Genomic DNA, 45,785 nt, shown 5'->3' with positions numbered 1-45,785 from the left:
CCTGCGGCGCTCGCGGCCGGTGATGATTTCGACGCGCTCAACGGGATTGGACATAGGCGTATGCCTAGGCTTCAGCCTAGGCCCTCAGGTTACGCCACCTGTCCGGTCGAAATGGGGGGCGCTCCACCTTGCACTTCGAGGCTGGGGCAGCCATTGCCGTCTCATTCCGGAGGACGATTCGTCTCCGAAGCTTGGGATTTTGGCGATCAACTCCCCCATTTATGCGTTGAACGCGACCACCTGATCGACAAGAACCGAAGGGGGGCTGCCGAGAAGGCGCTCTTGCAGACGGCGCACTCCGCCGTGCTCGATCGTTCGGACAGGCTCACACGTCGCTTAACCCTCCGCGTGAGATATCCGGTTCGGAGAGGTCGTTTACGGCTTGGGGCAAGGGCATACATGCGCTGGCCATCGCGAAGGGTCAGAGCGCTTCCGAGGTCGGCCTAGGTCCGCGCAGCGACTGCCTCGGCGATCTGCTCGCGGCTGCCTGCCTCCCTGGAGAAGCAGCTCCGCTCCGGTCCCTCGGAGAAGGCGGCCATGTCCCGGCGGGAAGAGGTTCCGCGATCACTCGTCTTCGGGACCTTCAAGAAATCGGAGCAGCTTCCGCGCCGAGGCCGTGAATGCCTTTTCTTCCCGCTCGGAGAGGCTGCCGAGCGTCTCTCGTGCGCCGCGGAAGTGGAGCGGGACGGCGCGCTCGGCGAGCGCCACGCCAGCCTCTGTCAGCCGTACGAGCTGCGCGCGCCGGTCCGACGGATCCGCCTCCCGCCGCGCGAGCCCCGCAGCGACCAACCGGTCGATCCGCTTCGTCATGGCCCCGGAGGAGAGAAGACACCAGCGGGAGAGTTCTCCGGGCCGCATCGCATGGCCAGGTGCGCGCCAGAGCGTCGCCATTAGATCGAACATGTCCCAGCTGAGGCCGAGCGGCGCGAGCAGGGCATCCACCCGACGACGGAAGGCGGCCTCGATACGGGAGACGCGGCCGAGGACGTGAAGGTGCCGCGGGTCGAGTTCGGGCCGGGCGGTTCGCCAAGCCTCCACAAGGGCGTCCACCGCGTCGCTTTCTCTTTCCATCGAACTTCTTGACATCAAGATAAACCCGTGACCCCAATTCAATCGGACGAGGAGGCATGACGTGCCCGCGAACCCACCCTACCGCCAATCGCCCTCTAACCCGCGCCTGGGCGAAATCCAGACCCTGCCAGAACGGCAGGCGGACATGCCCTACGCCCCCGCTATGCGCGTTCGCAGTGGGGAGATGCTCTACATCTCCGGCGCGACGCCGTCGCCCTTGTACCACCACCATCCCCACCGTTCGGAGGAGCACGAGCATCCCATCCGAATTGAGGATCAGGTGACGCGCGTCTTTGAAACACTCGGCGCGATCCTTGAGGACCAGGGACTAACCTGGACGGACGTCGTGAAGGTCACGCGCTATCTCACCGACATGCGCGACCAGGATGGGTTGAATGCCGTGCAGGGCCGCTACTTCGGCGACTGGCGGCCGGTGAGCACCACGCTCTGTGTCAACCAGCTCTCGACACCCGGGGCCCGGGTCGAGGTGGACATCATCGCGGCTTATCGGCCCTGACGATGGGCGTGCCGGGGTCTGTGCCGGAGGCGGCTATTGCCATCCTGCTCGCGGCGGCCATGGCAATCGGCGCGGGCCTGAACCTCGTCGGGCCTGGCTTTGTCCGGGAGGAGTTCCGGCGCTGGGGATACCCTGCCGCGCTGCGGATCGCGGCCGGGCTGACGGAGGGCGCCGCCGCTGTCCTGCTCGTGAGTTCCTCGACACGGTCGGCGGGAGCTCTGCTCGCACTCGCCGTCCTGGCAAGCGTGATCATCACCCTGGCGCGCGATCGCGCTTGGCTACGTTGCGAGTACCCGACGGTGCTCGCGATCATGGCGGTGCTCATCCTGACCCGCTGACCCTCAAACCCTGCGGAAGGGAGCCTCTTTGGATGATCAAACGGTCCATGCTGACGGCGATCGTGGGAATTGCCGCGGCCCTGCTTCCTGGCCCTGCTCCGGCCCAATCCTGGCCGACCCAGCCGATCGTCATGATCATCCCCTTTGCGCCCGGGCCCATCGACGGCGTGGCGCGCACGATCGGTGAAGCCATGGCGCGCGATCTCGGTCAGCCCGTGCTGATCGAGAACATCCCAGGCGCGGGCGGGACAGTTGGTGTTGCTCGTGCAGCCCAGGCGCGGCCGGACGGCTACCGTATCCTCATGCATAACATCGGCATGGCGACCGCACCCACCCTGTACCGGCGCCTCACCTTTGATCCCGTGCGGGATTTCGAGCCGATCGGACTGATGAACCGCAATCCCATGGTCTGGATCGGCCGACCGGACTTTCCGGGAGGTTCGCTGGCGGAGATGACCGAGCACCTGCGTCGCCAGGGCAGCGCGGTGAACCTGGCCCATGCCGGCCTGGGATCGTCCAGCCAGCTTTGCGCCATGCTGATGCAGTCGGCCCTGAGAACGCAGGCCAATACCGTGCCCTTCCGCAGCTCCGGCGAGGTGTTCCCGCAGCTCATCGCTGGTCGCATCGACCTCTACTGCGACCAAACGACGAGTGCGCTGGGCCAAGTGCAGGGGCGCTCGGTGAAGGCCTTTGCAATCGCCTCTCCGGGGCGTCTGCCGACGATGCCGGCGGTGCCGACCACGGCGGAGAGCGGCATGCCGGAGTTCCAGCTGAGCATCTGGCAGGCATTGTTCGCGCCGGCGGGAACGCCGCGGCCGGTGATCGACCGCCTGAACCGCGCCCTGCGCGTCGCCCTCAGCGATGACCGCGTCGTTGCCCGGCTGACGGAGCTGGGGACCTCGCCGGAACCGGCGGAAACGGGGTCGCCGGAGGCGCTGCGAGCCCTTCTCGTCAGCGAGGTGGAACGGTGGCGGCCGATCCTGCAAGCGGCGGGCGAGTTCGCGGACTGACACGACGTGTGTGGAACGCGCGGGCGAATGCGGGCCTAATAGCATTTGGTTCGCTGGGCTGGCATCTACGCCCCAAGCCGCGCCACCACCCGCGCCACAGTTGTGTGCGTCCACACCGCCGCACCCCGTGGCGTCGGCACTCCGCGCTCGGTCAATGCCCGCGCCATCGCGGCCTTGGTGCTGATCCCCTCCCCTTCTGAGTGCGTCCACCTCCAGCGCTAGCCGATACGCGGTGCGGGTGGCCCTCTCTCGGCGTACCTGGGCCGCGGCTGAGGCACAGGGCGGCAATGTTGGCCTCCATCCCCTGTTCCCGCCCAGCACCGCCCCCCGTCCTCGCTGCCGCCAGCGCCGCCCGGGTCCGCTCCGAAATGAGCTCCCGCTCCTTCTGCGCCATGGCCGCATAGACCCGCATCATCAGGTCGTCCGCGCCAGGCATGTCGGCCGGCCGCATCGAGATCCCCTCCTCCAGTAATTGCGAGAGGGTGTGAGCACGCCGGGTAATCCGATCGAGGCGGGCTGCGACAAGGACGGCTCCGAGCTGGCGGCAGCGGGTCAAGGCTGCCTGGAACCCGGGGCGGCGGTCATCCTTACCGGAGGCAATGTCCTGGTGCTCGGCGACGAGGAGCCAGCCCTTGCGCTCGATGAAGGCCCGGACGCGGGCCTGTTGCGCTTCGAGCCCCAGCCCGGAGTGGCCCTGCTCGGCGGTTGAGACCCGGCACAGCCCCACCGCGTAGCGGGGCTGGGTGGAGGCTTGGGAGAGGCGGGAGCCGGCCATCAGCCCGGCGAAGAAACCTCGGACAGTGTGCTGGGCCCAACCGGCGGCTTCAACTACCTGGGCGATGGTCGCCCCCTCTTCTCTGCGCAAAAGGGAGAGCACGGCCTGGTGCTTGGTGCCCTCACGCGGACGACGCGGAAGGGAAGGGTCGCGAGGTAGGCGGGCTGCTCTACCGTGGCTCAGGGCCGCCCGGAGCGCCTCAATGGGGAACCGGCAAGGCCGAGCGCTCCACGCCCGCGTCCCAGGCCACCAGCAGGGCCGTCGCGGCTTCCCGGAGGGTGGTGCGGGTCAACGGCGGGGTAGCGGACGCGACAGGCGGCGCCTGGGTTTCCTGGGCGTTGGTGCTGGCCTGCTGCCCCTCTACGTCAACCTGCGTGCCCTCTCCGCCCGCCTCCGCCACGCTCGGCTCACCGATCGTCGCCAGCCCGGCCGCAGTGATCCGCAGCATCTTCGGCATGCCGCCGTTGGGCGCCGGCATCTCCTCCAATAGCCCGGCCCTGAGCATACTCTGGAACACGGAGTTCCGGGCGGTAGCGGGCAGGTTTGAGGGCGCCTCGGCCAGCTGCGCCGAGTGCTGGGCAGCGGTGGCGAGGATCTGCGCCTGGGTGGGTGAGAGCGCTTTGCGCTGGGTCATCGTCAGGTCCCTGGGTCGGACCCAACCAGCGGGATCCTACGACCCAAAGCCCTGACGAGAGGCGGTCAGGGTGGTGCGGGAGAAGGTTGCCCCCCCTCGCGCCACCGACGCTTCGCTCTGCTCCGGGCTAAGGCCAAGCAGAATGGCAGGACAGAGCTGCTGATGGCGGGATCGAACCGTTTGGGGTTGTCCGAACCTCACCCGACAAGGTGGATATCCGCGACTGTGAGGGCCGGCGTCCCCGAAAGGGTGCCCAGCACGGCCCCTGCTTGCCCGCCCGCGCCGTCCACGTCCCACCAGAGCCGCCCCGTGTCGGTTTCGTACACGAACTGTCCGATACCTGCCGCCGAGCTCGCCCGCCCCGTACTGTTCGACGTGAACTGATCTGCCGAGAGCGCGCCCCCGGACAGCCCACCCCCGAAACCCGAGGCCGAGACCTCGATCGCATCCTCGCCGGAAACAAACCCGTAGATCAGGTCGCCCCGCTCTGCGGCAGAGGCGTAGCGGATTATGTCCGCCCCCGCCTCACCGTAGAGCCGATCTGCCCCAAGCCCCCCGACCAGCGTGTCGCTGCCCGCTCCGCCATAGAGGAAGTCCGCGCCTCCTCCGGCCGAGAGCAGATTCGCGCCCGCGTTCCCAGTCAGCCGGTTGGCCTCTTCATTGCCTGTGCCTGACAGATCGGCGCCGCCAGCTAGGACCAGCTGCTCCACCCCGGCCGAGAGGGCGAAGGAGATCGAGGCGCTAACCGTGTCCGTGCCCGAGCCGCTGGCTTCGTCAACCACGTCCAGCACGTTGTCGACAGAGTAGGTGTCATTTCCAGTGCCGCCGGTCAGGTGATCTGCACCAGCACCGCCGTTCAGAGTGTCGTTCCCAGCGCCGCCCTGGATGGTGTCGTTGCCCTCGCCACCGTCCAAGGCATCGTTGCCGTCCCCTCCATCGAGCAGGTCGCCGTCGACCTCGCCGAAGAGCTGGTCGTCACCGACGCCACCCTCCAGCTTGTCCACCCCGGCCCCGCCATAGAGAGAATCGTGGCCATCATTGCCGATCAGCAGGTTGGCTTGCGCATCGCCACCCAGCCTGTCGTTGCCGAGGCTGCCCAGCAGGCCCTCGATCGAGTCATAAATGTCCCTTACCGCCTCCCCGGTGTTGGAGGCCGGGGAGGCCAGCTCCGCCCGGACCGGCGCGGTGGCGCCGGCATAGGAGGCGATGTCGAGGCCGTCCCCGCCCAGCAGGCTATCCACGACGCCCCAACCGCCGCTGAGCGTGTCGTCGCCGCCGCCGCCCGAGAGCGTGTCGCTGCCATCCAGACCCGAGAGGAAGTTGCCCAGCGCGTCGCCCGTCAGCATGTCGGAGTTCACGCCGCCCTCCAGCCCCTCAATACCCCGCAGCAGGTCGCTGCCCCCGCCCCCGGTCGCCTGGACCGTGTTCTGCAGCAAGAGGGAGACGTTCACGCCCCCCAGGAACATGTTGGCGTAGGAGGCCAGATCGCGGCCGGTGCCGCCATCCATGATGTCATTCCCTGCACCGCCGGCCAGCGTGTCGTCGCCCGCGCCGCCCAGCAGCGTGTCGTTGCCGAGCAAGCCAGTGAGGGCGTTCGCCGCGTCGTTGCCGGTGAGCCGGTCGCCATGGTTGGTGCCAATCGCGTTCTCAAACTGGGCCGCCATGGCAGAGGCGAGGCCGGCGGCGATGGCCGCCGCGGCGCTGGAACTATCGTCGTGCAGCGTCGTCACCGTGCCGAAGGTGATGCTGCGCTGGCCGGCGGTGCCGCCCACGGAGCTGGCCGTCGCGCCGGAAAGGTCGATCACCGCCCCGCCCCGCGCTCCGCTCGCGCTGATCGTGTCGGTGCCGCCGGTATCCTCGATCAGGACGGAGCCGCTGCCGGCGACGAGGTAAAGATCGTCGTTGTCCCCGCCCGCCAGCGTGTCCGCCCCGTCCTCGGCGTACAGCCGGTCGTCACGAGGCCGCCGACGAGCAGGTCGTCGCCGGCTCGGCCGTAGAGCCAGTCCTTGCCGTCGCCGCCACGCAGCACGTTGGCCCCGCTGTTGCCCATCAGGATGTCGTTGAAGGTGCTACCGGTCACGTTCTCGATCAGACTGAGCCGCTCGTTGGGGTCCTCCAGGTCCACGATGACGCGGAAATAGGCGTCCTCGTAACTCGCCGTATCTGTCCCGGCGCCGCCGTCGAGCGTATCGAACCCAGCCCCGCTGAAGAGGGTATCGTTCCCGTCGCCGCCGATCAGGCTGTCGTTCCCGTCCTGCCCGAACAGGGTGTCGCCGTCGGTGCCGCCGCGCAACGTGTCATCCCCGTCGCCCGCGAAGACGGTGAAGCTCCCGTTCTCGATGGACACGCTGTCACCTTTCGAGCCGAGGCGCAGCACCTCGATGGAGACGAGGCTGTCGATCGTGGCGTTGGTTGTCACCCGCCCGCCTCCGGTAGACAGGCCCACGCTGCTGATGCCAGTGAAGCCGGTGTAGTCCACCGTGTCGCGGCCCTCGCCGCCATCTATCGCGTTGTTGCCGCCGCCGCCCCGGATGATGTCGTCTCCCGCCATGCCGGCCAGCGCGTTGCTGGCGGCATTGCCGATGAGCACGTCATTTCCCCAGCCGCCGCGCAAGGAGCGGAAGCCCGTGGCAGTGTCGATGCCGGCGCCGCCCGTGTCCTGCGCCGTGGTGATAGCGAGGGAGACGGTTACGGCCGCCAGGCTCGTCTCGTAGGAGAGCATGTCGCCGCCGCCATTGCCCGTCATCGTGTCGTTGCCGAGGCCACCCTCGATGATGTTGTTACGGTCGCTGCCGGTCAGGCTGTCGTTCCCGGAGCCGCCGCGAAGGCTCTCCATGGAGATCAGCGTGTCGATGCCGGCCCCGCCCGTATCCTGCGGCCCAACGATCGCGAGGGAGACTGTGACCCCGGCCGTGCTGGAGGCGTAGGTGGCAGTGTCGTTGCCGATGCCGCCATCGAGCGTGTCGTTGCCGCCGGCGCCATCCAGCACGTTGGCCCCGGTGTTGCCGGTCAGGTGGTCATCGCCCTGGCCCCCTGTCAGGTTCTCGATGCTGATCAGCGTGTCCATGCCGGCGCCGACGGTGTTCTGCGCCCCGGCGAATGCGAGAGAGAGGGTGACCGCGATAAAGGCGGAGAGGTAGGAGGCGGTGTCGGTCCCGAAGCCGCCGTCCAACGTGTCGTCGCCCTCACCGCCGTCCAACGTGTCGTTTCCACGGTAGCCGTTGATGGTGTCGGCGCCGCCCAGGCCGCTCAGCGTGTCGTTCCCGACATCGGAGAATGGGTTGGAGGATGGGCCACCATAGATTGCATCTGCGGCGCTCGTCCCGTCGCGACTGTCGGCGCCAGCTGTTCCGTAGATCGTGGCCATGTGCTCTCCACACTCCCTAAAGCTGGGCCGGCGTGTCCGGCCGGTTTCTTGTGCGAGGACGAAGGCAGTCAGGCAGACTTTACAGACCTCGACCTGGGCGGGGCCTTGTGACTATCAACTACGATTTCTCCTAAGACGCGAGAGAAATTCCGGATTGCCCGAGTGTTGCTGAATTCACGAGGCGTTGCTGTGCAACTCGCCGAGATGAAGGCTCTGGCGATACTGAGATTGACGATGTTCCATGCCGCGAGCGCCATAAATTAGGAATCACCTCGATCGCCTTGATGGCTCCTCGATCGGCAGTAGACCAATGCGCTGGTGTGCGGCTCGTCTTCCGTCACCAGCCCGGCCGTGGTCACTAGCGGAACCATCGTTGCGTCGTCAGACGCAGGCACCTCCTCCGCAGCCCGGCCTTAAGCATGCTCCGGAACACGGCATTGCGTTCGGCGGTCGGCAGGTTTGGCGATGCTTCGGCCAGCCGCGCCGGGTGCTGGGTGGCCAATGCCAGGATCTGCGCCTGTGTGGGGGAAAGCGGCTTTACCATTGTCGGCTTCCTGGATCGGACTCGACCAGTCGGGCTCCACGACCCACAGCCCTGACGCGAGGGGGTTAGGGTGCCGGGAGAGGATGTTGGTCCCCCTCGCGCCATCAACGCTTCGCTCTGTTCGGGGAGGAAGCCAAGCAGCTTCATCGCCAGGCTGGCCAAAGAACCCGTCGATTGCTCTGACCTGCTGGACAGGCTGGGCGAGGTGGACGGGACCGGGGGGGGCTGGGAGCGCCTGCTCAGCCGTGCTGACGAGGTGCGCTGGCCAGAGCCAAAGTCACGCCGCCCGGCGAAGCTGCCGCCGAGACGCGACTTCAGGTGGATCAACCGGCCCTCGTCCTGCGTTACGCCAGGACGGCTCCCCTCCCGGAGCTGCGGCGAGGGAAGGCGCATGACAGGCGGAGTGCGGGTCGGAACGGCCGGGTGGAGTATTCCCAAGCAACACGCCGAAGAGTTCGATGCGGACGGCAGCCACCTGGAGCGCTACGCGCGCCGCCTGCCCGCCGTGGAGATCAACTCCTCCTTCTATCGCCCGCACCGGCCGGCTACCTATGAGCGCTGGGCCGCCAGCGTCCCGGGCGGCTTCCGCTTCTCAGCGAAGGTCCCGCGCACGATCACCCACGATCGCCGGCTGCAGGACGCGAGCGAGCAGCTGCAGCGCTTCCTCGGCGAGGTGCGGGCTTTGGGTGACCGGCTCGGCCCGTTGCTCGTGCAGCTGCCGCCGAGCCTGTGCTATGACGAGGAGGTCGTGGAGCGTTTTCTCTCGGAGTTCCGCGAGGCGTTTGACGGCGGGCTGGCCTGCGAGCCGCGCCACGAGAGCTGGTTTACGGACCAGGCCGACAAGCATCTCGCGCATCATCAGGTGGCCAGGGTCGCGGCGGATCCTGCCGTGGTGCCGCGGGCGGCCGCGCCAGGAGGATGGCCGGGGCTGATCTACCACCGCCTGCATGGCTCGCCCGAGGTCTACAGCTCCCCCTACTCGAGCGAGCAGGTGGGCGCCATCGCCCAGCAAATCCGGGCTGCCCGCGGCGAGGGGCGTGAGTGCTGGTGCATCTTCGACAACACCGCCCTCGGCTGGGCGACGCGGAACGCGCTTGACCTGCTGCGGGCGGTGTGACCGCGGCTTATAGCAGGCTCCCCTGCCGGCCCTTCGCTGGCCGCACATCACCGCCGGGCAGGTCCTCCTCGGCCGGCGTGTCCGACTTCCCGTGCCCCACCACCCGCAGCAGCCCGTCCGGCAGCGGCCGCTGCAGTTCCTTCGCCACGCCCCAGGGTGCCGTCATCCAGGCATCCATCTCCTCCGGCTCCGTCAGGATCACCGGCATCGCCTTGGGATGGATCGGCGCCACCTCGGCGTTCGGCTCGGTGGTGAGGAAGGCGTAAAGGTCGGCCGTCACCTCGCCCTCCTTCACCTTCCGCGTGCTGGTCCACTGCGGCACCCAGATCCCGGCGAAGAAGGCGAGCGGCCGGTCCTCACCGTCGCCTAGGGCGAACCACGCCGGCACGGACTTCCCCTCCACCTTGTCCGGCTCGCTGAAGGCAGTGAACGGGACAAGGCAGCGGTGCTCTGGCGAGAGCCAGCGGCGCCAGTGCGGCGAAGCGGTGTTCCGGACGTTGGTCACGCCCGGGTCACTCTTTTTGCCCTGGAGGGCGAAGGCCGGGGACGGCATGCCCCAGCGCGCCAGGGCCATCTCGCGCCCCCCCTCCGCGGCCGTGCGCACGATGGGGGCGGCGTAGTCGGGGTAGATGCCCGGCAGTGGCTGCAGATTTCCCAGTAGGTCGCGCGCGGCGCCCAATGCTTGGCGGATGGCGTGCGGGTTTGTCCGGACGGTGTAGAGGTTGCACATAGGCCGGAGCGTAGCGGCGAGGCTGCCCGAAGGGCCAGTACGGCGCCGGGGCTACTGTCTCCCGGTCGCGCCTTCTCAGGCGAAGGCGCGTAGCGGCCCAGGCCGCATTGTCGGCGCCGAAGTGAGCCCGCACCTGCGTGGAAGATAGATCGCCCGGCAGGCCGTCCGGAAGAGATCCCCGCCGGCCGCTCCGTTCCCCGACACATCTCCAGCCCAGGCGACATGCGCCCGCCGGAAAGTCGTGGCGCCGCAGCCGGGGATGCGCCACTTCCCTCAACGCGTCCCGCAACCAGGGCGGGTTGGCGTTGCCGATACAGCGTCAGGCGGGCCGGCCGCGCGATCATTCTAGGCTGCGGCCGTGAGGGGCCGCCAATCCCCCAGGGTGTCCGGCAGCCAGGGCCGGATGGCCCAGCCCAAGCGTCTTGAGGGCATGGCCGCCCGGCAATCTGCGCTTGGCGAGGCTGTCACAGATCCTTACGAATTCACATCGATGTGCGCCAGCATCCCTACCAATCATTTGATCTAGTTAGCAAAAATCCCACGGCACGGCACTTGCTACCCCATAGCAACGGTCAGAAGCTTGGAGCGGGGGCCCAAAATGCGTTCATTCAAGGTGGCACTGCTCGCCGGCACCACGCTGGCCCTGCTCGGCGCCGGTAGCGCCCACGCGGCGTCCTACGCGATCTCCGTCATCACCGGCCTGACCAACGGCAACGGCTTCGACACGACCAACACGGCGCCGGCCTTCAGCGGATCGACCGCCTCGGCCACTTTCACCTACACGGGCAACCTGAACTTCATCAACACGGCGCCCCAGAATAATCCGTCCAACCCGCCGGGCGACCTGAACAGCGCCTTCGGCTTCACCGCGGCCAACGTCACGAACTACTCGGGCACCGGCACGGTGACCTACCAGGGCACCCAGGTCGCTGACTTCAGGAACGAGAACCGCTTCCTCAAGTCCAGCGGCAGCGTGTCGGACTTCGGCTACGGGTCCTACTACACCATCGCGCTGGGCAACCTCGCCGCCGGCACGACCCTGGTGATCAATCATGACGACGGCCTCAGCCTGTACCGGGACGGTGTCCGTGTCGCCGGTGGCGCGAGCGGCCCCACCACCGTCGTGGCGGATACCTTCAGCAATCTGACGGCCGGCAACTACACGCTGTACTACAGCCGCCAGAATGGCAGCGCGTCCGTCCTGCAGGTGGCGGTGCCCGAGCCCACCTCGCTGGCGCTCTTCGGTGCCGGCCTGCTCGGCCTTGCCTACATCCGCCGCGGCCGGAGCAACCGGGCAGCCTGAGTTCAGGCGACTCTAACCTCATGTGAAGCCGGTTAGGGGACCATATCCCTTGGCCGGTCCTCCGTTCACCGTGCTTTGATTTCCGCCTCAGCCTCGATCCCCCTCCGCCTCGCCGGCGGCGAAGTGCGGATCGCACCCACTGTGTCGGTGCTGATGGATAGGGCCTGACAGGGATCGTGGCGCCGTCATCAAGCCTCAGGCCCACGGGCTACAGGTTGCTCAGTCCGACGACGAAGCGGACGAGGGTCCACTGTCCGAAGTAGATGACGACCCGCTGTCGTGGCTGCTGACGGATGGTGAACTGCATGGCGAGCTATCTGGCGACGACGGCGGAGATGACGGGCATCGTGACGGACCTTCCTGCAACAGCGAGGCCGGCGGTGAGAGTGGGCCGGCGGAGTTGAGCGGGCTGAATGGGTCCGTGAGCAGGTCGGGCGCAGTTGGCCGATCGGGTATGTCCTTGACGCCAGTTGCGTGGGAGCATCCATAAATCCGCTGCTTCCGCCGCTCCTTCTGGGCCCACCATGCCGCCTTTGCCGAGCGCGACCACCACCATGGCGGGGCTCCGCGCTGAAGCTCGACGGCTGTGAAGGCGTAAGCCATGCAGTCTCTCCTCGGCTGGACCTGCCCTGGGGGAGATCCCCTCCTCAGCGTCCGTCGGATCCCCGCTCCGCTGCTTCAAGGCGCTCCCGAGCCGGCCCATACCGCCGCTCTACCATGTCCGGGATGGCGCGTTCGGGCATAGAGTTGTGGGCGTTGTCAGCCAGCTTCACCCGGATGGCCCAAAGGTCGCCGGACGCTGCCAGCGCCGCGATCCAGTCCTGGTAGATCGCGCCCGCCGGCTTGGTGAGAAGCTGCACCAGCTGGATGGCTTCCTCCGACACGCCCTCCGCGCGCAGGCTCTCGGCAGAAGCGCCAGTGTCCTCCATGGCGTCATGCAGCCACGCCGCCTCCAGCGCGTGCGGAGGCGCTTCGGGCCAACGCTCGCGAAGGATGCCAACGACGGCCGTCAGATGGTCGATGTAGGGGGCGCCCTGCTTATCGACTTGGCCGGCGTGAAGGCGGCTCGCGAGGGTGGCGGCAAGAAGGGTCATGGTGGGGAGTTCTCCTTCTCCTTAACCTATGATGGCCGATCAACTTGTCAGCCCGCCACGGCCCACCTGGACCCATTGCTCCGAGTAACAGACACTGCAATCGGGCCAGTGGCTCAAGCTTGGGCCAGCCTGGGAGCGGGCGATGATCGGCGGAGAGCATGTCGCGAGTGTCGCAGCCAGCGAGGCTGGCCTTGGCATTTCGCTGGCCTTCATCGCAGGCGCGGTAAACACGGGTGGCTTCATGCTGGTCGGCCAGTACACCTCCCACATGTCCGGCATCCTCTCCGCGATGGCCGATGCGGTTGTCCTTCAGGCCCTCGGGCCCGCCCTGGCCGGAACCTTGGCCGTGTTCGCATTCCTCTCCGGCGCCGCGCTCTCCGCGATCTTGATCAACTGGGGCCGCCGCCACCCTGGGCAGCCGCCTCACGCCTTGCCGCTGGCGCTGGAAGCCGTACTGCTGCTCGTGCTCGGCATCCTCGGCGGGGCGGTACAGGCAGAACCAGTGGCAACGCTGGCCGTGCCGCTGCTTTGCTTCCTTATGGGGCTGCAGAACGCCACCATCACAAAGGCCTCCGGCTCGCGGATCCGCACCACACACATGACGGGAGTAGTGACGGATCTCGGCATTGAACTCGGGAAGCTTGCTTATCGGAACCGCAGTCCGACGGGGCCGGGCGGCCACATGGTACGAGCTGACCGCGCAAAGCTGCGCCTGCTGTGCTCTATCCTGCTGGCATTTATCCTGGGCGGCGTGGGGGGCGCGCTTGCCTTCGCGAAACTCGGTCTCGCCTCCACCGTACCGCTGGCCGTGGCGTTGCTGCTGCTGGCCGGGGCGATTGTCCGGGCGGAACGGCATATTCCGAGGGCAGCCTAACTTCGGCGGCGGGCGCGATCCGGCAAGGCCTGGCTTCGAAGGGCCGACAGCCGCGAAACGGAACGTTGCAATGCGGGCCAAGGAGGCCTGAGCCGTCGCGACGCACCCTTCCTCTCCCGAGAGGGAACTTCAGCCGTCGAGCCGTCACGTCGGTGACACGTTCCACGTCAGGTGAGTGTGGCGGCTCAGTACGGTGCCAAGTGAACAGGTTCCTTGATGTCGCAACGGTGTGACGGGTCGGACAACAACCATGACGAACGCCCTTTCACCTTTCCGCTCTCCAATTTCCGGTAGTGGCGACAGGGACAACCTTCCTCGCTGGGCCTTCCGCGCTTCGATTTAGGGGGAGCGTCACTGCCTCCTTCCATCCCGATTGCGCACCCTCAGAAGGGAATGGTCAGGCTGATCGAGCCGAAGGCCTGTCCGCCTCGCTGCCCGTCGAACTCGGAACTCTGCCAGACATGGGTGTAGGCAAGCCGCGTCCCTCGCCAGAGGATCGCGGCTCCCACCTGCGCCTCCCCCACGAACCATTTCCGGTCCACGCTGGCGCTCTCGCGGTAGGTGCTGCCGTCGAGGAACAGGTTCCGCGCCACAGCCCGCCCGCCGGCGCCGCCAAAAATATACCACCCGAAGTCGTGCTGCGGGCGCTGAAGGGGCGAGCTGGAGATCGCCGGCCGGATCCGCGCCGGGCCCCAATCTGCTCCCAGCGCGGTACCGATGCGCAACAGCCCGCCGGCCCCGGCATAGGTATAGGCGGTGCCGAGGGCGAGGGTCGCCACCGGTAGTACCTCTGTGTCCAGCCCCGCGATACGCCCAGTCGCCACCCGCCACTGCCGCTCCGCGACCAGCCCGAAGGTCACTTCGTCCCTCAGCTGATTGTCCCAGCCTTCCGCGTGGTACTTGTTGATCACGTCATGCCAGCGGTTCTGCGTGAATTCCCCACCCGAGGCCGAGCCCACCACCCCAAGCTGGAAAGCGAGCGAGGTCCGCGTCAGCGCCGTCTCCCTCTCCAGGTTCAACGACCCGAACAGGTGCCCGGCATAGGGGCGGTCGGTCGGGTCGGGCACATGCCGCCGGATCTCCTCCGGCGTGAAGATGGACTGCTCCAGGGAGATCCCCCAGCGGAACTCGCCTGGCCCTAGAAGCCAGGAGAAGCCCCGATCCAGCCATGCGACCGGCCCAGCGGGCGTGGTAGCCGGAGAAGTCCAGTGCAGCATCAGGCCATTGGTGTAGTAGCGGTCCGTGCCGCCGAACATGTCGTTCTCGTCCCCCAGCGTCAGCGTACCCCCCGCATAGGGCGAAACACGCGATGCCTCTTGCGCCGAAGCGGGCTGCAGGAGGAGCAGTGCAAGCAGGAGGGTAGGAGTGAGGCGCAAGGCAGTACGGAACATGCGATCGTCCGGGCAGTGAGGGGCACTCGGTAAACCTCGAAAGTGGACAGAGAAAGGCTTCTTTGCCGCCATCCCGACGAGGTGATCTCACTGCGAAGCCCGACAGCCGCTCTGGGACCGCCGGTGCCTACCCAGCGGCACGGGTGAGAGAGGGAGAAGACCCTTTACGATAGGAAGGGACAGAAGGACGATGGTGGCCGCTCTCAGGGCGTTCAGGCGGCGCGGGATCGTGCGGCTTCATCGTGGCCTGGGCCGCTAGGCGCCTCGCCACCAGCGTCGCAGCGGGATGGTATGATCCACATCCTTACCGACCGGGCCAGTGCCTTCTGGCTGCCTGAAGCGCTGGTCGCTGCCTATTCAGACCTCGCGGGGCTGGAGATGCTGCTGCGCGAGCGGGCCATCCTGCCTCGAGCGGCGAGCGCTGCCTTCCCTCTTGCGGATAACCGGCCTTGGTCCGCGCGCGTCGAAAGGGGCCGGGATGACGATGTTGCTTTGGGTCGTCTCAGCGGGCCGGATCGGTGATGTAGGCTCGCCGCCCGGTCAGGCGGGTTCCAGACCCAAGGCGTATCGTGCCGTCCCGCTGGGGCACGGCCAAAGGTGCGACCTCCACCTGGGTCACGCTGCCCATGCCAAGCATGCCTGCCACCTTGGGCGTGACGCTCACGATCCGCCCTTCCGATGCGGGCAACCGGTCGCGCACCCGCACCATGGCCACCCGCCCATTCCGCAGGTTCCGGATGCGGGCCGTCGTCCCAAGGGGCAGGTCCGCGCTCGCCGCAGTGTCGGAGTTCAGCTCCACCCGGCCGCCATCGGCCATGCGCCGCCCGGCGTGGCCTTGGGCGATCACAGCAGCCTGACCGCGGCGCGCCTGCCCGGATACATCCACCGGGTCTGGCACGTTCGCGAAGGCTGAACCGCTCGCCAGGAGCGACAAGGCGAGTAGGGCAGCGATGCGCGACATGATGCCTTCCGGAGATGGAGGCTGTGTAACGTCCGGCTGCCATCGCGAGTTGACCGGCCAAGGAGCGCAGGGGCGAAGGGCCGGCCGTTGCGCACGGAGGGGCGCCGTTGCGCCGCCGCATAGGGCATTCGCCCAGCCTCTAGGACCCACCGGAAGGCTGCCTTCAATCAGGTAAAGACCAAACGAGAACCGTCCGCTGTTGGGCTTTCAGCAAAGACAGGAAGTTCTCTCAGAGAAAGTCACAATAAATTTTAGCCGACCTATCATTTGTTGCCGAACATTCATCGCAAATTCGTAGTACAAGGAACAAGCGAGGCATCATTTCCGAGCAAAAATTCCATAGAGAGTAAAACATTGCATGAACGTTGCCTCTCGCAAATCCGTCGAAGCGCCCCCGACGGATGTCGTTGACCTGTCCACCGGTCCTGGAACGAGGATTTTGGCTCGGCTTGCTGAGCAGGAAGATCGCGCAGCCAAGTTGACTGACAGCCTGAGCCTTCAGCAGCAGCGCGCCCTGGCTGCGAGTACTCAGCGTTCCCCGACATCGTCGGACGTAGCGGTCGGCCGCGAGATCCGGGAACTCCGCCGGGTCAGGAGGATGACACAGAAAGCGCTGGCGAGAATGGTGGGGGTTACAGGGGCCCAGCTGCATCGCTATGAGGTGGGAACCACCCGTATCGCGGCCAGTCGCCTCATCGCGATCGCGAATGCTCTGGACATCCGGCCAGACGTGCTGATCGCGGCCGGCTCCATCCAGGATGTTCCGACACCGCCCGCAATGGCGCTGCCGCCCAGCGCCGGCGACGACATTGCCGAGTTGCTTCAGGTCTTCTGCACGATCACCGATCCGAAGCGTCGTAGCGCGCTGATCGCGGTAGCCAGGATGATGGCCGGCTAGCCCGGCCGCGCCACCACCAGGGCGGAACTGCGCCGCGGCATTCCTGCGTCGTCCTGGCAGGACCCTGCTCAACGGATGGACCTCTCGCCCGAACAACGCCGCTACAGCCTCTAGCGCCAACCTGAAGGAGGGCATTCCTTGCCAAACAAAGTAAGGCTAGCCCACCCCTTCGCCTACACCTGCCCCAAGTGCGGCGGGGCGATGCGCAACGGCGAGGGCGAGAACGGCCTGTGATTCCATTGCTCCATCGGGCACGAGTTCTCGGCGGCCGACATGGACGTGCGAACGACGGACATGGTGGATGCCGCCCTGGGAGCGGCGCTCCGCGTCCTGGACGAGCGGGTAGCCCTCTGCGGCGATTTTGCCGATGCGGCGGCCCGGGCGGATGAGCCTGACCGCTGAGATTACTGGCTGGAACTGATGGAAGAAATCGAACTGAAGGCCAAGGTGGTGGCTGGCCTCCTCGACCGGGGCTGGCCAGATCCGTCGGAATGATGGGCGGGCGCTCGGCCGCTTCCGGTTGCGCCCCGAGCCTCGCGATGCTGGCCGCGGTGGAGAGTGGAATGATCGTCGTGGTGGAGGTGCTGGGCCAGGATCTGGGCGAGGACAGCGCCAGCGAGGCCTGGCTCGTGCCTACCGTGTCGGTGGTGGTGGACAGGGGCTTGTGGGGCGTCTAGCTAGGCGAAGACGTCCCCGCCATTGGTAAATGCAGCAAGCAGATTCTCGGCATAAATCTTCACGGCCTCGTTCATGGTAGGGGAACCAAAGCCCCACAGGTATGAAGCGACCGAGAGGGTGGAGTAGACCACCGCACCCTCACCGAGACGGTAGCCGTAAGTCACGGCCTCGGTGGGCAACTCGGTGGTCAGGATGATTTCGGCGTCTGCCCGAATTGATGCGACAGGCGTGTAAGGAAACTGGCGGCTGTTTTCAACATCGAGGCTCGTGTCGGTAACAACGCCGAAGGGCCCCTGGGCGATAGGACCGTCGTCGTCCACAACCTCGATCTGGCCTCCAGTTTTGTAGCGAACATCCATTCCCTCGCCGCCAGGAAGGTTATGAGGGGCGGACAGGCCCGTCGAGCCGTGAACAAAAAGCACGCCGCCGTCGCGTACCCAGGCCTCCAGGGTCGGTTGGGCCAAAGTGAACTCACTGTTGTTGCTGGCGGACATGTTGGTCACGAAAACCGCATCGACCCGCGCCAACTCGACGGCCGAAAGGGTGTGGAGCGTCACCGGGGTCAGCCCCGTATCCCTGACGAAGGTGTTGAGCGTGGGTTCCCCTCTCCCGCTGAATATCTCGTAGGTGCCCACTCGTTCGATGTTGAACCCGCCCTGCCCCGGGTGCTCCACAGTGAGAGTAATATCCGAACTCACGGAGAGGCCACCCAAATCGGTGGCGGTGAGATGGAGCGCCACGGTGGGCTCAGTTGCCGCATCGAGAGCCTGTCCCTGCCGCAGGTAGAGCGTGTCACCGCGGATCTCAAAGCGCGCATCATCGACCGTAATCACGGCCTTGTCGCCCTGGTCTGGGTCGGCCACTACGACGGTACCGATTCGCTGGCCGCCTGGTCCCGCCGTCCCATCTACGGCACTTTGAGGGGCCAAGGTGATCCCGGTCGGTGCGTCGTTGACCCCGGTGACGCGGATCGTAGCGAGAGCCGTCCCAAAGTCACCGTCGGTGTCCCGCACGATGTAGAACACCGGGACATCAAAGGTGGCATCTTGCCTGAGAAAAGCGAAGTCCGCACCCGTCGCGAAAGTCAGCGTGTCATCCGGCGCAAAGGTTGCAGTGCCGCGTGGAAGTCGGGAGATGACGGACAAGGCCGAAACCAGATCGGGAACCTGATCGTTGGCCAGGACATCCAGGGACACCGTGTCGCCAGCCGTTACCGTGGCGAAGTCCGGCTGGGCCGTGACCGGATCGTCGTTGGTGGGCACGCCGACGCCATCCACCACGACTTTGATGGACTCAAATCCCCGAACCAGCGCGCCGAGATGGCGAGAGAACACTATTGCACCATTCGCCAAATCGGTTGTCAGCCGGGGGATATCGACTTGGGCAACGAAATCCAGCCACTCAGCCCGGGTCATCACAAGGCGAAGCTCATCCTGGCCATCGCCGCCATCGAGCACATCTTTGCCGGTCCTGCCATCGGCGAAGTCGAGGATGAGAACGTCGTCTCCCGTGCCTCCGCTGAGCCGATCGTCCCCCGCGCCGCCGTTCAGCACGTCGTCACCGCTTCCGCCGAGAAGGCGGTCTTCCCCGGCACCCCCGAAGAGCCGATCGGCACCATCGCCCCCGTCCAGGCGGTCGTTACCCTCGTTGCCATCGAGGCGGTCGTTGCCTCCCGCACCACGGAGCGTGTCGTCGCCCGCTCCTCCTGCGACAAGGTCATCCTGGGACGAGCCAAGGAAGCGATCGTTGCCCTGGTCAAGCCGCGAGAAGGCGTAGCTATCCGCTGGAAGGTCGGATGCGTTGATGAGGTCGTCGGCCAGCGTTCCATCCAAGCGGCGACGGGGCATGGCCGGACATCCTCGCGGTCTGTTTCGAGGAAGCGTGCTCCCGCGGGGCGCGATGGGTCAATGTTTCTAGGCCGCATCGAAAGCAGGCCGCGTGCATTTCTCCGGCCCCAGCTGGCAGCCACTGCCCCTTCAGGTGGTGGTGCGCCGCCAGCGGCGACGCCCTGCGCGCACTTTCACTTTGCTTTGGCGGGTAACAGGCAGGGCGACCCGTCTACGAATGGAAGGGGCCGCCAGATGTCTCTGGCGACCCCTCTCGGGCCATCGAGGCCCAGACCCCAGGACAAGAACCTGGGCTCTCTCTGACGCGGCTCTTTACGAGTGCTGGCCGGCGCCGCCCGTCGCGCCGCTCAGGGCCAGGAAGTTCTGCTGCGCGCTGGAGGTGGCGCTGGCGAGCGGGGTGCGGCCCTCCGCGGCGACCCAGCGGCCGGAGGCAGTGGCGCCCTCGGGCACACGGTCCTGGTCGGCAAAGGCCGGAGCGGAGGTCAGCGCACCACCGATCAGGGCGGCGGCGAGGGCAAGGCTGCGAAGGTTGATCATGGCTGCATGTCCTGGGTGAATGGGGCGGCGGGGTGCCGCCCTTCGGTGACAGGGAGATGCGCCTTCCCAGGCCATCACTCCAACGCAGGAGGTGGATTCCACCTATCCATGAGGCGAATGCAGCAAAAACCCGCAGCCCGCCGCGAAGTGGCTGCCATGATCGGCATCCCCTAGAGAGTGTTCGCGCCCAGCACCTACCGCTGCGCCGTTCGGCCCCAGGCTTCGTACGCCATCGGTTGCCAGTTTTGCGCAGGGCTGCGTCTTCCGGCACGTTGCTCCGTTACCCCCTTCAACAACATCACAAGGCACACCTATGGCGAACCTCCCTCCCCTTCCGCCTGCCGGTCGCGCACCCCAGGGCGGCAAGAACGCCACCGGGGGCAAGGCTAACCCCAAGGACGCCTGGGCCGGCACCGTCCGCAGCGGCGGCAAGCAGGGTGGCGTGAGCAGCGCGACCCAGAGTTCGCGCAAGACGGGGGATCGCTGAGCCTCAGGGTCTCCGGCCAGTAGGGCTGCGCTGGCAACGTGCCCTTCCCTCACCGCAGGGCCAGATCTTCGATGCTGGGATCGAGCGCGTGGAACGCCGTTGCAGCCTCCCGCAGATCTCGGCGGCTGCGGGGCCAGTACAGCACCGTCATCCCAAACCTCTTCCCGCGGCAGGGTCAGGCCGATAACTGCCAGTCCGCTTCCGGGTCTCTAGAAGCAGGGCCGGACCAGCTCGCAGCATAGCCGGGTTCCGATGATGTAACGTAATCATTACGAATCTGGGGTGACGCGAGCGTTACCTTCCGCTAAGTACCTTTCCATGCGTCCCCACCCGAGAGGCCTTGTTCGCCTTCTCGCCTGCCTGCTGCTCCTGCAGTGGGCCGGAGCCGAGTTGCCGCACGCCCGCGCCATGGCGCAGCTCGCCTCGGCGCAGCTGATCGAGCTCTGTAGCCATGACGGAACACGCCGGATCTTGGTCGGCGAGGATGGCCAGCCGATCAAGGCGAGCCAGACCGTAGACTGCTGCACCCTGTGCTTCGCTCCGGCCGCCCTCCCGGTGGCCGAGCCTGTCGCCGTGCCGCTGCCTGTCGCCTATGCCCTGGTGACCGAGCATTTCGGGCGGGAGGGACTGCCCTCCAGCCCGCCACGCGCACCGCCCCAACAACCCAGAGCACCACCCTCCACCTGACACCGGCTTGTCGCCGGGCACGGCCCACCGCGCCGCGCCCGGCCCCGTCATGCGTGCCGAGCACGCGCGCACCACCGCTGCTCAGGAATGCGCTCCATGCGCCCGATCTTCCTTCCCTCGCGCCCGGCGCGCGACACGAGTCTTGCCCCGTCTTTCCTCGCCTCAGGGCATCCACCACGCACCACCCTGGCCATCGGCCTCGGCTGCATCCTGCTCTCGTCCACCGGCCTGACAGGTCCAGTCCTCGCCCAAGAGGCGACGGTGCAGGTACCTGAAGTCAGCGTGGAGGGTCGCGGCGCTGCCGTTCGCCTTCACCAGACCAGCCAAGCGGGGAGCCTCCTCGGCCTGACCCCGGCCGAAACGCCGGCCACCGTGGACGTCATCACCCAGGAGGAGATGCAGGAGCGCGGCCTGCGCGACCTGGTGGAGGTCTACAACGCCGCCCCCGGAGTGCGCGCGGGCAACATTCCCGGCGCCCCTGCGGTGGCCAACATCCGCGGCCTGCCCCGGACGGCGGTCGGGTACCTGCTGGACGGGGCGCGTGCGATCGACCCCGGGCTCATATCCCGCACCTACGACAGCTTCGCCTTCGAACGGGTCGAGTTCATCAAGGGGCCGGCCTCTGTCGTGAACGGCACCGGGTCGCTCGCCGGCTCCATCAATCTCGTCACCCGCCAGCCCGTCATCGGGAGCGACTTCTACGAGGGCCTGCTCGGCTATGGCAGCTTCAACAGCCTGCGCACGGGGGCGTCCTTCAACCACTCCTACGGGAACTGGGGGGCGCTGCGCTCCGCCTTCAGCTACTCAAGCTCGGACGGCTACGTCGACGACACGGATAGCCGACGGATCTCCTTCACCACGGCCTTCACGGCCCGCCCGACCGACCGGCTGACGCTCGATACCTCGGTCGCCTATTTCCACGACAACTACGGCACGCCCTACCAGGGGACGACGCTGGTGCCCCGCGCCTTCGCGCGCGACCCGAGCGACATCGTCTCCACCGCCAATGGCTTCGTCATCGATCGCGCCACGCGAAGCCGGAACTACAACGTCGAGAACGGCGTTCAGCGCTCCGACGCCTTCTGGCTGCGGCAGAACGCCCGCTACCGCCTGTCCTCCGAGTGGACCCTCTCGAACGAGTTTTCCTATTACACCTCCGATCGGCGCTGGGCGAACTCGGAGGACTACACGTTCAACGCGCGGACCAGCCTTCTGGACCGCACATCGACCCTCATCACCCACGACCAGCAGTTCGTCTCGGATCGGATCGCGGCCTCCTATGACGGCCGCATCGGCGGCCTGCGGAACCGCTTCACCGGGGGCTACGAGTTCTACCAAACCGACCTCACCTCCCACCGCCGCTTCGGGACGATGGCCTCCGTCGATCCTTTCAACCCGGTCCGCGGCATCTTCCCGGCCGACACGGCCGCGAACTTCCCGACACGGCAGGACTTCGACAGCACCGCCCGTTCGCACTCGGTCTTCGCCGAGAACGCCCTCAACATCACCCCTTCCTGGCTGGTGCTGGGTGGAATCCGGCATGAGGGGATCGACCTGGACCGGCGGGTGGACGACCTGAATGCCGGCACCACGACCCGCTTTAACCGCCACTTCGACAGCCTCTCCTGGCGCCTGGGCACGGTTTACGAGGCGTTGCCGAACCTCTCCCTCTACGCCCAGTACACCCGCGCCACCGTCCCCATCACCACGCTCCTCCTCAGCAACACGGCGAACGCCCGCTTCGACCTTTCCTCGGGCCACGCCTACGAGGTTGGCACCAAAGCCTCCCTCCTGGACAACCGGGCCTCCGTGACCGCCTCGCTCTACCAGATCGAGCAGGACGACATCCTGACGCGGGATCCGTCCCAGCCCGCCCTGGTAAGGCAGGGCGGAAGCCTGCGCAGCCGTGGCGTCGAGGTGGACATCCTGGCCGACGTCACACCGCAGTGGAGGGTCGGGATGAACGCCGCCCTGCAGCGGGTCGAGTACACGGAACTGAGGGATAGCGCAGGGCGCGACCTGTCGGGCCGTCGCCCGCCGAACTCCGCCAACTTCCTCCTCAACGCCTATACCAGCTACCGCCTCAGCGACATCCCGCTGAGCTTCGGGGCCTCGGTGCGGCATGTCGGCACGAGCTACACGGACGACGCCAACACCATCAAGGTCGAGCCTTACACGCTGCTCGACGCCTTCGTGGCCTATGAGGTCGGCGGTGGAACACTGACGCTCCGGGGGCGTAATCTGACCAATGCCTTCTACGCGGAGTGGTCCGGCTTCGGATCGCAGCAGGTCTACCTGGGCGCACCGCTTAGCGTCGATCTCACCTACAGCATCCGGTTCTGAGAGGGGCAGGGTCATGGCAGCACCCACTCGGTCGCTCTACGGTATGGTCTGGCGCTGGCACTTCTATGCAGGGCTCTTCGTCATCCCGTTCCTCGTCATCCTGTCCCTGACCGGGACGGTTTATCTCTTCGAGAGGGAGATCAACGACGCCCTGCAGCCAGGGCTGCGCTTCGCCTCCTCGGCTTCCGCCCCCTCCATTCCCGCGAGCGCGATGGTGTCGGCCGCAGAGCAGACCTATCCGGGCGGTCGCGTGACCCGCATCGACATGCCGGAGGAGCCGGGGCGCACGGCGCAGCTCTTCCTCACCACGGGCCAAGGCGAGGCCCTGCGGGTCTTCGTAGATCCGCTGACGGGCCAGGTGCTGGGCTCGCATGTCTACGAGCGGACGCTGGTGGGCTTCGCAGACCGGATGCACGGATCATTGCTGCTGGGGGATTTCGGCGACGCGATCGTCGAACTGGCCGCTTCCTGGACCCTCATCCTCGTCCTCAGCGGCTTCTATCTCTGGTGGCCCCGGGGTGGGCGGATGGACGGGAAGTGGTTCCCGCGCCTGCGGGCACGGCGCAGGCCTCTCTGGCGGGACATCCACCAGGTGGTCGGCCTCTACACGGGGGCGCTGATCGTCTTCCTCGTCATCACCGGCCTGCCCTGGGCGACGATCTGGGGCGGGCAAATCCTTTCGCCGGTCAGCAACGCCGTCGGCCTTGGCTATCCTGAGGGCTCACGGCGCCCGATGCAGAGCACGACCGGTCCGGTGGCGGCGGCCATGCCCGACGCGCCCTGGACGCTCCATCAGGCGCCCATGCCGGCCTCCCTGGCCGGGGCGGCGTGCGGGACCGACCACGCCTCGCACCACCATGCGGGCGGGCCAGCCTGCCCGACCTCCGGATCGGTTCACCTGGACGCCGCCGTGCAGATCCTGGCCCAGGCCGGGATGCCCGACGGCTACCGCCTGAACCTGCCCCGCGGGGAGAGAGGGGTCTACATGGCCGTTAGCTACCCGCACCGGCCGGAAGGGCAGCGGACGATCCATATCGACCAGTACTCGGGCGAGATCCTGGGCGATGTCGGCTTTCGGGAGTACGGCGCCGTGGCGAAAGCCGTCGAGCTCGGCGTCGCCATCCACATGGGCCGGTACTTCGGGCTGGCGAACCAACTCCTGATGCTGCTCCCCTGCATCGGCATCCTCGTGCTCGTGACCACCGGCACCGTGATGTGGTGGAAGCGGCGCCCCAAGGGTGAGCTTGCCGCTCCTCCGAGGGTGGCACGCCCCGTCCCGCCGGGATTGCTGGCCATTATCGGCGGGATGGGTATCGCGTTCCCACTCGCCGGGGCATCGATGCTCGTGGTCGGCCTGGTGGACGCCATTCTCGGGATGGGAAGCAGATGGATGCGGCCTGCCGTTGAACCCTGAGGGACGAGGCGATCCTTGTGCCATCCCGGGCAGTGCATGATTGCCCGAGCTCGCCCATGTCCCCGTGTGGGACGCTGCCGAGAGCGAGCAGGTAGCTGAGAAGGGCGCAAGGCCGCTGTAGGCCTCCGCCCCAACCTGCAGCAGCCCGGCCGCGGTGATCCGCACAGCCGCCGCCGCACCGCCGTCTGGGTCAGGCAACTGCTCCTGCATCCCAGCCTTCAGCATGCTCTACCCGATGAGGTGAATGTCGGAGGCGGCAAGGGCCGGGTGGCCGTTGATGGTGGCGAGCACATCCCGCCCTGACCGCCCGCGCCGTCCAGGTCCCACCACAGCCGGCCGGTGCCGGCTTTATAGACGATCTACCCGACCCCGCCGCGAAGTAGCCCGGTAGTGTTGGGGGTGAACTGTGGAATCTTGAGCGCGCTACCCGATCCTCCCCCCCAAGCCCGAGGCCGAGATTTCAAGCGCGTCCCGGTTGAACCTCTTCCCAGGGCCCTAATGTGTCCTCCGTCATCGACCTGCAACAATATCTGCGCTACCGCCACAGGGGTCACAGGCTGGTCTGGAACTGACGCATGGTCCTCAAGCTCTTCCGCATGCTGATGCCGCGCGACGACACCTTCGTGGCCGCCTTCGCGAAGCAGGCCGCCCGCACGGTGGATGCCGCCCACGTCTTCCGCGCCATGCTGGAGGACCCCGCGAACGGCGCCCACTACACCGAGCTCCGCCGGATCGAGCGCGAGGCGGACGAGATCAACCGCGCCACCATCCGCTCCATCCACCGCAGCTTCATCACGCCCTTCGACCGCGCGGACATCCTCACCCTGACGGACGCGCTGGACGACGTGATCGACCGCATGAAGGACGCGGGGCGCCGCCTCACCCTCTACAAGGTGGCGGTCACGCCGCAGATGCTGACGATGGCGGACTGCATCATCCGCGCCTGCGAGAGGCTGCGCGACGGCATGCCCCTTCTCGGCGATATCTCCGGCAATGCACGTGCCCTCGGCGCCATGTGCGAGGCGGTGGACGCGATCGAGAGCGAGGCCGACCGCGCGCTGCAATCCGGCATGGACGCCCTGTTCGACGGAGGCGATACCAACTCCCCCGGCCACAAGCTCATGGTGCAGATGGTCTATGACGGCATCGAGGCGGTGGCGGACCGCTGCGAGGACGTGACCGATCTCATCCAGGCCGTCATGGTCGAACAGGTCTGAAGGTCCCGGCTCGTGACCGACATCAGCATCGGGCTGCCGCTCCTCGTTGGCCTCGTCGCCGTTGCCCTCTTCTTCGACTTCCTGAACGGGCTGCACGACGCCGCCAACTCCATCGCCACCGTTGTCTCCACCCGCGTGCTGGCGCCGCGCGTTGCTGTGGTCTGGGCCGCCTTCTTCAACTTCATTGCCTTCCTCTTCTTCGGCCTGCACGTGGCGGACACCATCGGCAAGGGCATCATCGCGGCGGAGGCAGTGGACCCGGCCGTGATCGGCGGCGCGCTGGTCGGCGCCATCGCCTGGAACATAGCCACTTGGGTCTGGGGCATCCCCTCCTCCTCAAGCCACGCCCTCGTTGGCGGGCTCGTCGGGGCAGCGATCGCCAAGGCGGGGTTCTCGGCCGTCCTCTGGGGCGGCGTCGGCACCGTCGCGGCCTTCATCGTCGTCTCCCCGCTTCTCGGCTTCCTCCTCGCCCTGCTCCTCGTCCTGATCACCAGCTGGGCCGCGCGCCGCTCCACCCCCTACGCGGTGGACCGGCGCTTCCGCATCCTCCAGCTTCTCTCCTCCTCCCTCTTCAGCCTCGGCCACGGCGGCAACGACGCGCAAAAGACCATGGGCATCATCGCCATCCTCCTCTTCTCCCAGGGGATGCTCGGCGAGAGCTTCCACGTCCCCTTCTGGGTCGTCATCGCCTGCCATGCCGCCATGGGCCTTGGAACGCTGATGGGCGGCTGGCGGATCGTCCGCACCATGGGCTCGCGCATCACGGAGCTGCGCCCCGTCCAGGGCTTCTGCGCGGAGACGGGCGGCGCCCTATCCCTCTTCGGAGCCACCTGGCTCGGCATCCCCGTCTCCACCACGCACACCGTCACGGGCGCCATCGTGGGCGTCGGGGCCGCCCGCCGCGCCTCCGCCGTCCGCTGGGGCGTCGCGCGACGCATCGTCTGGGCCTGGATCGTCACCCTGCCCGCCTCCGCCGCCGTGGGCGCGCTGGGCTACTGGATGGGCGCGGCGCTGCTGGGCTGAGAGGAAGCCCGGCAGCAGCTTCGGCCTGATGCCAACTTCAGGGGCATTCGCCCTGGCTCAGACCGAGGGCCGCTCCGCCCCGTACTGCGCCGCCAGGCGTTCGAGCAGCAGGCGCAGATCGTCCTCGTGTACCTTCCCGGCCGCTTCTGACAGCGAGAACCACCGCCGGACGCGCTGTTCCCGCTCCGGCCAATCGCCGAGCTGCTGGCCAACCCACAGCGCGAATACCTCCACTCGGCACGGCATCACCTGCTCCTGCGGCATCGCCTTCACGTAGCTGTAGACTCCCAGGGGATCAGGCTGGACCTCACCGACCAGCCCGGCCTCCTCGAAGGCTTCCTTCGCCGCCACCTCCGCTCCTGTGAGGCCCTCCTCAGCCCAACCTTTCGGCAGCACCCAGCGCCCGGTTCCCCGGCTGGTCAGCAGGAGAACGCGCACTTCGCCTTCCTGCCGTCTCAGCGGCACGGCGGCAAACTGTTGCCCGCTTTCACGAAGAACCCGCCCCGGCACAGATCGCTCCCTCCATCATTGGCGTCAGCTCAGGGACCTGCTTCGATCCCGATGCTCGTCCTCTGCTTATCCTCGGTACATAGCCGTCGTTCCCCGCTCCTTCGAGCGGTCCGGCTCGTGCTGGCGCCAGGGATCAGTCGAGACTGACGCCCACCTTGCGGATCAGTTCGCCAAGGCGCTGGCGGTCCCGCGCCACAAGGTCGCCGAAGGCCTTCCGGCCGGCAAAGCTCGGCAATCCGCCCTGCGCGAGATAGGTCTGCGGCAGGTCGGTACCGGTCATGGCGCCGCCGACGGCCGTTTCGAGCTTGTCGAGGACGGAGGGTGGGGTGGCAACGGGCGCGAAGAGGCCGACCCAGCCGACGGATTCGAAGCCGTGAAGCCCCGCCTCGTCCATCGTCGGGACGTCCGGCAGGGAGGGGTGGCGCTGCAGGCTGCTGATGGCCAGCACCTTCACCTGCCCCGCCTCATGCGCCCCGCGGAACAGGTTGTAGGTGTCGATCATCAGCTGGATGCGGCCCCCGACCAGGTCCTGCAGCGCCGGGGCCGAGCCGCGATAGGGAACGTGGACGATGTCCAGTCCCTCCCGCTGCTTGATCGCTTCCAGGCAGAGATGCGGGGATCCACCATTGCCGCCGGTTCCCATGTTCAGCTCACCCGGCCTGGCACGCGCCCTCGCCAGCAGCTCCTGCAGGCTGTTCACGCCGAGCGCGGGCGAGACCACCAGGACCAGGGGCGTGGAGATGAGCTGCGCGACGGGCGTGAGGTCGCGCTGCGTGTCAAAGGGCAGGCTGCGGTAGAGCGCGTGGTTGGCAGCCATCGGGCCGGTATTGCCGACGAGCAGGGTGTAGCCGTCGGCGGGCGCCTTGCAGGCCGCCTCCACCGCGAGATTCCCGTTGGCCCCGGGCCGGTTCTCCACCACGACGGGCTGGCCGAGGCGAGGCTGGAGGTGGGGCAGGAGGGGGCGTGCCGTCAGGTCCACCCCGCCCCCGGGCGGAAAGCCGACGAGCAGGCGGATGGGGCGGCTGGGATATTCCGCCTGCGCGAGGGCGGGGGTGGCCGCCAGGACGGCACCGGCGGTGAGAAGGCTGCGGCGATTCATCGGGTTGTTTCCTTTCTGAGGTCTGCCGTCAGGTGGCGGGCGCACCGGATGGCAACGGGCCAGTCCGAGTGTTCCCTACGCCGCCGTTCCAAGGCTGCCGGGCAGGAGTGCGGCGCCATGCCTGCCAAAGCTCAGCGCCACGGCGTCCCCCGAGGCAGGCGTGAACCCGGCAGAGGGGGAAACGACAAAGACCTCCCCGGACGGCGTGGCGACCGTGTACTCCATGACGCCACCCAGGTAGGCCGCCTTGGAGACCGTGCCCTCCAGCATGGCCGCGGGGTCCGCCGGCGTCAGCAGGGTGATCGCCTCCGGCCGCAGCGCCAGCTCCGCCGGCCCGTCCGGCAGGCCGCGATGGGGAAGGACCAGCCGTGCCTTGCCGATCGAGACCTCGGCATCCCGGTCGTCCAGGCGGCGCAGGCTTGCGGGAATGCGGTTCGCCTCCCCCACGAAGCCGGCCACGAAGGCGCTGGCGGGGCTGGCGTAAAGCTCCCGCGGGGTGCCCTCCTGCGCGATCACCGCCTGGTTCATGACGATGATCTTGTCGGAGATGGCCAGCGCCTCCGCCTGATCGTGCGTGACATAGACCACGGTGACGCCGAGGCGCTGCTGCAGGTCCCGGATCTCCTCCCGCATCTTGCGGCGCAGCCGCGCGTCGAGGTTGGAGAGGGGTTCGTCGAAGAGAAGGACGGAGGGTTCCAGCACCAGCGCACGCGCCACCGCCACGCGCTGCTGCTGCCCGCCCGAGAGCTCGGAGGGCAGCCGGGCCTCGAAGCCGGCCAGCCCCACGCTGTCCAGCGCGGCGCGGCCTGCCTCCATCGCCTCCCGCTTCGGGCGGCGCGAGACCGTCAGGCCGTAGCAGACATTCTCCAGCACCGTCATGTGCGGGAAGAGCGCGTAGGACTGAAACACCATGGAGACGTCGCGCTCGGCGGGCGGAAGGGCGGAGACGTCCCGGCCGCCAATCAGCACGCGCCCCTCGCTCGGGTATTCCAGCCCCGCGATCATCCGCAGCGTCGTCGTCTTGCCGCAGCCCGAGGGCCCGAGCAGGGTGCAGAGCGTTCCCGCCGGCACGGTGAAGGAGACGCCCCGCACGGCGACGCTTTCAGCACCAAAGCGCTTCCATACGCGCTCGAAGCGCACCTCCGCCGCGCGGCTCATGCCACGGCTCCCCCTGGTTGGACGCCCGGCGGCTGGATGCTTGGCGCCACCGCTGCCCGGCGGCCGATCCGCCGCCGCCCGACGATAAGCTGCGCCAGCCCGAGCATGACGATCATCAGCGCGATCAGCACCACGGCCACGGCGATGGCCAGCCCATAATCGCCGTTGATCACGCGGTTGACGATGAACACCGTGGCCAACTCCGTATCGGCCGTGACAAGGAAGATCACGGCCGAGATCGTGGTCATGGCCCGCACGAAGGCATAGACCAGCCCCGCCATGATCGCCGGGCGCAGCAGCGGCAGCACCACGCGCCGGAAAGCATCCGCCCCGCCGCCGCCGAGCGTATGGGAGGCCTCGTCCAGCGAGGGGTCGATCTGCGCCATGGCCGCCATGCCGGAACGAAGCCCGACCGGCAGGTTCCGGAACACGAAGCAGGCCACGATGATCGCGCCCGTCCCCGCCAGCTCCAGCGGCGGCAGGTTGAAGGCGCGGAGATAGGCCACGCCGATCACGGTGCCCGGCACGGCGAAGGTGAGCATGGTCGCGAATTCCAGCGCGCCCCGGCCCGCGAAGCGCGTGCGGGAGAAGAGCCAGGCGGAAACGATGCCCAGCGCCGCCGTGATCGGGGCCGAGATGGCAGCCAGGGTGACCGTGGTGATCACGCTGTTCCAGGCGAGGCCGGTGAGCTGACCGCCGCTGATCTCGAAGGCCTTGATCATGTGGCGCAGCGTTGGCGTGTGGTCGCGCCCCCAGATCTCCACGAAGCCGCCGGAGATGGCGAGCACGTAGAGCGCGACCGTCAGCCCCGCCCAGGGGAGCGCGACCGCGAGGCAGAGGCGGCGCACCCCGGCGGGCAGCGGCGGCGCCAGCCCGGCATCGCCCTTGCCGCCGATGGAGACATAGGACTTTCGCGCCGTCAGGCGGCGCTGGAGGAAGAAGGCGCCGAGCGCCATGGCGAGCAGGACGAGGGAGAGCGTGGCCGCCCGCCCGGCATCTGCCTGCGCGCCCACCACGGCGAAGAAGATCTCGGTCGCCAGCACGCCGAACTGGCCGCCCAGCACGATCGGATTGCCGAAATCCGCCATGCTCTCCACGAAGCCGAGCAGGAAGGCATTGGCGAGGCCCGGGCGCAGCAGCGGCAGGGTGACGGTGCGGAAGGTGTCGCGCGGCGTGGCCCGCAGGGTGGAGGAGGCCTCCTCCAGCGTCGGCGACAGCCCTTCCACCACGCCGATCAGCACGAGGAAGGCGATGGGCGTGAAGGCGAAGAGCTGCGCGAGCAGAACGCCCGGCAGCCCGTAAATCCAGCGCCCCAGTTCCACCCCGAACCAGGAGGAGGCGGCGAGGGAGACGATGCCGGAGCGCCCGAAGATCAGGATCAGCCCGAGGCCGAGAATGAAGGGCGGCGTCACGATCGGCAGCACGGTGAGCCAGCGCAGCGGACGGCCGAGCCGCAGCCGCCCGCGCACCACCAGAAGCGCGAAGGCGAGGCCGAGGGCGGTGGTGCCCGCCCCGACCAGCGCGCCCAGAAGCAGGGTGTTCCACACCACCCCGCAGCGCGGCGCCCCGGCGAGGCAGCCAAGGCTCCAGAGGCGGTCATCCGCCAACCGGCTGAACAGCGCGCCCGCCGCCAGCGCGCCGCCCGCATCGCGGAAGGCATCGCCCAGCAGCAGGACCAGCGGCATCGCCGTGAAGACCGCGATCGCCAGCGCGATGCAGACGGCCACGGTGGCGGTGAAGGCATCCCCGCGAAAGGCACCGCGCCCGGCCAGCCCGGCGGCGAACAGCACTGCCAGCGCCGCCGGCACCATCGCCCCGCCCCAGCCCACGCCGAACTGCCGGTCCTCCATCGGGCCGAAGAGCGCTTCCAGCCACGGGGCGGACCAGCCCTGGACGCCGATGGCGTAGCCCTGCGCGACCAGCAGCCCCAGGCCGAGCCCGCCGGCGAGCAGGAAGAACCAGGCCCGTGCCGGGCGCGGAAGCGGCAGCAGCGCCGCCAGAAGCCCGATGGCGGGCGCCAGCAGCGCCGGAAGGAGCCACCAGCGCCCCTGCGCCAGCACCTGCCCGGCCCCCGGCCCGAAATCGGGGTCGGAGAGCCAGGCCAGGCCCGCCAGCGGCGCGGCCGCGATGCCGTCATGCGTCAGGTACCAGGGCAGCAGCAGCGCCGCCGCGAGGGCGAGAAGGCTGCTCCAGAGGCCGGCGGCGCGCATCCCGGGATCAGCGCGGCAGGGTGTTCACCTCGCGGTCCCAGCGCTCGATCAGGCGGCGGCGCTCCGCGGAGGCGCCGTAGCGGGCGAAGTCGTAGTCGATCAGCCGGATCTGCGACATCTGCGGTGCCTCGGCCGGAACCGGGGTGGCGCGGTTGGACGGGGTCTGGAACTGCTTCGTCTCCGCGCCAAGCTGCTGCGCGGCCGGGGTCAGCGCCCAGTCGTAGAAGCGCTGCGCGTTCCGCAGGTTCCGTGCGCCGCGGATGATGGACATGGAGCCCACCTCGTAGCCCGAGCCCTCGCAGGGCACGGCGCTGGATACGGGAAAGCCGCCGAGCCGCTCCGTCACGGCATCATGCACGAAGGAGATGGACACCCCCGTCTCCCCGCGCGCGACGGACTTGATGGGGCCGGTGCCCTGGCGGGGATAAGCGTTGATGTTGCGGTGCAGGGCCTTGAGATAGTCGAAAGCCTGCTCCTCCCCCATCAGCTGCACGATGGTCGCGATCATCACATAGGCCGTGCCCGAGGATTGCGGGTTCGCCATCTGGATCTCGTTGCGGAAACGCGGCTCCAGCAGGTCCTTCCAGCAGGCGGGCGCCGCGATGTTGCGGCGGGCCAGCAGCTCCGTGTTGAAGCCGAAGCCCAGTGCGCCGGCATAGATGCCGACCGTGCGGTAGTGGCTGTCCCGCGCCTGCTTCTGCGCCCAGTCGTGCAATTGGTCGAGCGCGGCAGAGCGGTACTCGGCCGAGAGGTTCTCCTCCGCCGCCTGGAGGTGCGGGTCGCCCGTGCCGCCGAACCAGAGGTCGCCGCGCGGGTTTTGCGCCTCCGCCCGGATCTGGGCCAGCACCTCGCCCGAGCCCTTCTGCGAGACGGAGACGCGGATGCCCGTCTCGCGCCCGAAGGCATTGGCGGCGGCCTGGCACCACTCCACCTGCACGGAGCAGTAGAGGTTCAGCGAGCCCTGGGCCCGGGCGGCGCCGGAGGCCGCAAGGGCGGTGGCCGCGATAACGGCGGCCTGGACAACGCGGAGCAGCATGTGACCCGTTCCCTCACGGCGGGCTGGCCCCGCCTGTCATTGGGATGCAACTTATCTGTCACATAATCAATCCGGCGGTTCAGCCGGCCAGCAGCTTCACCCGCGTCGCGTCCAGCGCCAGGGCCGCGCGCCCGCCGACCTGGAGGTGCCCTTCCCCGCCCGTGTGCGGCACGTCCACCAGCACCTCCGCCCCGCCGACGCGCACGCCGTAGCGCATGCTGGCGCCCAGGAACTCCCGGTGCGCCACCTCGCCCTCGATCAGCCGGCGTCCGGCCGGATCGCTGCCGGGCGGCAGGAGGGAGACGTCCTGCGGGCGGAACATCAGCCTTGCGCCCTCCGGCACGGCCAGCCCGGGCGGCAGTGGGATGCGGGTGCCGCCGGCCACCTCGAAGGCGGCGGCACCACCCTCGCGCAGCACGGTGCCCGGCACGATGTTCGCGGTTCCGAGGAAGCCGGCAACGAACAGGTTGGCCGGATGATCGTAAAGCTCCATGGGCGTGCCGACCTGCTGCACCGCGCCCTCGTTCATCACCGCGATCCGGTCGCAGACCGTATTGGCCTCCTCCTGGTCATGGGTGACGAAGACCGTGGTCAGGCGAAGGCTCTGCTGAAGGTCCCGCAACTCCCGCCGCACCTGCACGCGCAGCCGGGCATCGAGGTTCGAGAGAGGTTCGTCCAGCAGCAACACCTGCGGGCGCACCGCGACGGTGCGGGCGAGCGCCACGCGCTGCTGCTGCCCGCCGGAAAGCTGCGCCGGGCGCCGATCACCCATGCCATCCAGCCCCACCAGCCGCAGCGCGGCCTCCACCCGGGTCGCGATCTCCGCCCGGGGCAGGCGCCGCTCCTCCAACCCGAAGGCGACGTTGCGGCGAACCGTCATGTGGGGCCAGAGCGCGTAGGACTGGAACACCATGCCCACGTCGCGCTTCCAGGGCGGCAGGGCGGAGACATCCTTGCCGCCGACCAGCACGCGGCCGCGCTGTGCCGCGTTGAAGCCGGCGATGAGGCGCAGCAGCGTGGTCTTGCCGCAGCCGGAAGGGCCGAGGAAGGCGAAGAACTCGCCGGGGCGGATTTCCAGGTTCACGTCCTTCAGCACGCGGGTGGCGCCGTAGGACAGGTCCACCCCCTCCACGCGGATGCCGGCCGGCTCGCGGGCCAGAAGCTCGCTCATGGGGATTTCCTCCCGCCACCGCGCTCGGCGACCAGATGGGACAGTAGGGTGGAGACGCCCACGATGACCACGGCGATGATCCCGAGCGCGGCCCCGGCACCGCGCCCGGCGGGCGACTGCATGAAGACGTAGAGCCCGTAGGCGAGCGGCGCGTCGCCGCTGGACTGGACGAGCATGAGGGTGGCCGACAGCTCCACCGCCGCCGTGGCGAAGGAGGTGATGAAGCCGGCCGCCAGCCCGCCCGCCATCAGGGGCAGCACGATGCGCCTGATCACGCGCAGCCGGCGCGCACCAAGGTTCTCGGCCGCCTCCTCCAGGCTGGCGGAGACCTGCTGCAGGGCAGCCGTACAGGCCCGCAGCGCGTAGGGCAGCCGCCGCACGGCAAGCGCGAGCACGATGATCCCCCAGAAGGAAGCGAGCGAGCGCCCATCCGGCAGGGTGACGCCGAAGAAGGTGCGGAGATAGCCGATGCCCAGCACCAGCCCGGGCACGGCCAGAGCGGACATGGCCAGGTAGTCCAGCCAGCGCGCCCCGGCGATGCGCCCGCGCAGCACGAGCAGGGCGATGGTGGTGCCGAGAACCACGTCGATCAGCCCGGCCAGCCCCGCATAGATCAGCGTGTTGGTGATGTACTGGGAGCTCTCCGCGAAGACGCGGGCGTAGTGGGCGATGGTGTAGCCGTCCGGCAGCGGCGCGAAGGACCAGACCGTAGCGAGGGAGAGCAGCAGCAGGCCGAGATGCGGCGCCAGCACCAGGGCGAGGATGAGGAAGATGACAGCATAGGCGGCCACCGCCTGTCCGCGGGACATGCGCCGCCGGGCCAGGCCGCCGCCGCCGCGCTGCACCGTGGCGTAGTCCTTCCCGCGCAGGGCCAGAGACGACACCCAGAGCGACAGGACGGAGAAGAGGATCAGCACGACGGATATGACGTACCCGATCGGGTCCTCCAGCCCCACCGAGGTGATCCGGAGATAGGCCTGGGGCGCCAGCATCTCCCGCACGTTCAGCAGCAGGGGCGTGGCGAGGTCATCGAAGACCTTGATGAAGACGAGGCTGGCGCCGGCGACATAGCCGGGCATGGCCAGCGGCAGCACGATGCGGCGGAACAGGCGGAAGCCGTGCGCGCCCAGGTTCTGCGCGCTCTCCTCCATCGCCCGGTCGATGTTCTTCAGGCTGGCGACGAGGTTCAGCAGGATGAAGGGGAAGTAGTGGACGGACTGGACGAAGATGACTCCGTTCAGCCCTTCCATGAAGGGGATGTTGATGTCGAAAAGGTCGCCCAGCAGCAGGTTCACCGTGCCGCTGCGCCCGAACAGCAGGCCCATGGCGACCGCCCCGGCGAAGGGCGGCATGATGAGCGGCAGCACGCCGAGCGTTTGCACGAGGATGGCACCGCGGAACTCGAAGCGCGTGGTGAAGTAGGCGAGCGGCAGGGCGATGAGGCTCGCCACCACCACCGACATCAGAGAGACGTAGAGCGAGTTCAGGAAGCTCGTCGTGAACAGGTCGTTGGAGAGGAAGTCGCCGAAATGGGCGAGGGTGAAGCCGCCCGTCGCCCGGTCCTGGAAGGCGACGGTCACGACCGTGAGGACGGGCACCACCAGGAAGGCGAGCAGGAACAACGCCACCAGCGCGAAGGCCACCGCCTCCCCCGGGCGGCTGGGCAGGAAGCGTCGCATCCCAGGGCTGGCCGGCGCCGCGACGCCGAGGGTGCCGGCGGGCGTGTCCGACAAGCTCAGCCTGCCGCCCGGGCGGCCTCGGCGGCCTTGGCGGCGGCCGCCTGATACTTCTCCCGCGCGAAGGCGGCCCAGCGCTGCTCCAGCTCGGCCTGGCGCGGGCTGCCGGCGCGGCCGGTGAAGGCCCCCGTCACCTCGTCCGAGGCGGCCTCGGCCTGGGTCACCGGCATGGCATCGATCAGGGAGCGCGCCTCGGCCAGCAGCGCGCGGGCGGCGGCGTTGTCGCGCCGGGCCAGACGCGTCTCCACCTCGCCGATCGCCTTGGTGGCCCGCTTCAGCGCATCGAGGTTGGTGCCGATAGTCTGGTCATAGAGGGAATCCACCACGGCATAGCGCTTGCCCGATTCCACTACGTCGAAATGCAGGCTCGGCATGCCGATGGAGCCGGTGAAGGGATTGGGATAGCCCTGCGGCGCCTTGGCATAGACGGCGGGGTTGACCGGCAGGCGGCGGATAGTCGGTTCCAGCAGGATTTCCTGCCCCTGGGGCGAGAGCAGAAAGTCGATGAAGGCCCTCGCCCCAGCGGGGTTCGGCGCGTTCTTCACGACCGCGATGTTGGCCGGCACCACCGTGGTGACGGAGGGATAGACGAACTTCACCGGGAACCCCGCGCCCTGGGCGGAGAAGGCGAAGAAGTCGATGACGATGCCGATGCCGACCTGGCCGGAGTTAACCGCATCCGGCACCCCGAAGGAGCGCTCGGTGATCTGGCGGAGGTTGCCGGAGAAGCCCTTCACCGTGCCCCAGCCCTTCTCCCACCCCTCGCCCTGGAGAATCGTCTCGATCGTCAGGTGGGTGGTGCCGGAACGCGACGGCGCGGTGATGATGACGTGGTCGTGGTAGACGGGCCTGGCGAGGTCGGACCACTCCTTCGGCTCGGGTAGGCGGTTCGCGCGCATGTAGCGCTCATTCCACATGATGCCGTAGCCGGAGGCCGCAAAGCCGGTCACGAAGCCATCCGGATCGTTGATCGTGTAGGGGCCGATCCGCTCGGGGATCCCCTGCGCAGTCGGGCGGTAGGCCTCCAGCAGGCCCGCGCTCTTCAGCACCTCGAAGGCGTCGGGCGCAGAGGCCCAGAACAGGTCCACGGCGTTGTTGGAGCGCGTCTCCTGGACGAAGCGCACGCCGGCGGTGGTGTTACGGTTCTGGATGTCGAGAGTCATGCCGGGCCGCGCGGCCTCGAAGGCGCGCTTGAAGGGGCCCGTCACGTCGTTGGAGAAGGAGGTGACGACGCTCACCTTGCCAGCCCCCGCGGGCGTCTGCGCGCGGGCGGCACCGGCGGCGAAGACGGCAAGGGCGCCCAGGGCACGGCGGCCCAGCACGGTCCCTCCGGGACGCGCAAGGACAGAACGCATCACTCCCTCCATTGCTTTTATTTTATGAACTTTCTTCTCGGTCAGTCTGTGGAAGCTGACAACCCCCCATGGCTCATCCCCGCCCGAAGTCCACGATCTAAAGGGGATTCCGCAACACTTGATGAGGAAGGTTCCACATTAGCCCGTGCATCCCCCGCCGAATGGCGCTTAGATGACGGAACCTTCGCCAAGGAGGCCGCACTGGACGTTCTGCGCTTGCTGATCGAATTAGCGGGAGAGGCCGCGCTTCTCCTCTTCGGGCTCCACCTGGTGCAGCGCGGGGTACAGCGCGCCTTCGGGCCGGACCTCCGCCGCATTGTCCGCGTGGCCCTGGGATCCCGCCTGCGCGCCTTCCTTGCTGGGCTCGGCGTCACGGCCGCCCTCCAGAGCAGCACCGCCGCCGCCCTCATGGTGGGTGGCCTGGCAGCCACGGGCACGCTGGGGTTGGAGCCGGCGCTAGCGGCCATGCTCGGCGCCAACGTCGGCACCGCGCTGATCGTCCAACTGCTGTCCTTCGACGTGCGCGCGGTCTTCCCCGCCCTGCTTCTACTGGGCTGGGCCGCCTATCGCCGGCCCTCCACCCGCCAGAAGGAGGGCGGGCGCGCTGTGATGGGCCTCGGGCTCATGCTCGCCGCCCTGCACCTCATGCTGGACAGCATGGCGCCTCTCCAGTCCTCCCCGGCCTTCCGGGAGGTGCTGCACCTCCTGGCCGGCTATCCGCTGCTCAACCTCGTCGCTGCCGCTCTCCTCGCCTGGGCGATGCACTCCTCGGTCGCGGCGGTCCTGCTCATCGGCTCGCTGGCCGGCGCGGGCGTGCTCGGGCCGCAGGCTGCCGTGGCCATGGTGGTGGGGGCGAATCTCGGCAGTGCCGTGACCCCTGTCCTGGCCGCCCGAAACGACGCGCAGGATCTCTCCCGCCTACGCATGCCGCTGGGCAACCTCGTGAACCGTCTCGCCGGCGCGCTTCTCGCCCTCGCCCTGATCGGCCCCCTGACAGAAGCCTTGCGGGCGCTGGACCCCACCCCCGTGCGGCTGGTCGCAAACGCCCATCTCGGCTTCAACCTGATCCTCGCGCTTGCGACCCTGCCCTTCCTCGGCCCCTTCGCCCGCCTGCTCACGCGGCTGCTGCCGGAGCCCCCGGCCGCCGCCGACGCCGCCGCGCCCCGCTACCTGGACCCGGAGGCCGTCTCCACCCCCGTTGTCGCGCTGGCCAACGCCTCCCGCGAGGTGCTCCGCATCGCGGACGAGGTGGAGGCCATGCTGCGCGACGCGGCCGCCGCGCTCCGTCGCGCCGACATCGAACGGGCCCGCGCCACCTCCCGCCGAGACGACGTGGTGGACGGGCTGCACCGCGCGGTTCACGCCTATCTGGCCGCCCTGCCGCGCGAATCCCTCACCCCCGCCGAGGCGATCCGGCTGGAGGAGATCCGCGACGCGGCCATCATCCTCGAGCATGTCGGCGACATGGTGGAGCGTGGGCTGGCGCGCCACGCCACCCGCGCCGCCCGACGCGGAACCGCCCTTCCGCCCGCCCTGGCGGAGGAGCTGGCGGAGCTCCATGGACGGGCCATCGGGCAGCTTCGCCTCGCCATCGCGGTGTTCATGGACCATGATCCCACCGCCGCCCGGCAGCTCGTGGTGGAGAAGGAATCCTGGCGCCTGGCCGAGCGCGCGGCGGCCAACCGCCTGGGCCTCAGTGCCGATGACAACTCCGCCGCCACGGCCCGCCTTGCCCTCGACGTCACCCGGGACTTGAAGGGCATTGCGGGGCATCTGGCCGCGATCGCTCACCCGCTGCTGGAGCGGGAGGGCGTTCTTCGCGTGAGCCGCCTGCGGCCGGTGCCGGCGGCCTGATCGGGGTGAGAGAAGCACTCTTCCTTGGCCTGCACATGTCGTACCCCGGCGCAGATGGGAGGATCGCAGGAAGGACTTCACCTAGGTGAGGTTGGGATCGCGCTCTTCCATGTGTTTGCCCTGCATTCGCCGCGGGCACCTTGGTACTTCGAGAGGGCAATGAGTGCTGCTTCCTCTCTTCGGAGAGCGACTTGTCTCCGAAGCTGGAGCCCCGGGTGGTTTAGAGCATCTAACGAAACCTGCTGCTGAGCGTCCTGAGGGGCATGGCGAAGCCCCTGGTTCCGGACGGTTCATGGGCGGTTGTTGAGCCGCTGTTGCCCCCGCGTTGTCGTGGAGCAGCACGCCGCCCCCTCACGAAGGGCATAGCCCCTGCGATCAGCGGGGCGGCGCCGGGGGCACATCGGAGAGCGCTCGCGAGATCACCCGAAACGCGCGCCGTGATGTCCCGAGCGCTACCGAGTGGACGTGGACGAACGATCTGCCGGATCGTAGGTCGTCGTGTGCGGAATGCTGAAGCTGTTTGCCGGATTCCCGCCGCCCGAGGCGCCCTTCTCCAGGAACCAGCTGAGCGGTGCCGCGAGGACCAGGGCGAGGATGGCGAGACCAGCGATCACGATCGCGGACGAGTTCATGCTTTTCATGCTTGCCTCCTACGTTCCGGGGTTCGGCACCCTGGATGATCCATCCGGGCCGGCGCTGCCCTAACCCAGGCGAGTGGACCATCTGTTTTCCGGTCACCTCCGGGTGACCTCGTGCAGCACGGCCCTTCCTTCTCTCGGGGATGCCGGCCAGGCTTCGCGCCCTGTCGGGCATGCCGAAGCACCCAACCGAAACGAGATCGCACATGGCCGGTTAGCCCTCCGGCGGCATCCGCCCGAGGTGGAGAAAAGCATGATCATGGAGACGCGCGCCGAACGTCGCCTGGACGCGCTGAGCTTCTTCGTGTCCGATGCGCGCTACGGCCTGGGCGCCTTTCTCGGCGTGTACCTGATCACGGAGCACGGTTGGGACGCGGGGACCATCGGCGCCGCGCTCTCCATCGGCGGACTGACCGGCCTGGTGTCGCAGGCCCCCATGGGGGCTCTGGTGGATGCCATCCGCGCCAAGCGCGCCCTGATCGCCTGCGCAACCGTGCTCGTCACGGCCACCTGCCTCGTCATCCCGCTCGCGCCGCGCTTCTGGCCGGTAGCGCTGGCCGGGGTGGTCGGGGCCCTGGCCGGCGTGACCATTGGGCCCACGCTGTCCGCCATCTCCCTCGGCGTGGTCGGGCCGCGGCGCTTCGCCCGGCGCGCCGGGCGCAACGAGGCCTTGTTTCATCTCGGGGACGGCGCGATCTGCCTTGCCATCCTGCTCACCGCGCCCCTCTTCGGCAGCGCCGTGCTGTTCTGGAGCATGGGCTTCACCATGGTGGCGAGCGTGCTGGCCGCCGCCGCCGTGCCCGGCCGAGCCATCGATCACTCCATCGCGCGCGGCCTGCTGCCCGGCGCCGTGCCGGTTCCCGGGCCGTCCGCCTGGCGCCTAATGCTCGGCTCCCGCCCGCTCCTTGCCTTTGCCCTCTGCGGTGCCCTGTTCCACCTCGCCAACGCGTCCATGCTCGGCCTGGTCTCGCAGAAGCTCGCGCTGGCGAATCTCGGGCAGGGGATCACCCTGGCCGCGGCCTCTGCCATCGCCGCCCAGTCGGTGATGGTGCCCATCGCGGCGCTGGCGGGCGCGCGCGCGGATGCCTGGGGAAGGCGGCCGCTGCTGCTGGCCGCCTTCGTCGCGCTCGCACTGCGCGGGGCGCTTTACACCTTATCCGACAACACCGCCTGGCTGATCACCGTGCAGCTTCTGGATGGGGTGGGCGCGGGGCTGATCGGCGCGCTCTTCCCGGTGGTGGTCGCGGATCTCACCCGGGGAAGCGGGCATTTCGCGGCGGCACAGGGCGTGGTGGGCACGGTGCACGGCATCGGGGGCGTGCTCAGTGCGGGGATCGCGGGGCAGATGGTGGTTCAGGTCGGCTACGACGCTACCTTCCTGGCCCTGGCCGCGGTTGCAGCGCTGGGCGGTGCGCTGTTCTGGCTGGTCATGCCGGAGACGCGCGGCTTCGAGGCGCGCGGGATGGCGCAACGCTGAGGCCCGCGCCGCCTTCCGGCGCCGCGGGACGGGCTGGCCGGCTCGCCCTTCCTCAGTCGCGCGCGGCCATGGCCTGGGGCTCGACCACGAAGCGGTCCTCGCGCCGCCACCAGCCCGGCTCCTGCGCGACCGGCGCCTCGAAGCGTTCCCCCCGGGCGAGCGCACGAACCGCTTGGGCGATCGGCATCGGCCGGGGCGGCGAATGGCGCACGTCGAAGATTCCCGGCTCATACCGGCCGTTGCGCTGGCGCAGGAGGGAGCACCAGTCCATCGCGCCGAAGATCGACCAGACGGTGACGGCCCGCAGGTCCGCGCCCTCCTGCCTCAGCCGGGTCGCGGCGTTCCACACCTCCAGCAGCCAGCGGACGCACTCCTCGGGCTCGCGGCAGCCGAGATGCGCCTCCGTGACGGCCACGGGCAGCCGGTACCGCTCCCACGCCTCGCGCAGCCGCGCCTCGGGACCGATATGGATGTCCGGCGGCAGCGGCACCCGAACGGCCTCCATGTCCGCGTAGACGAGATCGCCGTTCCCACCGACGGTGTGCTGCGGATAGAGCGTGACGCGATGGTCCAGGAAGCGGTCGCTCGTGACGTAGTGGTTGATGCCCACGATGTCCGGCGGGCAGGGCTCGGCCACCAGCTCGTCCAGTTGCGCCTGCGGCACGCCCTCGGCCAGCATGATCGCATACCAGGGGTGGTGCCGGTCCACACGGCCGCAGAGCAGGTCCAGGCTAAGCCAGCGCCGCTCGTTCTCGTGCGCCGCCTGGCCTGCCAGAGGCTTCGTGGAGAAGACGCGGCCGAGATCCTCCGTCTGCACCAGCCGTGCAGCCGGATTGACCCGGCGGATGGCCCGCATCGCCAGGGCAGTGCCCCGGCACTCGTTCATCAGCGAGACAAGGAAGCTGTGCATCCCCTGCCCATGCGGGAACCAATGCCCGTAGAGGCCGGAGAAGCGCGCCGTGGTCAGCGGCTCGTTCACCGGGGTCCAGTCCTGCACCCAGGGATAGCGGGCCGCCACCTGCGCCGCGTAGGCGGCCAGCTTCTCCGGGAATTCCCGGTCCAGCAGGCTTGTATAAGAGGGGCCGGAGCCGTGATGCACGAGGCCGACGATGGGGTCGCAGCCGAGTTCGCGCAGCCGCGCAAGGCGGGCATCGGACCAGCTCCAATCCGTGCGGGAGGGGTCGTCCGGCGCGACCCTCTCCCAGAGGACGGGGTAGCGCAGCTTGCGGATCCCGAGACCGGCGATGAGGTTCAGGTCGTCCGCGCGGTCGTGGTGGCCGGTCTCCCGGGTCTGGTCCCGCCACTCATCCCCGACGCGCAGGACGGTGCACTCCACACCCCCCCACAGTTCCAGCATGCTCATGGGTCTCCGTGTCCCGCCCAGCCTGTGGGAGCCGGTGCCCGCACCGCACCCTCCGGCGTAGCGCTGACAGGAAAACTTCGTTTCTGATTATATGTTAATGTCTCCAGATTTACTCCAAAAATTCCAGTCATTCAGATATGTTAAAGACAAACATGAGTTAGTCCTCCCTCTAGGCCAGCATTGTTCTTCTCCCGTCACGCGGGAGGGATAGAAGGGCCGGGAACTTCGTCGCGGCCGCTGCGTCAAGACCGGGACAGAAGGGTGGGGAAATGGCATTTCGTACAGGACAGCTTCCATGAGGGTGATCATGCTGCCCTGCGTGGAGGGCGGCATCGGCCATGTCTCCCGGACGGCGACCCTGGCCCGTGCCCTGAAGCGCGCGGATCCCTCCATCCAGGTCGAGTACGTGATCGACACCGTCCGGCTGCGGCCACCCAACGTCGAGATGACGATGCGGATGGGCTACCAGCCCCGCCTGCTGCCCCCGATCACCCGGCAGAACCGCAACGCCGTCACCATGGCCTGCTTCGGGGATGCGGACGTCATCGTGGACGACACGGCGCGCTACCTGTTCCCGCTGCGCGCCTGCGTCCCGCGGGCCGCTTGGGTCTCCATTCCCATTCCGCCCGTGGGCGACGAGCTCTTCGGCGACTGGCCGATGATGCGGCAGATGGATGCCATCATCTGGGCCTATGCCCCCCTCGTCGCCCGGCCGGAGGAGATGTCGCTGGTCGAGGACCTGATCACGGCGACCGGCCCCTTCCTGGACCTGGCCGCGGTTCCGGGCCGGGACGAGGCGCGGGCGGGCCTCGGCGCGGAGCCGGGAAGCCCCATGATCCTCTACGCGGTCCGGAACTTCCCCTTCACCAGGGAATTCGGCATCCGCGTCCTCAGCAGCGTCTACCGGGCGGCGGAGCGGCTGCAGGGGAGCACCCATCCCGGGCTGCGGCTGCACCTCCTGGCCGTACATGACCGGGAGGAGCTGCGGGGCATCCTTGGGCTGGAGGCCTTTCCGGACTGGGTGAGGCTGGAAGGCGTGGTGCCCCAGGCCGAGGCCCTCCGGCACATCAGCGCGGCCGACATCGTCATCGGCGAGGGGACGAGCACGATGCACGAGGCCGCCGCCCTCGGCACGCCCATGGTGCTCGTGCCCGGCCCCATTTCGGAGACGCTGCTGCTCGGCGAGGCCCTGGGGCGCCACGGGGCCGCGCACAGCTTCCTCCCGGACGCCGTCAGCCCGGAGGCGCTGGAAGGGGCCTTCCTCGCCGTGCTCGGCAAGCCCGGCGAGACCTCGGCCATGCGCGACCGGGCGAAGGCCCTCGTCACCGGCGGGGGCGGCGTGGACGCCGCCGCCCGGATCATCCTCGAGATCGGTGCGAAGCGTCGCGCCGCCACAGCCTGACAAGGCCCCGATGCAGCACAGCCCCGACGACGCCCGCACCGCCTACCGGAACTTCACTGAAGGCGGCAGCCCCGGCCCGGCCCCTGCCCCCATTGGCACCGCGCCGGAGCTGACGTTCCGGCCAGGCCTCTTCCGCAGCTTCTTCCTCGGCGGGTTCGAGTGCTCCACCCACCGCCGCCGGGACGGGCAGCGGCTGGACCTGCTCCGGAGCACGCGGCACGACGCCCTCGTCGCCGCGGACTACCGGCAGCTGGCCGGCCTTGGGATCCGCTCCGTGCGCGACGGCGTGCGCTGGCACCTGATCGAGACCGCACCCGGGCACTACGACTGGTCCTCCGCCCTGCCCGCGATACGGGCGGCGCGGGAGACGGGGACCCAGGTGGCCTGGGACCTCTGCCACTACGGCTGGCCCGACGGGCTGGACGTCTATTCCGCGGCCTTCGTGGAGCGTTTCGCAGGGTATTCCCGCGCCTTCGCCCGGCTGCACCTGGAGGAGACCGGCGAGGCCTCCATGGTGTGCCCGGTGAACGAGATCTCCTTCTTCGCCTGGGCCGGCGGTGAGGCCGGGCTGATGAACCCGGGCGACACCGACCCGGAGCGCGCCGGCGAGCTGAAGCGCCAGCTGGTGCGCGCCGCCCTGGCCGGCACGCGCGCCGTGCGGGAGGCAGCGCCGGGCGCGCGCATCCTGGCGATCGACCCGATCATCAGCATCGTCCCGCGCCCGGGCCAGGATCCCACGGATGCGGAGGGCCGCAACGAGGGGCAGTTCCATGCCTGGGACATGATCGCTGGCCGCCTGGCGCCCGAGCTGGGCGGCTCGCCCGACATGCTCGATGTTCTCGGCGTCAACTACTACTGGAACAACCAGTGGCTCCATGGCGGCCTGCGCGAACCGCTGCTGCCCGGCGATCCCCGGCACACGCCGCTCCACGACCTGCTGGTGGCGGCCCATGCGCGCTATGGCCGGCCCATTTTCATGGCCGAAACAAGCATCGAGGGCGAGGAGCGCGCGCCCTGGTTCCGCTACGTCGGAGAGGAGGTGCGCGCCGCCATGCGCGCCGGCGTGCCGATGGAGGGGATCTGCCTCTATCCCGTCCTCTCCCATCCCGGCTGGGACGACGACCGCTACTGCCCGAACGGCCTGCTGGAGCTTCAGGACAGGGGGGAGATCCGGTCCGTCCACGAGCCGCTGGCCGCGGAACTTGCCAGCCAGCGCCTGCTGTTCCGTGCGCTCTGCGGAGCATCGTGAAGGATGCGGCCAGAGCAGCGCGTCGCGCTTCCTCATCACGCAGCGTTCATCACCACGGTACCAATAGGAGCGAGTGACGCAACGGCTGGTCCCGCAGTTGCGGCCCTGGATTCGAAGTGGCGGAACGCCGGGCCTTCCTCTTCTCCTCTGCATGTCGCACCTGCCCTGGGATCTGGTGCTGCAACATCCACAACACCCGCCACTCGCGCGCCACGCGCGAATGGCGGGTGAGCCTGCTGCTCCTGGCCGGAATACTGATCTGGCGGGCTATGGAGGCTGGCGCAGCCTCCATAGCCCGAAGATGGACCGGAGGTCAGGAGCGTGCTCCGACCCAGAGAATCTTCGCGCCCAGTCCCTATCGCTGCTCCAAGTTCTCCAATGAATCCAGAAAGTTTGGTCCGCTTTTCCGTATGTTTCCGGTATGGCTGACCTTTGAGCTGCTGAGCCGTGCGCGGGCAGTCTGGCCTGGGCGGTCATGAGCATGATGTCGTCGAGATCGGACCGTTCGACAGAGCCCTGACGAGAGTGGGCCCGGGTGACGCAGTGGAGTGCTCCCCATTAAACCGGACAGGTGACTGGGGTGGACGACTGGCGGGCGATGAACTCACGGGGTGAGAGCATGCGCAAGCCGGAGTGAGGATGGGCGGCGTTGTAATCCTCAAACCAGGCA

General features: G+C 68.4%; 40 protein-coding genes. 19 read left to right on the top strand and 21 right to left on the bottom strand.

Annotated features, from left to right (window positions below; all coding sequences use genetic code 11):
- Positions 1 to 564: 564 nt before the first annotated feature.
- Positions 565 to 1,071, bottom strand: coding sequence for a MarR family winged helix-turn-helix transcriptional regulator (locus NRP21_RS27200; protein WP_257719390.1), 507 nt, complete (start codon positions 1,069 to 1,071; stop codon positions 565 to 567).
- Between the two features lie 61 nt (positions 1,072 to 1,132).
- Between NRP21_RS27200 and NRP21_RS27195 the strand changes: the two genes are divergently transcribed.
- The 3 genes from NRP21_RS27195 to NRP21_RS27185 all read left to right on the top strand — a co-directional run bounded on the left by NRP21_RS27195 (position 1,133) and on the right by NRP21_RS27185 (position 2,936).
- Positions 1,133 to 1,588 (top strand): RidA family protein, encoded by a 456-nt coding sequence (locus NRP21_RS27195; RefSeq protein WP_257719389.1) that lies wholly within the window; start codon positions 1,133 to 1,135, stop codon positions 1,586 to 1,588.
- 8 nt (positions 1,589 to 1,596) lie between these two features.
- Positions 1,597 to 1,926, top strand: a complete 330-nt coding sequence (locus tag NRP21_RS27190; protein WP_257719388.1) for a DoxX family protein — start codon at positions 1,597 to 1,599, stop codon at positions 1,924 to 1,926.
- A gap of 167 nt (positions 1,927 to 2,093) precedes the next feature.
- Positions 2,094 to 2,936, top strand: coding sequence for a tripartite tricarboxylate transporter substrate-binding protein (locus NRP21_RS27185; protein ID WP_257719387.1), 843 nt, complete (start codon positions 2,094 to 2,096; stop codon positions 2,934 to 2,936).
- Between the two features lie 151 nt (positions 2,937 to 3,087).
- On the opposite strand, the gene NRP21_RS28140 is transcribed toward NRP21_RS27185, so the two are convergent.
- The 4 genes from NRP21_RS28140 to NRP21_RS27165 all read right to left on the bottom strand — a co-directional run bounded on the left by NRP21_RS28140 (position 3,088) and on the right by NRP21_RS27165 (position 7,712).
- The gene (locus tag NRP21_RS28140; RefSeq protein WP_408639675.1) at positions 3,088 to 3,894 is read right to left on the bottom strand and encodes a recombinase family protein; all 807 of its coding nucleotides are present in this window, start codon (positions 3,892 to 3,894) and stop codon (positions 3,088 to 3,090) included.
- 16 nt (positions 3,895 to 3,910) lie between these two features.
- Positions 3,911 to 4,345: a MarR family winged helix-turn-helix transcriptional regulator gene (locus NRP21_RS27175; protein WP_257719385.1), complete on the bottom strand. Its 435-nt coding sequence runs from the start codon at positions 4,343 to 4,345 to the stop codon at positions 3,911 to 3,913.
- Positions 4,346 to 4,542: 197 nt separating this feature from the next.
- Positions 4,543 to 6,150, bottom strand: coding sequence for a calcium-binding protein (locus NRP21_RS27170; RefSeq protein ID WP_257719384.1), 1,608 nt, complete (start codon positions 6,148 to 6,150; stop codon positions 4,543 to 4,545).
- Between the two features lie 56 nt (positions 6,151 to 6,206).
- The gene (locus NRP21_RS27165) at positions 6,207 to 7,712 is read right to left on the bottom strand and encodes a calcium-binding protein (protein ID WP_257719383.1); all 1,506 of its coding nucleotides are present in this window, start codon (positions 7,710 to 7,712) and stop codon (positions 6,207 to 6,209) included.
- 935 nt (positions 7,713 to 8,647) lie between these two features.
- Here NRP21_RS27165 and NRP21_RS27160 point away from each other — a divergent pair.
- Positions 8,648 to 9,373 (top strand): DUF72 domain-containing protein, encoded by a 726-nt coding sequence (locus NRP21_RS27160; protein ID WP_257719382.1) that lies wholly within the window; start codon positions 8,648 to 8,650, stop codon positions 9,371 to 9,373.
- Positions 9,374 to 9,380: 7 nt separating this feature from the next.
- Here the strand turns inward: NRP21_RS27160 and NRP21_RS27155 are convergent, their stop codons facing one another.
- Positions 9,381 to 10,103 (bottom strand): SOS response-associated peptidase, encoded by a 723-nt coding sequence (locus tag NRP21_RS27155; RefSeq protein ID WP_257719381.1) that lies wholly within the window; start codon positions 10,101 to 10,103, stop codon positions 9,381 to 9,383.
- Positions 10,104 to 10,701: 598 nt separating this feature from the next.
- Here NRP21_RS27155 and NRP21_RS27150 point away from each other — a divergent pair.
- The gene (locus NRP21_RS27150; RefSeq protein ID WP_257719380.1) at positions 10,702 to 11,406 is read left to right on the top strand and encodes a PEP-CTERM sorting domain-containing protein; all 705 of its coding nucleotides are present in this window, start codon (positions 10,702 to 10,704) and stop codon (positions 11,404 to 11,406) included.
- 647 nt (positions 11,407 to 12,053) lie between these two features.
- On the opposite strand, the gene NRP21_RS27145 is transcribed toward NRP21_RS27150, so the two are convergent.
- Positions 12,054 to 12,500 (bottom strand): HD domain-containing protein, encoded by a 447-nt coding sequence (locus tag NRP21_RS27145; RefSeq protein ID WP_257719379.1) that lies wholly within the window; start codon positions 12,498 to 12,500, stop codon positions 12,054 to 12,056.
- Between the two features lie 142 nt (positions 12,501 to 12,642).
- Here NRP21_RS27145 and NRP21_RS27140 point away from each other — a divergent pair, with 142 nt between their 5' ends.
- Entirely contained in the window at positions 12,643 to 13,374 is a 732-nt protein-coding gene (locus NRP21_RS27140) for a YoaK family protein (protein ID WP_257719378.1), read from the top strand.
- 383 nt (positions 13,375 to 13,757) lie between these two features.
- Here NRP21_RS27140 and NRP21_RS27135 read toward each other — a convergent pair whose 3' ends face one another.
- The gene (locus NRP21_RS27135) at positions 13,758 to 14,765 is read right to left on the bottom strand and encodes a lipid A deacylase LpxR family protein (protein ID WP_257719377.1); all 1,008 of its coding nucleotides are present in this window, start codon (positions 14,763 to 14,765) and stop codon (positions 13,758 to 13,760) included.
- A gap of 291 nt (positions 14,766 to 15,056) precedes the next feature.
- On the opposite strand from NRP21_RS27135, the gene NRP21_RS27130 reads away from it, so the two are divergent.
- Positions 15,057 to 15,287, top strand: a complete 231-nt coding sequence (locus NRP21_RS27130) for a hypothetical protein (protein WP_257719376.1) — start codon at positions 15,057 to 15,059, stop codon at positions 15,285 to 15,287.
- Here NRP21_RS27130 and NRP21_RS27125 read toward each other — a convergent pair.
- Complete coding sequence (locus tag NRP21_RS27125; protein WP_257719375.1) at positions 15,268 to 15,726, bottom strand: septal ring lytic transglycosylase RlpA family protein; 459 nt, start codon at positions 15,724 to 15,726, stop codon at positions 15,268 to 15,270. The two genes, NRP21_RS27130 and NRP21_RS27125, sit on opposite strands and share 20 nt — an antisense overlap.
- A gap of 358 nt (positions 15,727 to 16,084) precedes the next feature.
- On the opposite strand from NRP21_RS27125, the gene NRP21_RS27120 reads away from it, so the two are divergent.
- The 3 genes from NRP21_RS27120 (at position 16,085) to NRP21_RS27110 (ending at position 17,301) form a co-directional block, all read left to right on the top strand.
- Positions 16,085 to 16,624 carry a helix-turn-helix domain-containing protein gene (locus NRP21_RS27120; RefSeq protein WP_257719374.1) on the top strand — a complete coding sequence of 180 codons (540 nt, stop codon included), beginning with the start codon at positions 16,085 to 16,087 and terminating at the stop codon, positions 16,622 to 16,624.
- 273 nt (positions 16,625 to 16,897) lie between these two features.
- Positions 16,898 to 17,026, top strand: a complete 129-nt coding sequence (locus NRP21_RS27115; protein ID WP_257719373.1) for a hypothetical protein — start codon at positions 16,898 to 16,900, stop codon at positions 17,024 to 17,026.
- An 89-nt stretch (positions 17,027 to 17,115) separates the two neighbouring features.
- A complete protein-coding gene (locus NRP21_RS27110) occupies positions 17,116 to 17,301 on the top strand; it encodes a hypothetical protein (protein ID WP_257719372.1) in 186 nt (61 codons plus the stop codon).
- Here the strand turns inward: NRP21_RS27110 and NRP21_RS27105 are convergent, their stop codons facing one another.
- Positions 17,302 to 19,149, bottom strand: a complete 1,848-nt coding sequence (locus NRP21_RS27105; protein WP_257719371.1) for an Ig-like domain-containing protein — start codon at positions 19,147 to 19,149, stop codon at positions 17,302 to 17,304. It abuts the gene before it with no gap.
- Between the two features lie 312 nt (positions 19,150 to 19,461).
- The gene (locus NRP21_RS27100; protein ID WP_257719370.1) at positions 19,462 to 19,686 is read right to left on the bottom strand and encodes a hypothetical protein; all 225 of its coding nucleotides are present in this window, start codon (positions 19,684 to 19,686) and stop codon (positions 19,462 to 19,464) included.
- Positions 19,687 to 20,491: 805 nt separating this feature from the next.
- Between NRP21_RS27100 and NRP21_RS27095 the strand changes: the two genes are divergently transcribed.
- The 5 genes from NRP21_RS27095 to NRP21_RS27075 all read left to right on the top strand — a co-directional run bounded on the left by NRP21_RS27095 (position 20,492) and on the right by NRP21_RS27075 (position 26,857).
- Positions 20,492 to 20,860, top strand: coding sequence for a DUF2946 family protein (locus NRP21_RS27095; RefSeq protein ID WP_332844183.1), 369 nt, complete (start codon positions 20,492 to 20,494; stop codon positions 20,858 to 20,860).
- 96 nt (positions 20,861 to 20,956) lie between these two features.
- Positions 20,957 to 23,203 carry a TonB-dependent receptor gene (locus NRP21_RS27090; protein ID WP_257719368.1) on the top strand — a complete coding sequence of 749 codons (2,247 nt, stop codon included), beginning with the start codon at positions 20,957 to 20,959 and terminating at the stop codon, positions 23,201 to 23,203.
- A 13-nt stretch (positions 23,204 to 23,216) separates the two neighbouring features.
- Entirely contained in the window at positions 23,217 to 24,617 is a 1,401-nt protein-coding gene (locus NRP21_RS27085; RefSeq protein ID WP_257719367.1) for a PepSY-associated TM helix domain-containing protein, read from the top strand.
- A gap of 575 nt (positions 24,618 to 25,192) precedes the next feature.
- A complete protein-coding gene (locus NRP21_RS27080; RefSeq protein WP_257719366.1) occupies positions 25,193 to 25,834 on the top strand; it encodes a DUF47 domain-containing protein in 642 nt (213 codons plus the stop codon).
- Between the two features lie 12 nt (positions 25,835 to 25,846).
- The gene (locus NRP21_RS27075) at positions 25,847 to 26,857 is read left to right on the top strand and encodes an inorganic phosphate transporter (RefSeq protein ID WP_257719365.1); all 1,011 of its coding nucleotides are present in this window, start codon (positions 25,847 to 25,849) and stop codon (positions 26,855 to 26,857) included.
- 57 nt (positions 26,858 to 26,914) lie between these two features.
- Here the strand turns inward: NRP21_RS27075 and NRP21_RS27070 are convergent, their stop codons facing one another.
- The 8 genes from NRP21_RS27070 to NRP21_RS27035 form a co-directional block, all read right to left on the bottom strand.
- Positions 26,915 to 27,322 carry an NUDIX hydrolase gene (locus NRP21_RS27070; RefSeq protein ID WP_257719391.1) on the bottom strand — a complete coding sequence of 136 codons (408 nt, stop codon included), beginning with the start codon at positions 27,320 to 27,322 and terminating at the stop codon, positions 26,915 to 26,917.
- 178 nt (positions 27,323 to 27,500) lie between these two features.
- Positions 27,501 to 28,466 carry a Bug family tripartite tricarboxylate transporter substrate binding protein gene (locus NRP21_RS27065; RefSeq protein WP_257719364.1) on the bottom strand — a complete coding sequence of 322 codons (966 nt, stop codon included), beginning with the start codon at positions 28,464 to 28,466 and terminating at the stop codon, positions 27,501 to 27,503.
- Positions 28,467 to 28,541: 75 nt separating this feature from the next.
- Positions 28,542 to 29,624 carry an ABC transporter ATP-binding protein gene (locus NRP21_RS27060; RefSeq protein WP_257719363.1) on the bottom strand — a complete coding sequence of 361 codons (1,083 nt, stop codon included), beginning with the start codon at positions 29,622 to 29,624 and terminating at the stop codon, positions 28,542 to 28,544.
- Entirely contained in the window at positions 29,621 to 31,834 is a 2,214-nt protein-coding gene (locus NRP21_RS27055; protein WP_257719362.1) for an ABC transporter permease, read from the bottom strand. The genes NRP21_RS27060 and NRP21_RS27055 overlap by 4 nt, the downstream gene beginning before the upstream one ends.
- 7 nt (positions 31,835 to 31,841) lie before the next feature.
- Complete coding sequence (locus NRP21_RS27050; protein ID WP_257719361.1) at positions 31,842 to 32,870, bottom strand: ABC transporter substrate-binding protein; 1,029 nt, start codon at positions 32,868 to 32,870, stop codon at positions 31,842 to 31,844.
- Between the two features lie 79 nt (positions 32,871 to 32,949).
- Entirely contained in the window at positions 32,950 to 34,041 is a 1,092-nt protein-coding gene (locus NRP21_RS27045; RefSeq protein ID WP_257719360.1) for an ABC transporter ATP-binding protein, read from the bottom strand.
- Positions 34,038 to 35,774, bottom strand: coding sequence for an ABC transporter permease (locus tag NRP21_RS27040; protein WP_257719359.1), 1,737 nt, complete (start codon positions 35,772 to 35,774; stop codon positions 34,038 to 34,040). The genes NRP21_RS27045 and NRP21_RS27040 overlap by 4 nt, the downstream gene beginning before the upstream one ends.
- Positions 35,775 to 35,776: 2 nt before the next feature.
- Positions 35,777 to 37,132 carry an ABC transporter substrate-binding protein gene (locus NRP21_RS27035; protein ID WP_257719358.1) on the bottom strand — a complete coding sequence of 452 codons (1,356 nt, stop codon included), beginning with the start codon at positions 37,130 to 37,132 and terminating at the stop codon, positions 35,777 to 35,779.
- Positions 37,133 to 37,348: 216 nt separating this feature from the next.
- On the opposite strand from NRP21_RS27035, the gene NRP21_RS27030 reads away from it, so the two are divergent.
- The gene (locus tag NRP21_RS27030) at positions 37,349 to 38,986 is read left to right on the top strand and encodes a Na/Pi cotransporter family protein (protein WP_257719357.1); all 1,638 of its coding nucleotides are present in this window, start codon (positions 37,349 to 37,351) and stop codon (positions 38,984 to 38,986) included.
- A 452-nt stretch (positions 38,987 to 39,438) separates the two neighbouring features.
- Here NRP21_RS27030 and NRP21_RS27025 read toward each other — a convergent pair whose 3' ends face one another.
- The gene (locus NRP21_RS27025; protein ID WP_257719356.1) at positions 39,439 to 39,627 is read right to left on the bottom strand and encodes a hypothetical protein; all 189 of its coding nucleotides are present in this window, start codon (positions 39,625 to 39,627) and stop codon (positions 39,439 to 39,441) included.
- A 250-nt stretch (positions 39,628 to 39,877) separates the two neighbouring features.
- On the opposite strand from NRP21_RS27025, the gene NRP21_RS27020 reads away from it, so the two are divergent.
- Positions 39,878 to 41,101 (top strand): MFS transporter, encoded by a 1,224-nt coding sequence (locus NRP21_RS27020; RefSeq protein ID WP_257719355.1) that lies wholly within the window; start codon positions 39,878 to 39,880, stop codon positions 41,099 to 41,101.
- A 52-nt stretch (positions 41,102 to 41,153) separates the two neighbouring features.
- On the opposite strand, the gene NRP21_RS27015 is transcribed toward NRP21_RS27020, so the two are convergent.
- A complete protein-coding gene (locus tag NRP21_RS27015; RefSeq protein WP_257719354.1) occupies positions 41,154 to 42,464 on the bottom strand; it encodes a family 1 glycosylhydrolase in 1,311 nt (436 codons plus the stop codon).
- 295 nt (positions 42,465 to 42,759) lie between these two features.
- Here NRP21_RS27015 and NRP21_RS27010 point away from each other — a divergent pair, with 295 nt between their 5' ends.
- Complete coding sequence (locus NRP21_RS27010; RefSeq protein WP_257719353.1) at positions 42,760 to 43,866, top strand: glycosyltransferase family protein; 1,107 nt, start codon at positions 42,760 to 42,762, stop codon at positions 43,864 to 43,866.
- Between the two features lie 10 nt (positions 43,867 to 43,876).
- Positions 43,877 to 45,115, top strand: a complete 1,239-nt coding sequence (locus NRP21_RS27005; protein WP_257719352.1) for a glycoside hydrolase family 1 protein — start codon at positions 43,877 to 43,879, stop codon at positions 45,113 to 45,115.
- Positions 45,116 to 45,785 lie beyond the last annotated feature (670 nt).

It is taken from the genome of Roseomonas populi (assembly GCF_024594815.1).
In the GTDB taxonomy this organism is placed as follows: domain Bacteria; phylum Pseudomonadota; class Alphaproteobacteria; order Acetobacterales; family Acetobacteraceae; genus Roseomonas; species Roseomonas populi.
Note: the sequence above shows the minus strand (reverse complement) of the source record. Positions and strands in the feature narration are given on the sequence as shown.

Bases quoted from the DNA above. Each gene is read 5' to 3' on its own strand.
- NRP21_RS27200 (WP_257719390.1), bottom strand. From the start codon at position 1,071: ATGGAAAGAGAAAGCGACGCGGTGGACGCCCTTGTGGAGGCTTGGCGA.
- NRP21_RS27100 (WP_257719370.1), bottom strand. From the start codon at position 19,686: ATGATCAACCTTCGCAGCCTTGCCCTCGCCGCCGCCCTGATCGGTGGT.
- NRP21_RS27105 (WP_257719371.1), bottom strand. From the start codon at position 19,149: ATGCCCCGTCGCCGCTTGGATGGAACGCTGGCCGACGACCTCATCAAC.
- NRP21_RS27065 (WP_257719364.1), bottom strand. From the start codon at position 28,466: ATGAATCGCCGCAGCCTTCTCACCGCCGGTGCCGTCCTGGCGGCCACC.
- NRP21_RS27010 (WP_257719353.1), top strand. From the start codon at position 42,760: ATGAGGGTGATCATGCTGCCCTGCGTGGAGGGCGGCATCGGCCATGTC.
- NRP21_RS27150 (WP_257719380.1), top strand. From the start codon at position 10,702: ATGCGTTCATTCAAGGTGGCACTGCTCGCCGGCACCACGCTGGCCCTG.
- NRP21_RS27175 (WP_257719385.1), bottom strand. From the start codon at position 4,345: ATGACCCAGCGCAAAGCGCTCTCACCCACCCAGGCGCAGATCCTCGCC.
- NRP21_RS27025 (WP_257719356.1), bottom strand. From the start codon at position 39,627: ATGAAAAGCATGAACTCGTCCGCGATCGTGATCGCTGGTCTCGCCATC.
- NRP21_RS27160 (WP_257719382.1), top strand. From the start codon at position 8,648: ATGACAGGCGGAGTGCGGGTCGGAACGGCCGGGTGGAGTATTCCCAAG.
- NRP21_RS27050 (WP_257719361.1), bottom strand. From the start codon at position 32,870: ATGCTGCTCCGCGTTGTCCAGGCCGCCGTTATCGCGGCCACCGCCCTT.
- NRP21_RS27090 (WP_257719368.1), top strand. From the start codon at position 20,957: ATGCGCCCGATCTTCCTTCCCTCGCGCCCGGCGCGCGACACGAGTCTT.
- NRP21_RS27125 (WP_257719375.1), bottom strand. From the start codon at position 15,726: ATGTCGCGCATCGCTGCCCTACTCGCCTTGTCGCTCCTGGCGAGCGGT.
- NRP21_RS27055 (WP_257719362.1), bottom strand. From the start codon at position 31,834: ATGCGCGCCGCCGGCCTCTGGAGCAGCCTTCTCGCCCTCGCGGCGGCG.
- NRP21_RS27035 (WP_257719358.1), bottom strand. From the start codon at position 37,132: ATGCGTTCTGTCCTTGCGCGTCCCGGAGGGACCGTGCTGGGCCGCCGT.
- NRP21_RS27155 (WP_257719381.1), bottom strand. From the start codon at position 10,103: ATGTGCAACCTCTACACCGTCCGGACAAACCCGCACGCCATCCGCCAA.
- NRP21_RS27130 (WP_257719376.1), top strand. From the start codon at position 15,057: ATGATCCACATCCTTACCGACCGGGCCAGTGCCTTCTGGCTGCCTGAA.
- NRP21_RS27015 (WP_257719354.1), bottom strand. From the start codon at position 42,464: ATGAGCATGCTGGAACTGTGGGGGGGTGTGGAGTGCACCGTCCTGCGC.
- NRP21_RS27165 (WP_257719383.1), bottom strand. From the start codon at position 7,712: ATGGCCACGATCTACGGAACAGCTGGCGCCGACAGTCGCGACGGGACG.
- NRP21_RS27110 (WP_257719372.1), top strand. From the start codon at position 17,116: ATGATGGGCGGGCGCTCGGCCGCTTCCGGTTGCGCCCCGAGCCTCGCG.
- NRP21_RS27120 (WP_257719374.1), top strand. From the start codon at position 16,085: ATGAACGTTGCCTCTCGCAAATCCGTCGAAGCGCCCCCGACGGATGTC.
- NRP21_RS27135 (WP_257719377.1), bottom strand. From the start codon at position 14,765: ATGTTCCGTACTGCCTTGCGCCTCACTCCTACCCTCCTGCTTGCACTG.
- NRP21_RS27085 (WP_257719367.1), top strand. From the start codon at position 23,217: ATGGCAGCACCCACTCGGTCGCTCTACGGTATGGTCTGGCGCTGGCAC.
- NRP21_RS27115 (WP_257719373.1), top strand. From the start codon at position 16,898: ATGGACGTGCGAACGACGGACATGGTGGATGCCGCCCTGGGAGCGGCG.
- NRP21_RS27140 (WP_257719378.1), top strand. From the start codon at position 12,643: ATGATCGGCGGAGAGCATGTCGCGAGTGTCGCAGCCAGCGAGGCTGGC.
- NRP21_RS27145 (WP_257719379.1), bottom strand. From the start codon at position 12,500: ATGACCCTTCTTGCCGCCACCCTCGCGAGCCGCCTTCACGCCGGCCAA.
- NRP21_RS27080 (WP_257719366.1), top strand. From the start codon at position 25,193: ATGGTCCTCAAGCTCTTCCGCATGCTGATGCCGCGCGACGACACCTTC.
- NRP21_RS27005 (WP_257719352.1), top strand. From the start codon at position 43,877: ATGCAGCACAGCCCCGACGACGCCCGCACCGCCTACCGGAACTTCACT.
- NRP21_RS27060 (WP_257719363.1), bottom strand. From the start codon at position 29,624: ATGAGCCGCGCGGCGGAGGTGCGCTTCGAGCGCGTATGGAAGCGCTTT.
- NRP21_RS27020 (WP_257719355.1), top strand. From the start codon at position 39,878: ATGATCATGGAGACGCGCGCCGAACGTCGCCTGGACGCGCTGAGCTTC.
- NRP21_RS27045 (WP_257719360.1), bottom strand. From the start codon at position 34,041: ATGAGCGAGCTTCTGGCCCGCGAGCCGGCCGGCATCCGCGTGGAGGGG.
- NRP21_RS27095 (WP_332844183.1), top strand. From the start codon at position 20,492: ATGCGTCCCCACCCGAGAGGCCTTGTTCGCCTTCTCGCCTGCCTGCTG.